The 57,671-nt window shown below is 60.8% G+C and carries 52 protein-coding genes (1 of these 52 cut by a window edge); 33 read left to right on the plus strand and 19 right to left on the minus strand.

Annotated features, from left to right (window positions below):
- Positions 1 to 543, minus strand: partial view of a hypothetical protein gene (locus TERRO_RS16000; RefSeq protein WP_157178405.1) — the 5' portion only. It extends 195 nt beyond the left edge of the window; only the first 543 of its 738 coding nucleotides appear in the window; it begins with the start codon at positions 541 to 543; its stop codon lies beyond the left edge, outside the window.
- A gap of 326 nt (positions 544 to 869) precedes the next feature.
- Between TERRO_RS16000 and mgrA the strand changes: the two genes are divergently transcribed.
- Positions 870 to 1,913 (plus strand): L-glyceraldehyde 3-phosphate reductase, encoded by a 1,044-nt coding sequence (mgrA, locus tag TERRO_RS16005; RefSeq protein ID WP_014786738.1) that lies wholly within the window; start codon positions 870 to 872, stop codon positions 1,911 to 1,913.
- Positions 1,914 to 2,048: 135 nt separating this feature from the next.
- On the opposite strand, the gene TERRO_RS16010 is transcribed toward mgrA, so the two are convergent.
- Positions 2,049 to 3,659 carry a hypothetical protein gene (locus TERRO_RS16010; RefSeq protein WP_014786739.1) on the minus strand — a complete coding sequence of 537 codons (1,611 nt, stop codon included), beginning with the start codon at positions 3,657 to 3,659 and terminating at the stop codon, positions 2,049 to 2,051.
- Positions 3,660 to 4,214 (minus strand): YfiT family bacillithiol transferase, encoded by a 555-nt coding sequence (locus TERRO_RS16015; RefSeq protein ID WP_014786740.1) that lies wholly within the window; start codon positions 4,212 to 4,214, stop codon positions 3,660 to 3,662.
- Positions 4,215 to 4,281: 67 nt separating this feature from the next.
- On the opposite strand from TERRO_RS16015, the gene tldD reads away from it, so the two are divergent.
- Genes tldD through TERRO_RS16030 form a run of 3 tightly spaced genes read left to right on the plus strand, consistent with a single transcriptional unit; the run spans position 4,282 to position 7,476 of the window.
- Positions 4,282 to 5,748, plus strand: a complete 1,467-nt coding sequence (tldD, locus tag TERRO_RS16020; RefSeq protein ID WP_014786741.1) for a metalloprotease TldD — start codon at positions 4,282 to 4,284, stop codon at positions 5,746 to 5,748.
- Positions 5,749 to 5,750: 2 nt separating this feature from the next.
- A complete protein-coding gene (locus tag TERRO_RS16025) occupies positions 5,751 to 6,077 on the plus strand; it encodes a hypothetical protein (protein WP_014786742.1) in 327 nt (108 codons plus the stop codon).
- Between the two features lie 7 nt (positions 6,078 to 6,084).
- Positions 6,085 to 7,476, plus strand: a complete 1,392-nt coding sequence (locus tag TERRO_RS16030) for a TldD/PmbA family protein (RefSeq protein WP_014786743.1) — start codon at positions 6,085 to 6,087, stop codon at positions 7,474 to 7,476.
- Between the two features lie 96 nt (positions 7,477 to 7,572).
- On the opposite strand, the gene TERRO_RS16035 is transcribed toward TERRO_RS16030, so the two are convergent.
- Positions 7,573 to 9,114: an outer membrane protein assembly factor BamB family protein gene (locus tag TERRO_RS16035; protein ID WP_014786744.1), complete on the minus strand. Its 1,542-nt coding sequence runs from the start codon at positions 9,112 to 9,114 to the stop codon at positions 7,573 to 7,575.
- Positions 9,115 to 9,253: 139 nt separating this feature from the next.
- Between TERRO_RS16035 and TERRO_RS16040 the strand changes: the two genes are divergently transcribed.
- Positions 9,254 to 10,594 carry an excinuclease ABC subunit UvrC gene (locus tag TERRO_RS16040; RefSeq protein ID WP_014786745.1) on the plus strand — a complete coding sequence of 447 codons (1,341 nt, stop codon included), beginning with the start codon at positions 9,254 to 9,256 and terminating at the stop codon, positions 10,592 to 10,594.
- Positions 10,595 to 10,601: 7 nt separating this feature from the next.
- Here the strand turns inward: TERRO_RS16040 and TERRO_RS16045 are convergent, their stop codons facing one another.
- Positions 10,602 to 11,231 carry an HAD family hydrolase gene (locus TERRO_RS16045; protein ID WP_014786746.1) on the minus strand — a complete coding sequence of 210 codons (630 nt, stop codon included), beginning with the start codon at positions 11,229 to 11,231 and terminating at the stop codon, positions 10,602 to 10,604.
- A 59-nt stretch (positions 11,232 to 11,290) separates the two neighbouring features.
- On the opposite strand from TERRO_RS16045, the gene rpe reads away from it, so the two are divergent.
- The gene (gene rpe / locus TERRO_RS16050; protein ID WP_014786747.1) at positions 11,291 to 11,977 is read left to right on the plus strand and encodes a ribulose-phosphate 3-epimerase; all 687 of its coding nucleotides are present in this window, start codon (positions 11,291 to 11,293) and stop codon (positions 11,975 to 11,977) included.
- A 163-nt stretch (positions 11,978 to 12,140) separates the two neighbouring features.
- Entirely contained in the window at positions 12,141 to 13,976 is a 1,836-nt protein-coding gene (locus TERRO_RS16055) for an outer membrane protein assembly factor BamD (protein ID WP_157178406.1), read from the plus strand.
- Between the two features lie 71 nt (positions 13,977 to 14,047).
- Here TERRO_RS16055 and TERRO_RS16060 read toward each other — a convergent pair whose 3' ends face one another.
- The 3 genes from TERRO_RS16060 to ald all read right to left on the minus strand — a co-directional run bounded on the left by TERRO_RS16060 (position 14,048) and on the right by ald (position 19,088).
- On the minus strand, positions 14,048 to 15,427 hold the full coding sequence (locus tag TERRO_RS16060) for a sigma-54-dependent transcriptional regulator (RefSeq protein WP_014786749.1): 1,380 nt from the start codon (positions 15,425 to 15,427) through the stop codon (positions 14,048 to 14,050).
- Entirely contained in the window at positions 15,424 to 17,802 is a 2,379-nt protein-coding gene (locus TERRO_RS16065; RefSeq protein ID WP_014786750.1) for a sensor histidine kinase, read from the minus strand. Before TERRO_RS16065 ends, TERRO_RS16060 begins: the two co-directional genes overlap by 4 nt.
- A gap of 170 nt (positions 17,803 to 17,972) precedes the next feature.
- The gene (gene ald / locus TERRO_RS16070) at positions 17,973 to 19,088 is read right to left on the minus strand and encodes an alanine dehydrogenase (protein ID WP_014786751.1); all 1,116 of its coding nucleotides are present in this window, start codon (positions 19,086 to 19,088) and stop codon (positions 17,973 to 17,975) included.
- Between the two features lie 477 nt (positions 19,089 to 19,565).
- Here ald and TERRO_RS16080 point away from each other — a divergent pair, with 477 nt between their 5' ends.
- The 6 genes from TERRO_RS16080 (at position 19,566) to mreD (ending at position 25,098) form a co-directional block, all read left to right on the plus strand.
- On the plus strand, positions 19,566 to 19,931 hold the full coding sequence (locus TERRO_RS16080; protein WP_157178407.1) for an acyltransferase family protein: 366 nt from the start codon (positions 19,566 to 19,568) through the stop codon (positions 19,929 to 19,931).
- A gap of 212 nt (positions 19,932 to 20,143) precedes the next feature.
- A complete protein-coding gene (locus TERRO_RS22275; RefSeq protein WP_157178408.1) occupies positions 20,144 to 20,623 on the plus strand; it encodes an acyltransferase family protein in 480 nt (159 codons plus the stop codon).
- A gap of 198 nt (positions 20,624 to 20,821) precedes the next feature.
- Positions 20,822 to 22,147: a glycosyltransferase family 39 protein gene (locus tag TERRO_RS16085; RefSeq protein ID WP_014786752.1), complete on the plus strand. Its 1,326-nt coding sequence runs from the start codon at positions 20,822 to 20,824 to the stop codon at positions 22,145 to 22,147.
- A gap of 133 nt (positions 22,148 to 22,280) precedes the next feature.
- Entirely contained in the window at positions 22,281 to 23,345 is a 1,065-nt protein-coding gene (locus TERRO_RS16090) for a rod shape-determining protein (protein ID WP_014786753.1), read from the plus strand.
- An 88-nt stretch (positions 23,346 to 23,433) separates the two neighbouring features.
- The gene (gene mreC / locus TERRO_RS16095) at positions 23,434 to 24,576 is read left to right on the plus strand and encodes a rod shape-determining protein MreC (RefSeq protein WP_014786754.1); all 1,143 of its coding nucleotides are present in this window, start codon (positions 23,434 to 23,436) and stop codon (positions 24,574 to 24,576) included.
- A complete protein-coding gene (gene mreD, locus TERRO_RS16100; protein WP_014786755.1) occupies positions 24,577 to 25,098 on the plus strand; it encodes a rod shape-determining protein MreD in 522 nt (173 codons plus the stop codon). It begins immediately after the preceding gene.
- Between the two features lie 49 nt (positions 25,099 to 25,147).
- Here mreD and TERRO_RS16105 read toward each other — a convergent pair whose 3' ends face one another.
- Positions 25,148 to 26,503, minus strand: coding sequence for a hypothetical protein (locus tag TERRO_RS16105; protein ID WP_014786756.1), 1,356 nt, complete (start codon positions 26,501 to 26,503; stop codon positions 25,148 to 25,150).
- A 134-nt stretch (positions 26,504 to 26,637) separates the two neighbouring features.
- Between TERRO_RS16105 and TERRO_RS16110 the strand changes: the two genes are divergently transcribed.
- The 12 genes from TERRO_RS16110 (at position 26,638) to dapA (ending at position 37,957) form a co-directional block, all read left to right on the plus strand.
- Positions 26,638 to 27,528 (plus strand): DMT family transporter, encoded by an 891-nt coding sequence (locus TERRO_RS16110; RefSeq protein WP_014786757.1) that lies wholly within the window; start codon positions 26,638 to 26,640, stop codon positions 27,526 to 27,528.
- A 23-nt stretch (positions 27,529 to 27,551) separates the two neighbouring features.
- The gene (locus TERRO_RS16115; RefSeq protein ID WP_245536124.1) at positions 27,552 to 28,445 is read left to right on the plus strand and encodes an HAD-IIB family hydrolase; all 894 of its coding nucleotides are present in this window, start codon (positions 27,552 to 27,554) and stop codon (positions 28,443 to 28,445) included.
- A gap of 113 nt (positions 28,446 to 28,558) precedes the next feature.
- Complete coding sequence (locus tag TERRO_RS16120; RefSeq protein WP_014786759.1) at positions 28,559 to 29,257, plus strand: lytic transglycosylase domain-containing protein; 699 nt, start codon at positions 28,559 to 28,561, stop codon at positions 29,255 to 29,257.
- Positions 29,258 to 29,259: 2 nt separating this feature from the next.
- Positions 29,260 to 30,330 (plus strand): lysylphosphatidylglycerol synthase transmembrane domain-containing protein, encoded by a 1,071-nt coding sequence (locus TERRO_RS16125; protein WP_014786760.1) that lies wholly within the window; start codon positions 29,260 to 29,262, stop codon positions 30,328 to 30,330.
- Positions 30,327 to 30,800 (plus strand): transcriptional regulator NrdR, encoded by a 474-nt coding sequence (gene nrdR / locus TERRO_RS16130; RefSeq protein ID WP_014786761.1) that lies wholly within the window; start codon positions 30,327 to 30,329, stop codon positions 30,798 to 30,800. The genes TERRO_RS16125 and nrdR overlap by 4 nt, the downstream gene beginning before the upstream one ends.
- A 398-nt stretch (positions 30,801 to 31,198) precedes the next feature.
- The gene (locus TERRO_RS16135; protein ID WP_014786762.1) at positions 31,199 to 31,492 is read left to right on the plus strand and encodes a hypothetical protein; all 294 of its coding nucleotides are present in this window, start codon (positions 31,199 to 31,201) and stop codon (positions 31,490 to 31,492) included.
- Positions 31,493 to 31,660: 168 nt separating this feature from the next.
- Positions 31,661 to 32,773 carry an aspartate-semialdehyde dehydrogenase gene (gene asd, locus TERRO_RS16140; protein ID WP_014786763.1) on the plus strand — a complete coding sequence of 371 codons (1,113 nt, stop codon included), beginning with the start codon at positions 31,661 to 31,663 and terminating at the stop codon, positions 32,771 to 32,773.
- Positions 32,770 to 34,239 (plus strand): lysine-sensitive aspartokinase 3, encoded by a 1,470-nt coding sequence (gene lysC / locus TERRO_RS16145; protein ID WP_014786764.1) that lies wholly within the window; start codon positions 32,770 to 32,772, stop codon positions 34,237 to 34,239. The genes asd and lysC overlap by 4 nt, the downstream gene beginning before the upstream one ends.
- A gap of 130 nt (positions 34,240 to 34,369) precedes the next feature.
- A complete protein-coding gene (locus TERRO_RS16150; protein WP_014786765.1) occupies positions 34,370 to 35,047 on the plus strand; it encodes a 4-hydroxy-tetrahydrodipicolinate reductase in 678 nt (225 codons plus the stop codon).
- A gap of 99 nt (positions 35,048 to 35,146) precedes the next feature.
- Positions 35,147 to 36,412: an aminopeptidase gene (locus TERRO_RS16155; protein ID WP_014786766.1), complete on the plus strand. Its 1,266-nt coding sequence runs from the start codon at positions 35,147 to 35,149 to the stop codon at positions 36,410 to 36,412.
- A gap of 16 nt (positions 36,413 to 36,428) precedes the next feature.
- Positions 36,429 to 37,025 (plus strand): TMEM175 family protein, encoded by a 597-nt coding sequence (locus TERRO_RS16160; RefSeq protein ID WP_014786767.1) that lies wholly within the window; start codon positions 36,429 to 36,431, stop codon positions 37,023 to 37,025.
- A 29-nt stretch (positions 37,026 to 37,054) separates the two neighbouring features.
- A complete protein-coding gene (dapA, locus tag TERRO_RS16165) occupies positions 37,055 to 37,957 on the plus strand; it encodes a 4-hydroxy-tetrahydrodipicolinate synthase (protein ID WP_014786768.1) in 903 nt (300 codons plus the stop codon).
- Between the two features lie 356 nt (positions 37,958 to 38,313).
- Here the strand turns inward: dapA and TERRO_RS16170 are convergent, their stop codons facing one another.
- A complete protein-coding gene (locus tag TERRO_RS16170; protein WP_245536125.1) occupies positions 38,314 to 38,676 on the minus strand; it encodes a hypothetical protein in 363 nt (120 codons plus the stop codon).
- A 22-nt stretch (positions 38,677 to 38,698) separates the two neighbouring features.
- Here TERRO_RS16170 and TERRO_RS16175 point away from each other — a divergent pair, with 22 nt between their 5' ends.
- From TERRO_RS16175 to TERRO_RS16185, 3 genes are read left to right on the plus strand one after another with little or no spacing between them, the layout of a single operon-like run.
- Positions 38,699 to 39,535, plus strand: a complete 837-nt coding sequence (locus tag TERRO_RS16175; protein ID WP_014786770.1) for a 2,3,4,5-tetrahydropyridine-2,6-dicarboxylate N-succinyltransferase — start codon at positions 38,699 to 38,701, stop codon at positions 39,533 to 39,535.
- A 29-nt stretch (positions 39,536 to 39,564) separates the two neighbouring features.
- Positions 39,565 to 40,302 carry a TMEM175 family protein gene (locus tag TERRO_RS16180; RefSeq protein WP_014786771.1) on the plus strand — a complete coding sequence of 246 codons (738 nt, stop codon included), beginning with the start codon at positions 39,565 to 39,567 and terminating at the stop codon, positions 40,300 to 40,302.
- 42 nt (positions 40,303 to 40,344) lie between these two features.
- The gene (locus TERRO_RS16185) at positions 40,345 to 42,006 is read left to right on the plus strand and encodes a ribonuclease J (protein ID WP_014786772.1); all 1,662 of its coding nucleotides are present in this window, start codon (positions 40,345 to 40,347) and stop codon (positions 42,004 to 42,006) included.
- Positions 42,007 to 42,173: 167 nt separating this feature from the next.
- On the opposite strand, the gene TERRO_RS16190 is transcribed toward TERRO_RS16185, so the two are convergent.
- From TERRO_RS16190 to TERRO_RS16200, 3 genes are all read right to left on the minus strand, one after another.
- Positions 42,174 to 42,764: a hypothetical protein gene (locus TERRO_RS16190; RefSeq protein WP_014786773.1), complete on the minus strand. Its 591-nt coding sequence runs from the start codon at positions 42,762 to 42,764 to the stop codon at positions 42,174 to 42,176.
- Between the two features lie 68 nt (positions 42,765 to 42,832).
- On the minus strand, positions 42,833 to 43,414 hold the full coding sequence (locus TERRO_RS16195) for a TetR/AcrR family transcriptional regulator (protein ID WP_014786774.1): 582 nt from the start codon (positions 43,412 to 43,414) through the stop codon (positions 42,833 to 42,835).
- A gap of 141 nt (positions 43,415 to 43,555) precedes the next feature.
- Positions 43,556 to 44,920: a MutS-related protein gene (locus TERRO_RS16200; RefSeq protein WP_245536126.1), complete on the minus strand. Its 1,365-nt coding sequence runs from the start codon at positions 44,918 to 44,920 to the stop codon at positions 43,556 to 43,558.
- Positions 44,921 to 45,727: 807 nt separating this feature from the next.
- On the opposite strand from TERRO_RS16200, the gene TERRO_RS16205 reads away from it, so the two are divergent.
- Entirely contained in the window at positions 45,728 to 47,215 is a 1,488-nt protein-coding gene (locus TERRO_RS16205; protein ID WP_014786776.1) for a serine hydrolase domain-containing protein, read from the plus strand.
- A 24-nt stretch (positions 47,216 to 47,239) separates the two neighbouring features.
- Here the strand turns inward: TERRO_RS16205 and TERRO_RS16210 are convergent, their stop codons facing one another.
- Entirely contained in the window at positions 47,240 to 48,466 is a 1,227-nt protein-coding gene (locus TERRO_RS16210) for a carbohydrate porin (RefSeq protein ID WP_157178409.1), read from the minus strand.
- A gap of 348 nt (positions 48,467 to 48,814) precedes the next feature.
- Between TERRO_RS16210 and TERRO_RS16215 the strand changes: the two genes are divergently transcribed.
- Complete coding sequence (locus TERRO_RS16215; protein ID WP_014786778.1) at positions 48,815 to 49,774, plus strand: antibiotic biosynthesis monooxygenase; 960 nt, start codon at positions 48,815 to 48,817, stop codon at positions 49,772 to 49,774.
- A gap of 116 nt (positions 49,775 to 49,890) precedes the next feature.
- Here TERRO_RS16215 and TERRO_RS16220 read toward each other — a convergent pair whose 3' ends face one another.
- Positions 49,891 to 50,463, minus strand: a complete 573-nt coding sequence (locus TERRO_RS16220; protein ID WP_014786779.1) for a GerW family sporulation protein — start codon at positions 50,461 to 50,463, stop codon at positions 49,891 to 49,893.
- 212 nt (positions 50,464 to 50,675) lie between these two features.
- On the minus strand, positions 50,676 to 51,602 hold the full coding sequence (locus TERRO_RS16225) for a cyclase family protein (RefSeq protein ID WP_014786780.1): 927 nt from the start codon (positions 51,600 to 51,602) through the stop codon (positions 50,676 to 50,678).
- Positions 51,603 to 51,882: 280 nt separating this feature from the next.
- Here TERRO_RS16225 and TERRO_RS16230 point away from each other — a divergent pair, with 280 nt between their 5' ends.
- Complete coding sequence (locus TERRO_RS16230; RefSeq protein WP_014786781.1) at positions 51,883 to 52,662, plus strand: hypothetical protein; 780 nt, start codon at positions 51,883 to 51,885, stop codon at positions 52,660 to 52,662.
- Between the two features lie 120 nt (positions 52,663 to 52,782).
- Here TERRO_RS16230 and TERRO_RS16235 read toward each other — a convergent pair whose 3' ends face one another.
- Together TERRO_RS16235 and TERRO_RS16240 are read right to left on the minus strand one after the other, a co-directional pair.
- Entirely contained in the window at positions 52,783 to 54,813 is a 2,031-nt protein-coding gene (locus TERRO_RS16235) for an LVIVD repeat-containing protein (protein ID WP_014786782.1), read from the minus strand.
- Positions 54,810 to 55,592, minus strand: a complete 783-nt coding sequence (locus TERRO_RS16240) for a DUF305 domain-containing protein (protein ID WP_014786783.1) — start codon at positions 55,590 to 55,592, stop codon at positions 54,810 to 54,812. Before TERRO_RS16240 ends, TERRO_RS16235 begins: the two co-directional genes overlap by 4 nt.
- A 216-nt stretch (positions 55,593 to 55,808) precedes the next feature.
- Between TERRO_RS16240 and TERRO_RS16245 the strand changes: the two genes are divergently transcribed.
- Positions 55,809 to 56,240 (plus strand): thioredoxin domain-containing protein, encoded by a 432-nt coding sequence (locus tag TERRO_RS16245; protein ID WP_014786784.1) that lies wholly within the window; start codon positions 55,809 to 55,811, stop codon positions 56,238 to 56,240.
- Between the two features lie 12 nt (positions 56,241 to 56,252).
- Here TERRO_RS16245 and TERRO_RS16250 read toward each other — a convergent pair whose 3' ends face one another.
- The gene (locus TERRO_RS16250; protein ID WP_041592670.1) at positions 56,253 to 57,176 is read right to left on the minus strand and encodes an AraC family transcriptional regulator; all 924 of its coding nucleotides are present in this window, start codon (positions 57,174 to 57,176) and stop codon (positions 56,253 to 56,255) included.
- Between the two features lie 84 nt (positions 57,177 to 57,260).
- Here TERRO_RS16250 and TERRO_RS23275 point away from each other — a divergent pair, with 84 nt between their 5' ends.
- A complete protein-coding gene (locus TERRO_RS23275) occupies positions 57,261 to 57,428 on the plus strand; it encodes a hypothetical protein (RefSeq protein WP_014786786.1) in 168 nt (55 codons plus the stop codon).
- The last annotated feature ends 243 nt before the right edge of the window (positions 57,429 to 57,671 follow it).

Below are 57,671 nucleotides of genomic sequence, written 5' to 3' on the forward strand. Positions count from 1 at the left end.
CACCCCATGGAGCGATCCGCCAGCTACTCCAAACAAGCTCGGAGACCAGTGTTGCAGCGCCACCGAAATGTTTCCTGCTAGGAATCGAACTTCGGGGTCGTCGTTGTAGAAGATGATGTCGAGAGGTTCGGCGCCGGCTATTTGCTCTATTCCCCAGACATAGCCCATCTCCGAAACGGTCATATACCGAGGGGCAATCTTTCTTTCGATTGCCAAACGAGCTTCCTGCTCCTGCTCAATCTTTTCCCTAAGTTGTAGGTTGTCATTTTCGATCTTGGCCTTATCGAGAGCAGCCCTTTGCGCAAGTTCATTGGCGCGTTCTGCTGCGGCATATGCTTCAGCCCCACGGGCATCAGCATCCGCTATCCGTGCGTTTGCGCCAGCTTGATAGGCGTCAAGCTCGGCCTGCTTCCTTCGGCCAACTGCGTTTCCGAGAATGACGATGGCGAGCGTTAAAGCCAAAGCGAGCGCTCCGGCTCCGATGTACAGGTAGTTTGCGATTGCCAGCAGCCTATCGGGCGCGCTTAGTGTAAGCATCTTCATCTCGTGTATTTGCTGGACCAATCGTAACGGAGAAGGAAGGGAACCGTCAGGGTAAACAAAACCTCGCATATCCCGCTGCAAAACCTCTGCTAGCAATAGAGGAAGAGATACGTGGATGTTTGCCCCCATCGCTCTATGCCGGGACGTTGCGGATGCATTGCTAGAAACGCCAGGATGATGCTAAGAGACTCCTAACTGAAAGTTGAGCGCATCATTACGCGGTCAAATTCCGGCAGCGTGGCGCATGGCCTCGCTATACTTCGTTGGTTCGCACTTCGCGCAATCGAAGCGTCGCGAACGATCCAAACTTCCGGAGCAATCACACCATGGGCTTTCCCGAAACCTACGCAGCCAATCCTGAGCGCTATCAAGATGCGCAGTTTCGCCGCTGCGGTAAGAGCGGCATTCAACTGCCGCTGATCTCCCTTGGCCTCTGGCAGAACTTCGGTGGCGCAGATGTATTCGAGACGGGCCGTGCAACACTGCGACGCGCATTCGATCGTGGCGTGACGCACTTCGATCTGGCCAATAACTACGGCCCTCCCTACGGCTCGGCTGAGGAGAACTTCGGCAAGGTGCTACGTACCGACTTCGCATCGCACCGCGACGAGTTGATCATCAGCAGCAAGGCCGGTTGGGATATGTGGCCGGGCCCCTACGGCATCGGCGCTTCGAAGAAGTACCTGGTGTCGTCCCTCGACCAGTCACTGAAGCGCATGGGTCTCGAGTACGTCGACATCTTCTACACGCATCGCCCGGACTTCGACACGCCCATGGAAGAGACCGCGAGTGCGCTGGCGCAGATCGTCCGTCAGGGCAAAGCACTCTACATCGGCATCTCGTCTTACTCGCCGGATCGCACGCGCATCATGCACGACCTGCTTGCTGCCGAAGGCGTGAAGCTCTTCATCCATCAGCCCTCGTACTCCATGCTGAACCGCTTTCTGGAGCAGGGGCTACTCGACACGTTGGGCGAACTCGGCGTCGGCTGCATCGCATTCTCGCCGCTGGCGCAGGGCCTGCTGACCAACAAATACCTGAATCCCGGTGCAGACAAAACCCGCGTCAACAGCGGCGATGGCAGCTTCAGCGAAAAGCTTCTGAGCGAGAAGAATCTGACAAACGTTCGCGCGCTGAACGAGATCGCAACGAAGCGCGGCCAGTCGCTCGCGCAGATGGCCATCGCATGGGCGCTGCGCGACGAGCGCGTCACCACCGCACTCATCGGCGCACGCAACGTGCAGCAACTCGACGACTCGCTGGACGCATTGAAGAACCTCGCCTTCACCAAGGACGAACTTACGGAGATCGACAAGTACGCCGTCGACACGCCAGAGATCGACCTGTGGCGCAGCGTCAACAGCCGCTAAGCACTCACCAATCAAAGCCGTTATCCTGAGCGCAGCGAAGGACCCCGACGATGCTCAATCCATGCAGCCATGGGCTTTCTCGCACAACATCCGTGTCAGAAAGCCCATAGCCTTGGCGGGCTTGTAAGTACGGTCCTACTTCCCCGGCGACCGCTTCCGAGTAACAACCTTCACACCATCCCGCCACTTCTCATTCAGCCCAAGCACCGTCCACTCCACTTGCGGCTTCAAGTAGCGCAGCACCGTCTCCGTCGCCGGATGGATTCGCAGCGATGGTGCTACAAGATACAGCCGCGGAGGCTCCGCGCTAAGGCGCAGACCGGGGAAGTAGCCATGCTTCTGAAACGTACCCAGCCCCGTTGAGGCATCGATGGTCTGCGTATGGTGCCACCGCACACGCAGCCAGTAATCAAGTCCTTGCAGTGCAAAGTGCATGTCCTCGTGCGCCTTCAACTCCAGAACCGCCAGCCTGCCATCATTCGTAACGGTCAGCAGATCCAGCATGCCGCGGTCGCTCGCCTGAAACGCCGGTACCTGCGCGTAGACATAGTCGGTGTCAAAGCAGGCAAGACTTCCCTGCCCATCGGTCAGCGGGCCGATGTTGGCTCGCAGCTCTGATTCAAGCCAAGCCTCCGGCTGCATGCGATACAGCGGATCCTTCTGCGCGCCGCCCGGTCTGCGACGCGCGAACAACCGCTCCACAAACTCGCGAATCATCGGTTCGCTGCCGGCATCCAGTGGCGTCTCCTGCACGCCCGCACCAAAGCTGATCTCCGTAGTCTGCGCGAACGAGTTCGCCGACGCACCTTGCCGTATCCGCGCAAACTCCAGCCCATGCAGCAACAGCGCAAGCTCCGTCGACGAGCGCAGACGCTGTTCCACGCGCGCATGATCCACTGCAGGCACCATCGCCATCGCCTGATGTAACGGCGCCGCAAACCGCTCCGCGGCAGTGGCGGCGTTCGGCGCGTGCATCAGCTTCGTGATCAGGTTGCCGGTGTCCGCAGCATCGCGCTCCGTAAGTTCTTCCGTGCGCTGGTCGAGCTCAGACAGCTTCCACTGTGCCGCATCCTCACGCAGCCACGCCATGCGCGCCAGCGTGGTGGACGCGGTGCCCCTCGGCACAATGATGTGCAAACCAACAAAGAGCCGTCTGCCACCAGCCTGCTCGCGACATAGATTCAGCCATAACAGTCCAACGGTCAGCACGCCATCCACGGTCGCCTGCGACTCATCCGCATTCACCCCAACGACAGCCCATGCCTGCTGACCGCGCTGCAAAACACCGCGCGCATACGCAGGTCCGAAGGACTGCTCAAGGTCCATGGCAATCCGAAAGTCGTCCGCCTTCCAATCCGGATAGGCCCGCAGCAACACGCGCTCCAGCGTCGCAGCGTAACGACGCCGCGTGGTATCGCGAGCCGTGGGCGTGCGCCGGTCCGGCTGCGCGACCAGCTCCAGCATCTGCGGCTTGCTCTGGCCAAAGCGCAGCGTCTGCAGCTTCAGCGTGTCCTTACGAGCGGCAACACCACACACACGCCGCACCATGTTGCGGTCTTCGCTCCACAGGTGCAGCGTGCAACGGCCGTGCTCCTGCGAGACGCTGTAACGCGACTCGCGCATGTCAAAGAGCGCGCGGCCATCTTCCAACAGCACAGCACGCGTGTTCTCCGCCAGAAAGTCTTCGAGTGCGCGTGCGATCTCCGCCGGTGTCTGCTCGGCAATCGCTGTCGCGCGGGGAGGCACCTACCAGCCCTTAGCCGTCCGCAACGTGGTGATGTGCGCCACATGATGCTTGCTGTGCCACGCATACAGCAGCGCAACCGTCTCCAGAGACAGTGCTCCATTGTCCGGATGCACAAACGTGCGCTGCCACTGTGCAGGCGTCAGTGAACGCAACAGCATCAACAGCCGCGCATGCATCGCCTCCAGCAGCTCCAGAGACCATTCGACCGGCGCAGCCTCACCGTCGTGCAGACCCGCCCATGCGTTTTCGTCGTAAGGCTTGATCGTCGGCGCGTCTTCGGTCAGCGCCAGCTTGATTCGCACATAACAATTCATGTGCGAGTCGGCGATGTGGTGTACCAGTTGCCGCACAGTCCAGCCACCGTCACGATAGGGCGTATTCAGTTGATGGCCATCCAGGTCGTCGACGGCAGCGCGCAGATTCTGCGGCAGCTCGCCAAGCTCGAAGAGCGCATCGGATAGAGCAGCAGGATCGATCACATCCGGCCGCGTAAATCGACCAATGGGATAGCGCGGGTCGGCAGGCGCATTGGGCGGCAGGCTGGCGTCTCTCATGCTCCCCAACCTAGCACAGCACCGTGCCGCAAAGAGCCTTTTTCGCGGGCGGTAGAATGAAGAGTACATGAGTCGTCCGTCCCCCCTGAGTGTTCCAACTTCCAACAGCTTTTTTCGCGACCGCTTCGCGATCGACGCGGCCCTCGTGGAACGCTGCCTGGCTGCGGCACTAGGCGCTGGCGGCGACTTCGCCGAACTCTACTTTGAGTCGGTGACCTCAAGCTCCATCGGCATCGATGAGGGCATTGTTAAGTCCGCAAGCCAGGGCCACAGCACAGGCTGCGGCATACGCGTATTGAGCGGCGAGCGCACCGGCTACAGCTACACCGACTCGCTCGAAGAAGATCGCCTGATCCACGCCGCAAAGACGGCTGCACTGATCGCAAGCGGCCCGGCGACAACCCGCGTCCAGGGCTTCCTCGAGACCGATGTCCACGACCTGTACCCCGTCATCGGTCTCGACGCCGAGATCACCGCGAAGCTCGCGCTCGTCCAGCGAGCCGATAAGGCGGCACGCGCTTATGACGGACGCATTACACAGGTCCGAGCCGGATTCAACGACGAAGTCCGACACATCTTCATCGCTGCCAGCGACGGCACGTGGGCAGCGGACACTCAGCCACTGAGTCGATTCAGTGTTTCCGTAATTGCGAAAGATGCGACCGCGGATGGCGGCAAAGGTGCCACCGCACGCGGCTCCGGAGGCGGTGGCGGACGCGTCCGGCTGGACTACTACTCCGGCCACCACTCACCCGAACACTTCGCCGCAGAGGCCGCACGGCAGGCGATTTTGCAATTGAACGCGATTGAAGCGCCCGCTGGTGAAACTGAAGTCGTCCTCGGTCCCGGCTGGCCGGGAGTGCTGATTCACGAAGCCGTAGGTCACGGCCTGGAGGCAGACTTCAATCGCAAGAAGCAGTCCGCCTTCGCCGGCCTGATGCGCCAACGTGTTGCAACGGATAAGGTTACGGTCGTCGACAACGGCACCATCGCCAACCGCCGCGGCAGCCTGAACGTTGACGACGAAGGCACTCCGACACAGAACAACGTGTTGATAGAGAAGGGCATCCTGCGCCAGTACATGAGCGATAAGCTCTCCGCGAAGGTGATGGGACTGCCGCGAACGGGGAGCGGACGGCGCGAAAGTTACGCCAGCGTTCCCATGCCGCGCATGACGAATACCTACATGCTGGCAGGTGAAGATGAGCCTGAAGACATCCTCCGCAGCGTGAAGAAGGGCCTATACGCCGTCAATTTCAGCGGCGGTTCAGTCGACATCACCAACGGAAAATTCGTCTTTGCGGCCAGCGAAGCATACCTTATAGAAGACGGCAGAATTACGGCGCCCGTAAAAGGCGCCATGTTGATCGGCAACGGACCGGAAGCATTGCAGTACGTCAGCATGGTCGGGCATGATCTTTCGCTCGATGAAGGCATCGGCACCTGCGGCAAACGCGGACAGGGAGTACCGGTGGGAGTCGGCATGCCGACGGTAAAACTCGACAAAATGACGGTTGGCGGAACGGGGCAATAAACATGGCAACAGTAAAAGCAGCGAAGGCACCGGGCGAGAAGATTTTTGAGTGCGAAGTAAAGCGTCGTCGTGTCTCTGCGCGTGGCGGCTATGAGCCCTTCTGGAAGGTCAAGAACGTAGCCGAGGCACTGGTCGACGGCGATACCGAGTTCCGTTGCAAGGATTGCCACGGCAGCCTGAAGATGCACAAGCAGCGCATCGCCGGCGGTCCTGGCGCCTACGTGGAGCACGCTTCCAAGCACGACGCGGAATACTGCCCCGGCACCATGCACTTCCAGGCAGCCACGGACGGACGCGAGATGCGCTTCTCCGGGGCACCGGTGCGGTAGAGACGTCATGCGCACGGCAGAGACATCGAAGACGGATCTGAAGACACTGGCCATCGAACTGGTCGACCGCGCGTTGTGTGCGGGCGCTAGCGATGCCGAAGCCGTTGTCTTTGAGGGCGATGAGTTCTACACCAAGGTGCGACTTGGCCAAGTGGAAACGCTGACCGAGTCGACCTCGCGCGCGATCGGTCTGCGTGTCTTCAATGGTCTGCGCACAGCCAGCACCTCGACGAACGATCTCAGCGAAGCTTCGCTCAAGCAGCTTGTTCACGGTGCGATCGAGCTTTCGAAGATCACGGAAGAAGATCCTTTTGCAGGCCTGCCGGATGCGAGTGAGTACTCGTCCGTACGCGACAGTGATCATCTCGGGATCTACTTCGACGACGTCTATCAGCTCCCTGCGGAAGATCGCATTGCCATGGCTCGCGCGACCGAGGCTGCGGCGATGGCTGCGGACGTACGCATTCAGAACAGTGATGGCGGCACCTTCAGCGCATCGACCTCGCATAAGGCGATGGCGAACTCGCGTGGCTTTGCGGGTCACTATCGCAAGAGCTACTGCGGCATCGGTACGACGCCGATTGCGCAGGACGCCAACGGCATGCAGCGAGACGGCTGGGGCAGCGGCGCACGCACACTGCGCAAGCTTGATTCACCCGAAGAGGTCGGTGCAGAGGCTGCCAAGCGCGCACTTCGCCGCCTGGGCGCGCGGCGTGTGCCGACGCAGCGTGGAGCATCGATGGTCTTCTCGCGCGAGATCGCGCGCGGCATCATTGGCGACATCTTCGACGCAGTCAACGGCGACGCCATCTATCGCAAGGCTTCGATGTTTGAAGGCATGGTGGGCGAGCAGGTCGCGAGTCCATTGGTCACCGTCGTCGACGACGGCACCATGATGCTCGAGGACTGGCTCGGCGGCTTCGGTACCCTGCCCTACGACGGCGACGGCCTGCCCATGCGGCGCAAGGTGATCGTCGACAAGGGCATCCTGCAGACCTACGTGACGAATACGTACACGGCGCGCAAGCTGGGCACGAAGAGCACCGGGAACGCATCCCGTGGACTTGGTGGCGCACCGGGCATCGGCAGCGGCAATTTCTACCTGGAGGCAGGCACGCAGACGCCGCGCGAGATCATCGCCGAGGTGCAGACGGGTTTGTACGTCACCGAGGTTTTGGGCAGCGGCGTGAACCTTGTTACGGGCGACTATTCCCAAGGCGCGAGCGGCATCTGGATCGAGAATGGTGTCTTCACGGGCGCGGTCGAAGAGATCACCATCGCTGGCAATCTAAAGGACATGTACAAGAACATCGTCGCGGTCGGCAACGACTTGATCTTCCGCGGCTCGGCGGCTTCGCCCTGCATCCGCATCGAAGGCATGACGATCGCTGGCTCCTGAGCGAACCGGCGGCATGGCTGGAGCCATGCCCCTCTTATGCGCTGGCTCACTTTCGGTAGCGGCTGCCCCAACCCGGACAGCCGCCTGAGCAAACGGCTACTTTGACACCCCATAGACCACCAGCTGCGCGCCGCCCTTAGCCATCGGCCAGATCGCAGACTTCATACCGGTTGCGATCGCCACACGCTGCGCGCCCGCCTTCGTCGCATAACTGACGATGCCTCCGCCTAAGGCTGCACCGATCTGGGTCTTCCACACAACCGCACCACTCTTTGCGTCCAGGACGTAGAAGTTTCCGGCGACATCGCCGGCAAGGACCACGCCGCCTGCGGTCGGTGTGACCGCGGCGATCACCGGTGACGCAGTGGCACTCTGCCACATGACGCGGCCCGTCTCCGCATTCACGGCGGTGATGCGCCCCTTCGCAGACTCCACGGGATCCATCGTGATCTTCGGATCAATCTTGCCGGGGATTCGCGTCAGTGTCGTGCACCAGTCGACTGCTCCCACGTACAACATGCCCGTCTTGGGTGAGTACGCTGCACCATTCCACTCATTGCCGCCCTGCGTTCCCGGACAGAAGTGTACCGGCGCGTCCTTCAGCGGCGCTTCGGCATTCGCAACGTTGGTAACGGGCGCGACCCACGGCTTCGATCCGTCCTTCGCGTCTCCCGCGTACAACCGTCCGTCCTTGGTCGCAACGGCATAACGCAGCCGCCCATTCCGGCCTGGATAGAGCGCGGCAGCAGCCGAGACCTCCCAGTCATGGAAGTCCTGTGCGACCAGCGGAAAGCCCTTACGCACCGCGCCCGTGCGCGCATCCAGGGCGACCAGGTTGCTCATCTGCGGACTGCCATCCGCATGGGGCTTGCGCGCGGGATCCCCACCCGGGATGTACAGCGTGCCCGTGGCTGGATCCAGCGAATATGCCGTCCACGAGGTCCCTCCAAAGAGAGCTTCATCCTCGCTGGGAGCAACGGGTGCCGACGCAGGCGCAGCAGGTCCACGAAGCGCGTCGTTCTCCATGCGTGGGACTAGGTACTGCTCCCATACGATCTTGCCGGTCGCCGCATCCAGCGCATACATGCGGCCCTTCACGGGGATCGCTTCGGTGCCGGCATTGCCCGCGAAGACGAGGCCCTTCCATGCCAGCACAGCCGTGGGGATGCTCTCCTTCTTCGCCTTGTCGGCGATGGTCGCCTCCCACAGTTTTTTGCCAGTGGCAGAGTCATAGGCGAGCACGCGTCCGTCCTGCGTGCCGCGGAAGACGCGCCCATCCATTACGGCAGCGCCACGATTGACATCGTTCGGTACCGCTGGCGCGTAGTCCTCGTGCGTGCGCCACTTCTCTGCGCAGGTGTCGCTGTTGAGTGCAATCGTGTCGTGGCCGGTCGTGATGTAAATCACGCCATCCAGCACGACTGGGCCGGTCTGAAAGCTTGTGATCTGATGCAGGTCGTACCGGCAGATCTCCTTCAGGCCGGAGGCGTTCGCCGGCGTGATCTGCGTCTGCGGCGCGTAGCGTGTGCCCTGCAGCGTGCGGTTGAAGCTGGGCCAGTCGTTCGGCGAGACACTCTGCGCGGAGACAATCAGCGGCACGGAAAATATCGCAACAGCAGCAGGAACCAACGATCGCATCGATCAACACTCCAAGGGGGCGCTTGCCTTCTGCTCTCGCACCAGATTCCAAACGGGGAATCACGATAGGCATCGCCATCGCGGATTGTAGCGTGTTGCATGCAGTGGTCGCAGGCCCTCGCACCGGTAGAATCGGCCTGTGGCACCGGAGCCCATCTTCGAGCACGAGATCGTCTTCGATCCCGCACATGCAGCCGACGCGCTGCGTTCGCTGCCCACTGCGGCTGGCATCGTTGCGCTCTTTGGACACGCCAGCACCGACCGGCCGCACCTGCTGAAGGCAGCCAACCTGCGACGCCGACTGCAAAGCCTGCTGGAACCCACCGAAGGCCAGACGAAGCGGTTGAACCTGCGAGATCGCATCGCGCGCATCGCATGGCGTGAGGCAGGATCGGATTTCGAATCGCTGCTGCTGCTGCATCGTGCGATGTCCGTTGCGTTCGGCGCGGACGAGGCTCGCAAGCGCATGCGACTATCGCCGCCGTACACCGTCCGCTTCGCAGCAGAGAACCGCTTCCCGCGCATCTACGTCACGAACCATCTTCGCCGGCGTTCGCTGCCGACGACCTTCGGCCCGTTCGCCTCGCGCTTCGCCGCCGAGCGGTACTGTGAGGCAGTCGAAGAACTCTTCCTGATTCGCCGCTGCTACCTTGAGCTGCATCCCTCGCCGGACGACCCCGGTTGCATCTACGGCGAGATCAACAAATGCATGGCGCCATGCCAGGAGCGCTGCACCGATGAGGAGTACAGCGCCGAATGCATGCGCGTCCTCAACTTTCTGCAGACGCACGGCGCATCGCGCATCGGTGAACTGGAAGCAGAGCGCGACGAAGCTTCGGCCAACATGATGTTCGAAGAAGCAGCCGCAGCGCATGCTCGCGTGAGTAAGGTCAAGGCCGCGGCAGCGTTGGCAGACGATCTTGTGCAGCCGCTGAGCGATCTTCGCGCGGTGCTGCTGATGCCCTGCCCCTCGCGCGCCGACGAGGATGCACCCCATGTGGCGGCCTTTCAGATTGCAGACGGTTGCATCCGCGGACCGCAGCGCATCTCGCTGCTGGGCGTGCGCCTGGCAAGAGAGCAGGCGGAGGTTGGCTCGTCCCTCTTTGCGCAGCCGATGATGCTGGCGCCCGTGCCACTTGAGGGCGAGACCCCGGTTGAAGCCACACCAAATGAGACTGCAGCGAACAAACGCGAGATCGCTGCCGCAAACGCCAGCGCAGAGGAGCGGATGCTGCTCGCCATTACGGAACTGGAAAACGGCAGCAGCGCGGACGACATGACGGAATTGGGCGACCACCTGGCGATGTTGAAGCGTTGGTACTACCGACCAGAGAAGCAGCGCACTGGTGCCATCTTCTTCCGCGAGCGCGATAGCTGGCCTGTTCGCCGCATGATCCGAGCCGCCGCGCGCATCGCGGCCGCAGCATCACCCACAGCTACCGCAGCTCCGCCTGCGGCGGCACCGGCTAGCACCACCTGAACTGCAGCTAAACTGCTGCGCCCGTCGCGCCTGGCAGCACGACTGGCACCCGAACCCACTTCATGCCAGCCGCTTTCGCAGATTGAATGCCCGCATCGGCATCCTCAAAGACCAGGCAGTCTTCCGGTTTCACCTTCAGCAGAGCCGCTGCATTCAGAAACGGTTCGGGATCCGGCTTGCCGTTGGTGTAGTCCTCGGCGCAGACCGTCACCTCAAACTTGTCCGTCAGGCCCAATGCGGCCAGCGTCTTCTCGACGTTGTCACGGGGCGAACCGGAGACGATCGCAAGTGGAATCTCGCCGTGCTTCGCCACGACGTGGGCCAGTACGGAGGCGATCGGCTGGATATCGCCGACGCCAAGCAGGAATTGTGCTTCCTTCTCAGCCACGACGGCCTCAGGATCCATGGTGTAGCCGAACTTTTCATTCAGCAGTTCCACGACCCGCAGCGGCGGGACCCCGCCCAGCGAATAAAACAGATCCTCAGGAAATGTTCCGCCGTGCGCCGTCACCACGGCGCTCCATGCGACGAAGTGTGCCGGCATACTGTTCGCCACGGTGCCGTCCAGATCGAAGAGGTACGCGCGGAAATTGCCTGCCGGCAGGACGAGTGCTTCTGTGTTGGATTCAACGGACACGGTCGTTCTCCTGCACCTATCGTACTGTGCTGTGGGGCGCGTCTTGATAGACTTCCCCTGTGATCGATCTCGCCTTTTCCATCCTCGCCGCCGACTTCACGCACCTTGCCGACGAGATCGCCACCGCCGAGCGCGGCGGCGGCACCGTATGCCACGTGGATGTCATGGACGGCCACTTTGTGCCGAACATCACCTTCGGTCCGCCGGTGGTTGCCGCCGTGCGGCGCTGCACCAGCCTGCCGCTGGACGTGCACCTGATGATCGAAGACCCGGATCGCTACATCGAAGACTTTGCGAAGGCCGGCGCCGACTGGCTGATCGTCCACCAGGAGGTCTGCCGTCATCTGCATCGGACGCTCTCGTCCATCCGCGAGCATGGCATGCAGCCCGCTGTGGTGATTAATCCAGCCACGCCCGTTGAGACCATCATCGAAGTCCTGCCGCTGGTGCACCATGTGCTTGTCATGACGGTCAATCCCGGTTTTGGAGGGCAAAGCTTCATCCCCCGCTGCGTCAATAAGGTGAAGCACCTTGCCTCGCTGCGGAATGAGATGGGCCTGAACTTCCGCATCGAGGTCGATGGGGGCATCGGCCATGACACCGTCGAAGAGGTCGTGCGAGCCGGTGCGGACCTGCTCGTCGCCGGTTCGGCCATCTACGCCGGCCCCGGCAATCCGGCGCAGACGGAGAACAATGCTGTTGATTTCCTGCGCCGTGCCCGGGCAGCAACCGAAGTGCGGGCTTAGAGTCGTAGACATCCGCCGCCCGCAGCCGTCCAAAAAGAAGCGCGCTTCAGGACACGTGCGCGCTCGCGGCTTAGAATAAGAAGTGAGTTTCCCGGTGACCTGCCTGTTTCTACGGCGGCTACCGGTACGAGGGTTTACAGGCATGGTTTCACTCTTCTCCCGGATGGCGATCAAGACGGCTGTTGCGCGTTCGTTCTTCCCGCGTCGCGGCATCGCAGTCGTCCTGCTGGCTGGCAGCTTCGCCTCGGCCACTGCGTATGCGCAGCAGGCGCCCAATGCAGCCCCGACAGCAGCGACGGATCAGACCACGCCAGCACCGCCGGCGAGCAGCGACCAGACGCCGACAGCCGTGATGAGTAATTCGGCGCCTAAGCGCGGCCGTACACGCAAGACCGCCGAGGACAAGAAGGACGAGAAGGTCGTCCAATCCAAGGACACGGTCAAGAGCGAAAAGGCCCGCAAGGCCCAGATGAAGATCAATCCGCTGGGAAAGGTGAAGAGCGACCAGCCGGATAAGCAGCTGTACGATAAGGCGCTGATCGCCATCAACAAGGGCCGTTTCGAAGTCGCACGTCTTGACCTCCAGACGCTGCTCTCGACCTACCCGGACTCTGAATACCAGATGCGTTCGAAGCTCGCCTTCGCCGACAGCTGGTACCGCGAAGGCGGAAGCGCTGCCCTGGCCCAGGCTGAGACGGAATACCACGACTTCATCATCTTCTTCCCGAACGCTCCCGAAGCAGCGGAAGCGCAGATGCGCATTGGCGACATCTACTTCAAGCAGATGGACCGCCCCGATCGCGACTACGCGAAGGCCGTCCACGCTCAGGAAGAGTACCGCACCATGCTGACGCAGTATCCGGATTCGTCCCTGATTCCGGAGGCCAAGCAGCACCTCCGCGAGGTGCAGGAGGTCATGGCGCAGCGTGAGTCTCAGATCGGCGAGTTCTACGGAACGCACGAGAACTGGGCGGCCGCTATCGCGCGCTACCAGACCGTTGTGGACACGTACCCGCTGTACAGCCACATCGATCAGACGTTGATTGGCCTGGGCGATGCCTACGCTTCGATGTCGCGCTACATCCGCACGCTGAAGCTGCCCGAGGATGCTCGCGGTCGTCTGCTGAAGAATTATGACGACCAAGCCGTTGCAGCCTACAGCCGTGTGGTGACGCAGTACGCTGCTTCTCCGCACGTTGAGGACGCTCGCGACCGACTGGAAGCCATGAACGTGCCCATCCCGGAGCCAACGCCCGAGCAGCTTGCTGCCAGCCAGGCACTGGAAGACAGCCGCCAGACCTACAATCTTGCCAACCGCGCCAAGGGCCTGCTCTTCCGCGGACCGGACACCGTGCAGTCCGCCCGTATCGGCGACCCCGCGATGGCTGACCCGAAGGCCACGCTGGCGCCAACCGTTTCTCATCGCAGCGAAGAAGCCTTCAAGAACGCACTGGATCCCAAGACAGCCGCAGCTACCTCCGCTGGGGCTGCGACACCCGCTGCGGCCGATGCCGCAGCAGCGAATACCGCCGCGGGCAACACACCTGCAGCAGCCGGCGCACCCATGAGCCTGCAGGACATTCCGGCAGGCGACGCAGCACCGAACAGTGCTGTCACCGGCACCAGCTTCACGGCGACACCGACCGGCGTGGCTCCCGTCTCCAGCGGTGGCGGCGCGAGCGTTGGCGTTACCATTCTGTCGCCGGGCGCAACCACAAGCACGCCAGCAGCGCCGCCGCCGGCTGGCAGCGTTCCTGCAAACTACGGCTTGAAGACCGTAGGACCGACGAATGCCGGTGATCTGCCGCCCGTCGAAAAGGCCGCCGAAGCACCCGACGCTGTCAACGATGTCGCTGGCCAGAAGACTCCGCAGGGACAGCAGCCCGTCTTCGACAAGAACGGAAAGCAGAAGAAGTCCAAGGCCGAGTTCGACAAGGGCGAAGAGTCCAGCAGCACCCACAAGAAGAAGAAGGGCCTGAAGAAGATCAACCCCTTCTAAACGCTTCGGATGTTGAGTAAGAAAAAGGCAGGGATCACATGATCCCTGCCTTTTTCTCGATCTGACTCCCGTTATGCTTCCTTCATTGTCACGCCGAGCGCCTTCATCTTGCGATACAGATGGCTGCGTTCCAGCCCGAGGGCTTCTGCTGTCCGACTGACGTTGCCGTGGCACTCATCCAACTTCTTCAGGATGTAGTCGCGTTCATACGCCTCGCGTGCCTGCAGCAGCGTGCCGAATTCTTCGGTGCGAGCGCCAGCCTTGCCGCCATCCCGCCCGCTCTCGCGGTAGACCAATACTGGCAGGTGCTTGCGCTCGATCCGCTGCGCCTTCGGGTTCAGGATCAAGACACGCTCGATCACGTTGCGAAGCTCGCGCACATTGCCTGGCCAGTGGTACTGCTTTAAGGTCGCCAAAGCGTCTGTTGAGATCTCCACGCGCGGCCGGCCATACTGACGGCCAAACTCCTGAAGGAACTCCTGCACCAGCAGCGGGATATCTTCACTGCGGTCACGCAGCGGCGGCACGAAGAACGGGATCACATTCAGACGGTAGAACAGGTCCTCGCGAAAATTGCCTTTGATGATCTCGTCTTCCAGGTCCTTGTTCGTGGCGGCAATTACGCGGACGTCGACTGCGATCGGCTGCGATGCACCCACCGGATAGAAGCGTTGCTCATCGAGCGCACGCAGAACCTTTGCCTGTGTCTTCAGGCTCATGTCCGCCACTTCATCCAGAAACAGCGTGCCACCATCGGCTCGCTCAAAGGTTCCGCGCTTCTCCTGCGGGCCGCCCGGCACTGCGCCATGCCGGTAGCCGAAAAGCTCGCTCTCAATGAAATCTTCCGGGATCGCCGCACAGTTCAATTCCACAAAGACGCGATCTGCACGCAGACTCTCCGCGTGCATGGTGCGCGCGATTCGCTCTTTGCCTGTGCCCGATTCTCCATAGATCAGCACGCGCCCGTTGGTTGGCGCCATCAGACGGATCTGCTGCCGCAGCGCCTTCAGCGGCACGCTCTCGCCGGTAACGTACGCCTTCTGCGCCATCTGCTGCTGAAACTCGCTGTTGTCCTTCTTCAAGCGGCGGGCTTCCGTCGCATTCTTCAGAACCAGCAGTGTGCGATCGAGCGAAAGCGGCTTCTCGAGGAAGTCATACGCGCCCAGCTTCGTTGCACGGACGGCACTCTCAATCGTGCCGTGACCGGAGATGATGACGACCTCCGGCGGCGCGGCCAGCCCCATGTCCCGTATCTTCGCCAGTACTTCCAAGCCGTCGCCGTCTGGGAGCCAGATGTCCAGCAGAACCAGGTCGTACTCGGCATCGCGGATGAGTTCCAGCGCTTCGGTCGCGGTGCCAGCGCTCGCAGTGGCATAGCCTTCCTCGCCCAGGATTCCCTCTAGCGACTCTCGGATCTCAGCTTCATCATCAACAACGAGGATGTGGGTCAAGCGGTGTGTACCTCAGGCGATGACGGTTCGGATGCTGCGGCGCTCCCCGCGGCTGCATGCTCCCCGCTCTCACCACTGGAAGCGACCGGCAATTCCAGAATGAATCGCGCGCCGCTGGGCGTGTTGCCCTCCGCCCGGATGGTGCCCTGGTGGTCCGCCATGATCTTCGCGGCAATCGTCAGGCCCAGGCCTGTGCCGCGCTGCTTGGTCGAGAAATACGGCAGAAAGAGCCGCTCGCGCATTTCGTCGGTCACACCAGGGCCGGTGTCCGCAATGACCAGCTCCAGCATTCCCGGCGACTGCTCGCTGCGCCGCGTCTCGATGTGGATCTCGCGGCGCAGGCTGGTCTGCATGGCCTCTGCGGCGTTATCGATCAGGTTTGAAAGTGCCCGTTTGATCGCCTCAGGATCGGCCATCACCAGCGGTAACCCGGCCGAAAGCGAACGCACGACGGTCACACGGTTCAACCGCCCGGCAAAGAGGCTCAAGGAGTTCTCGACAATGGTGTTCAGATCGGCCGGGCGAGGCCGCGCATTCGGAAACTCGGCCAGCGACGAGAACTGATCGACCAGCGAACGCATGCTCTCCACCGACGAACTGATGACCTCACTCGACCGATGGATCGTGGCGATCGAAGGCGACTCGATTTCCCGGTCGCGCAAAAAATCACCAAGCCGAACGATATGCCGGCGAATCTGCTCAGCCGAAAGTGCAATGGGTGTCAGCGGATTCTTGATCTCGTGCGCAACGCGACGCGCCACTTCCTTCCATGCCGACTGCTTCTGCGCCCGCAGCAACTCCGTGGCATTCTCCAGAACCAGAACGTACCCGGTTGGGGTCCGAGCGCCGGCTGTGTCGCTCTCCAGGATGGCGGCGGTCACCGCAACATTCAACGTCCCGCTGGGGGCGTGCATCTCCGTCTCAGCCGAAGCTGACCCCATACGATGGCTGCGCTGCAGCAGGCGATCGACGCTCTCCATCGCATCGCTTGGAATCACCTCATCGATTAACAGACCGATGAAAGCGCGCTGGCCCCCCGGGTCGAGCATCTCGCTGAACGCGCGATTCGCCACGCGGATACGACGATCCACGTCCAGCATCACCACGCCGTTCGGGATCGTCTGTAGCATCGTCTCCAGCTCGCGTCGCCGAGACTCAAGCTCCACGTTCGCCTCGAAGACCTGCACGGTCGTCTGTTCCACCAGGCGCCGGCTTGTCTCAAGATCTTCCGCCATGGTGTTGAAGCTCTGCACCAGGTCCCCGAGTTCTTCGGTTGCAGTAGCCTCCACGCGCTGATCGTAGTTGCCCTGCGCAATAGCCGCCATTGCATCTGCCAGCGCTTCCACGGGTCGCGTCACCTGCTTCGAGAGATGCAATGCCAGCCAGCTTGCAACAAACAACGCGAGGCTGGTGATCATGAGCATCAGCACCATGTACGTGCCGCGGATCTGCCGGCGCAGACGGAAGAGCGTCCAGTATTGATGACCCGCGCGATCCAGTTCGCCGATATGAGCGGTCATGCCCTCGGGCAGCGGCGCGCCCGTCACCACCAGCAGACCTGAAGCCGTATGCGCCGAGCCAAGGATGTAATCCTTACCGCCCGCCGTCACAATCGGTTCATCGCGACGCTGGACGGCCTGCAACGCGATGGCGTCGAAGGGTCCCTGCGCCTGGCGCTGCAAGGGGTGTGCGTTGGACGGCGACGTGTTCGCATCATCGTCCGGAAGTGTGTCCTGTGGCGACCACGTGCTGATGGAAGCAGGGGCATTGCCCATGGTGCGGAAACGCGAGATGACCACGTTGTCGCTATACACCTGCGCCCAGCCGCCCAGCAGAGTGACCTCATGCTGCTGCATGGCACGCTGCATGATGAAGGGTGAACTTGCATCAGGTCCGGCAGCCGTGATGACGCCGGCAATCTCCTCGGCCTCAGACCGCGCGTTCGCTTCGATGTACCGCGAAAGATCCAGCGCCACATGCGCTGACTCGTCCCGCATCTGCGCCGCAGGCTGCGAGAACCACCGCTCGATTGCACGATTCATCAGCAGGTAGCTGAAACCAAACATGCAACTGATGGGCAGCAGCGACAGCAGCATTGCGCCACCCAGCATCCGCGTACGAAGACGCGCACCAAGCATGCGGCTACGCTGATCCGCATACAGCTTCAGCACATTGCGCATCAGCAGGATCAGGACCGCGACAAACAGCAGAAACGCGATGAACGACACAGCGGTGAAGAAGAAGATGCCGCCTGGGGTCGATGGGCTCAGGAAGCTAAGCCGAAAGGCATTCAACGCAGCCAGTCCAAGGAATAGCAGCAGCAGGAATACGCCCAGCACAACCATCAAAATCTTGCGCTGACGCGTTGTCCCCACCGTAGGCCCTCACTCTCTCGTGCGTGTCGAGATTATAGGCGCAGGCAACACATGCAGGCGCCCCGAACCTGCCCTCTGATACAAGGGCCTGAGGGATCCAAAAAGAAGACCAGGAATGAGAAACCCCATGTCTCAGAAACAAGACATGGGGCACCCTACAGTCTGAGTTTTTAGGCGATCAGCTCTGCCACAGGCTTCCAGTCCTTGCCCTGCGACTCCGCCACAGCCTTATACGTCAGCGTTCCGTTGTACGTGTTCACGCCCTCAGCGATCCCGGCATCCGACTTGATGGAAGCCTCTGCGCCGGTATTCGCCAGTTTCATGACGTACGGAAAGGTCGCATTCGTCAGCGCGAGCGTGGAGGTATTCGGCACAGCCGCAGGCATATTCGTCACGCAGTAGTGAACCACGCCATCGACCAGATACGAAGGATCCGTATGCGTCGTCGGGCGGGCCGTCTCGATGCATCCGCCCTGGTCGATCGCGACGTCCACGATCACCGCGCCGGGCTTCATCTTGCTGACCATGGCAGCCGTTACCAGCTTTGGCGCAGCCGCACCCGGAATCAGTACACCGCCGATGAGCAGATCGGCCTCGGCCGCGGCGCGCGCAATGTTGTACGGATTCGAAGCCAGCGTGAAGACACGGCCGTTGAAGATATCGTCCAGGTCGCGCAGACGGTTGAGGCTCAGGTCCACGATCGTGACCTTTGCGCCCAGTCCCAGCGCCATCTTCGCCGCGTTGATGCCGACGATGCCACCACCAATAATGACTACGTTGCCCGGAGGCACACCCGGAACGCCACCCAGCAGCAGGCCGCGTCCGCCATTCTTCTTCTGCAAATATTCAGCACCAACCTGCACGCTCAAGCGGCCGGCCACCTCGCTCATGGGCGTCAGCAGCGGCAACGATCCCGCGCGATCGCGCACCGTCTCATACGCAATGCCCGTCACCTTCTTTTCCAGCAGTGCCTCGGTCAGGCCGGGCAGCGGAGCAAGGTGCAGGTAAGTGAACAACAGCAGACCCGGACGGAAGTACTGGTATTCCTTCTCGACCGGCTCCTTCACCTTGACGACCATGTTGGCCAGGCGCCAGACGTCGTAGGCTCCGCCAACAATCTCTGCGCCTGCTGCCTGGTAATCGTCATCCGTAAAGGCAGAAAGGTCGCCCGCACCGGTCTGCACCAGCACCGTGTGGCCTGCGGCTACCAGCGCATGCACGCCCGCCGGGGTTACGCCTACGCGGCTCTCGTGGTCCTTCACTTCCTTCGGCACGCCAACAATCATGCTTCTCACTCCTGTTCCCATCTAGGTTACAGAAATGGAGGAACTGACGCGTTAATCCGGCCCGCTTTGGCGTGCCTCCAATCCTGTACTGCATGGAAGCAATGTAGGGGAGATAAGCGGGCGGCTCCGCCTAAATTGTTCCCAAGGGCCCTAAGTCACACCACTCGCGACCGCAGCTAGCCCTAGGTAGAACCGTACCTTTGTTTCAGAGTCTGAAGAGACCGACGCGTTTCGTAGACTTGTGCGATCTGCAAATCGCACCATTTGGTCTCTTGGTCATCGACCTCGCAGGACAGCGACACCCTCGCGTCCGAGCTGCGATCCACCTTCAGAAGAATGCCTGCGGTATTCTTATGCAACATGTCAAACACAAGTACGTGGCGTTTCACCGACAGTAAGGCATCGGTGTTGCTCGACCTCGTACGTGGACTAGCGGCCTTCCATGTGGTCGCCACGCACTGACGCAATCTCTTGTTCGTGGACTATCGCACGCTTCCCCAGGGTCTCCGGCATCTACTTCTGATTCCCTATGCACTCTCGGCCGGCGGACATCGTTCCGTTGTTCTCTTTTTCGTACTCAGCGGATACCTCATCGCTGGCAGCATTCTTCGCTCTGCCGAGCGAGGACCCTGGAACTGGCGGGACTATGCTCTGCGTCGGCTCGTCCGCCTATGGATCGTACTGATCCCAGGTTTACTGTTGTGTGCCGCGTGGGATGGTCTGGGAATGGCCCTGCATCGTGCGCCGCTGCTTTATGCCGGCGCCAATGGCAACCACCTCATGCAGAACGTCGCCGCAGCGCGAACGTGGCCAATCTTCTTCGGCAATCTCTTCTTTCTCTAGGCCGTTCATGTCCCAACCTTCGGCAGCGACACCCCCCTTTGGAGTCTCTCCAACGAGTTCTGGTACTACGCACTCTTCCCGTTCGGATGGCTCGCGCTGCGACGTCTCACGCAGCCGCGGGTACGACTACTTTGCGCCTTACTCTTCGTGTGCACGGCTTACTTCGTTGGGTTTGGATTGCTCATCGGCTTTTCCATCTGGCTAATGGGGCGTTGCTCTACAGGCTTCCGCCGCCCAGCGATCGTCCCTGGTTGCGCTGGGTTACAGCGGGCGTCCTCATCGCGGCACTCTATGGGCTTCCGAAGTGGGGCGGCATTTGGAATGACTGCTTCTTCGGCCTGATCGCTACGGCATGCCTATGGGTCTTTCTCTCCGCCGCGCAGCCCGCTTCGGAGCGCGCTCTGTTCAACCGTTTCTCAAGGGGAATTTCGCGCTTTTCCTTCACACTTTATGTTGTTCACGTCCCCTTCCTCTTGCTCCTGACGTCGCTGGCCGTTGGCGATGGGCGGTGGGTCCCTACCCCACGCTCGATGAGCGCCGGCGTGGCGATCCTCCTGGGAACTCTTGCCTACGCATGGCTGATCGCCTCGCTAACAGAGTTCCACACGGATCGCGTGCGCAAGGTTGTGGAACGAATGCTCGGCATGCATGTCACTCCCCCATCGAAACATCAAAAGACCTTGCAGGCGTGATGCGGAGCGTGGCCAGAACCAAGGCCAGCGTAGCCTACCTGCGGCTGCACCCGGAATCCTCTACTTAAACCGAGCAGATCTACGAGACCGCTGTGTCACGGGGAAAACTGCCGCTCAGGAACTCAAAGATCTTGTAACTTTTTTGATTTTCGGTCTGACACCGGCTACTCGAGAAATCCATGACGCTATACTCGCGCTATGTATCGGCACTGCAAGTCACACCAGCCTTCCCAAAACCGGAGACTCAGCCACTTTGCGCTTGCAACGCTCCTCCTCCTGCCCGCGATCTGTGCCGCATTAGCAGCCTACTTTCTTCCTTTCACCAGGCCCATGGGCGCCTACTGGGCCGACGCCCTGGCGCTGGCCACCACAGGCCGTATTCCGCAGGACTTTACCCCTGCCGGTTACCCGGAAGTGATTGCCATCGGCATGAGATTGCTGCCGGAACACCGGGTAGCCGGGGTTCTGGTCATCCAGATTCTGCTGCATGTTTGCATTGCCGTTACGACCTACGCCTGCCTGCGCGCTTTGCGTGTCAGGACGCGTTCGGCCCTGATCGTCGCACTCATTCTGCAGCTCCACCTGGAGCTCCTCTCTTCCGTCCCAAAGGTATGGGACGTGCCGTACTCTACGCTCCTGCTTCTGCTTCTTGAGTTGTGCCTGCTGAAGCTCGCAAATCGAGAGGCCTCCCTCCCGCTGCTTGTCGGCACAGGTGTGTCTTTTGGGCTGGGTGTGTTCGAACGTCCTAATTTCGTCCTTCTGGCCCTACCGTTGGCTCTGGCGCTCCGCATGCGAACACACTCATTGGGGAGGGGACGCGTGGGCGGCAAGCTCAGTCGCCCGACCGTCGCGCGCCTCTTCGGCATGCCGATCGGCACAGCCGCAGTGGTATATGCAGCGTGTTCCTTCGTTGCCTTCCATCGCCTGGACACACCGCACAACGGTCCCTACAACCTCTTCGCGGGCCACAATCAGTTCACGCGCGTGTCCTTGCTAAGTGCATTAAATGCAGAACCATCGCTGATGCCTGCGCTCAAGGCCGACGGCCACGCGATGAGCGATGCTGAGACCCACCATAAGGCCGCCATGCCCGTCCTCAACAAGCTCGCCGTGCAGTATGCCTGGACGCACCCAAAAGAGGAGATCGTGCTCCCAGCGGTAAAGCTGCTGACACTTCTGCGCCCCGATTCAAAGGTGCACGGACTGCACGACACCCAGGGTAAGGTGAAAGCGCTTCTTGCACTAGCTGTACCGTTTTGGCTGGTTGTCCTGCTCTGGAGGCGTCGGCAACTGGATGCGGCGGATCGGCTCCTCGTCCTCACCGCGGTGTGCTACGTCCTGCCCTTTCTGTTGACCAACTCTGATCCGCGCTTCCGAACGCCCCTGGATCTCATGCTCCTGACGCATTCTGTTTCGTTGATCGAGACCTCAAGTTCGCGGCGACGAAGAGCTAAGGCCACCGATCATCAAGAGGAGGACGTCGTCATGCAGCAAATTCCAGACGAAAGCGTCTCCGTCGCCTGACCATTCCGGCCTGGCTGTGGTTCGCATTCACCACGTGGAGGCCATGCAAGCCTCATAACACCTGCAAAGTTCGCGCCCTTCACATAAGCATTACAATCAAGGCACTACAAGATTGAGCAGGTCACCACACAGAATGCCTCAAAACGGATACCAGGGTCGTACTTCGCGCTCGCGCTCCATGCGGTCGCTCTTTTCGCTGTTCTCAAACGATCTCGCGATCGATCTGGGCACGGCGAACACGCTGGTCTACGCCAGCGGTAAGGGCATCGTGGTCAACGAGCCTTCCATCATCGCCGTGAACAAGATCACGAACGAGGTTGAGGCAGTCGGCAAGGAAGCGAAGGAGATGGTGGGCCGCACCCCCGGCAACATCGTCGCCATCCGTCCCATGAAGGACGGCGTCATCGCCGACTTCCGCCACACTGAGAAGATGCTGAACTACTTCATCCAGAAGGCGCACAACCGCAAGATGCTGGTCCATCCCCGCATCATCATCGGCGTGCCCTCTGAGATCACGCAGGTAGAAAAGCGTGCGGTTGAGGACAGCGCCTATCGCGCAAAGGCCTCTGAGGTGTACCTGGTTGAGCAGGCCATGGTGGCGGCGATCGGCGCAGGCCTTCCCATCACCGAGCCGGGCGGCAACATGGTCGTCGACATCGGTGGCGGTACGACGGACATCGCGGTCATCTCGCTCGCAGGTATCGTCTACTCCCGATCGGTCCGCATGGCCGGAAACCAGATGGATGAGGCAGTTGCTAACTTCCTCAAGCGTAAGTACAACCTGCTGATCGGCGAGCGTACTGCGGAACAGATCAAGATGGAGATCGGCTCGGCATTCCCGCTCGACAAGCCGCTGACCATGGAGATTAAGGGCCGCAATCTGATCGAAGGCGTGCCGAAGACCATCACGATCGACGACTCGGAGATCCGTGAGGCGCTCGGTGAGTCCATCGCGACGATCATGAATGCCATCCGCGTCGCCCTCGAGCGCACCCCGCCAGAACTCTCCGCGGACATCAGCGATCGAGGCATCGTCCTTACCGGCGGTGGTGCACTCATCAAGAACCTCGATCGCCGCATCCGCGAGGAGACGGGCCTGCCCGTTTCCATCGCCGACGACCCACTCGCATCCGTGGTACTCGGCACCGGACGCATGCTCGCCGACTTCGGCCTGCTGCGTAAGATCGCCATCGATTAGTTTTTGAGTTTTAGTCCCTGGTCTTCGTTGCTCTGTTTTCACGGAGCAACGAAGGCCAAGACTGACCGCCAGGACTAAGAACTATTCCATGGAATCCTTCTTCACCCGCTTCAAGAGTGAACTGGTGCTGCTCGCTGTGCTTCTGGCGCAGGTGATCGGTCTGGCCCTGCAGGTGAAGCGGCCGCAATACGGATCGCGGGAAGACGGACACCATGTTCGCATCGCTCGCGCGTGGGCGGCCTACACCGTCACACCCATTGAGTCGGTCCTGAAGCACTCCGGCGGCGGCATCCGCGGCTTGTGGCACAACTACATCGATCTCCGCCACGTCCGCCAGCACGATAAGGATCTGCAGTACCAGATCGACCAGCTACGTCTTCACGAAGCAGCACTCGCCGAAGACGCCCGCCAGGGACAGCGGCTGCAGCGCATGCTGGCGTTCAAGCAGCAGTACGTTGGAAAGACGATTGCCGCGCAGGTCGTCGGCACCGGCGGCGGCGACAGCTCCCGCATTGTCACCATCGACAAGGGGTCGGCCGACGGACTCAAGCCCGACATGGCAGTCATCACTCCCGACGGTATCGTCGGCAAGGTGCGCGATGTCTTCGCGCAGTCCTCCCAAATTCTTTTGCTGAATGATCCCAGCTCCGGCGCAGGCGTTCTGCTGCTGACCACTCGCACCCGCGGCATCCTGCATGGCGGCCCAGGCGGCACACTGATGATCACCAACCTGCTGCCGGATGACCGCATCAAGGCCGGCGAATCCCTCATCACCAGCGGCGGAGATCGCGTCTTCCCGCGCGGCCTACCCGTGGGCACCGTCGTCAGCATCAAGCCGGATCCGGAACACCAGCCGTACGCCATCATCGCGATTAAGCCGGCGTCTAATCTCGATCGGCTGGAAGAAGTCCTCATCGTGACCGATGTCGCCGAGCAGCTTGCCCGGACGAACACTGTGGCCGATGAAGCGGATGAGGCCGGCAAGAAGGCCGCCGAGGTCGTCGCCGATCGACTGCCGAGCCTGAAGGACCCGAACGCGACGCCGCTCAAGCCAGGCGAGACAGCTCCCGTAGCCACCCTGCCCAAGCCGCCACCGGCGCTCCACACAGACCGCTATTCGCCGGGCTCCATCCCGGCCGCAACGTCGCTGCAGCCTGGTGCTTCGAACAACGAACTCGTCACGCCGCCCAGCCGCCCCAATCCAACCGCAAGACCAGCGGAGGAACAGTAGATGGTCAGGAGATTCATCAACCGCCGCGAGCTTGAAGAGCACCATTTCCATCCGGCGGTGCTGTTTGCCGTCCCGCTCGGCGCGTTGTTCCTGCACGCCTACCTGCCCCGCATCTGGGCGCCGCTCGGCATCCTCGACCTGCCACTGATTGTCGTGCTGTACTTCTCCGTCTCATGGCGTTCGCCCATTGCAGGCACGCTCATCGGCACGGCCGTGGGCCTCTTGCAGGATCTGCCAAGCAATCAGTACATCGGCTTCAATGGCATGGCAAAGGCCGCCATCGGCTACGCTGCAGCATCCATCGGCCTGAAGATCGACGTCGAGAACGTCATCACCCGCGCCGCCATGAACTTCGGCTTCTGCCTGCTGCAGTCGGCCCTTTTCTTCATCATCGAGCGGTTCCTGCTCGGCGACAGCACCTACGCCCTGCGCTGGGTCCACGAACTTCTGCGCGCCGCCATCAACGCGGCACTCGCCCTGCCGATCTTCTTTCTGCTCGATCGAACCCGCATGGACGAGTAGCACAGGCAAACTTCCCCTGCCCTGCGGGCCGGCGCATGATCGGAAGAGATTAGTGGCCGTCCGAAGAAGTTGACGTCCGGCTTAATGCAGCAGCCACATTCATCTCCGCCGCCGGCCGCATAGGCGCCAGCGCGGCCTGTTCGCGCTCGTGCAACTTCACATCCGCAGCAGGGATTGGCGGCAGCCGATAAACCTCCAGGTGCAGTCCGTTCAAGACAGCCAGTTGCAACCCATCCGGCGACAACGAAAAGTTCCCGCCCGGTCGCTGCGCCGGCGAACTGGTGACACGCAAGAGTTCATCACCTTCACGGCCGCCGTACACGCGAACTTCCTGCCCACGGATCTCATCTGCATCCGGCCGGTCGCTGCCCTGCATCCCGACTGTCGTCAACGTATTCCGCACGGCAAAACGGCCAGTCTCCGGAGCAGCATCCACGCTCAACCAGAGCGGTGCATCGTTCGTCGTGAAGACCCACTTTGCCTCGGCCAACAGATTGAAACCGCCCATCAGTTTGCGGTCTTCGCCACCGCGGCAGCCGTAGGCGTAGAACTCCGCATCGCTGACGAAGATACTCCGCGGACGGCACGTGCTGTTAAAGCCCGCGAGCTCAATGTTTTTGCCGGCAAACGTGTGGAAGTCGAAGCCCCAGTGCGTGCGATCTTCGCGGACAGTCTGCAGAACGCCCATCGACGTGAAGGCCAGCGAAAACGCCTCTTTTGAGGTAGCTCGTCCGCGATTGCCCAGCCTTACCGCGCCGGTTTCATCGATCGCCAGCCGGTAGAACGTGGCGGAGACCGGTCGATCTTTCGCCTCTGCGGGGTCGTCGCCAATCTTCATCGGCGGCGTCGTCTCCACCAGCATCAGGTCGCGCGATGGGCTGAACTCCAGCGCCTGCAGATCATCGTCCGACTCCAGCAGCGTCCGTTTCCCAAGCTGCTCTTTATTGAACGATCCCATCGGATCGAGCGAATACAGATCGCCACGAATCCGCAGCAGGAAGTGGCCCTTCCCCAGAGGCCACAGGTAGGACGCGCGGTCATGAACGCGCCACTCTGTCTCGCGGAGCACCTTACCATCCGGAAGGTGAATCACCACAGCGCGCACAAAGTGGTCGTCATCGCCCTCGCGCTGTTCGGAGCTGCGCGGGATCAGCTTCTTCGTCGTGAACGTTACCAGAAGATGCTGCGGATCGATGAAGTTCACCGTTGCGTTCGTATAGCCGGCGCGCAGCGAAACGGGGCTCGTGGCTGGGCGGTAGCCCATTGCATCCAGCGGGAGCGAGATCGCAGGCGTCGGCGTAGGCTTCGCTACCGCAACATCGTCAGCCCGCACAGTGGAAAGGCAAGAGAGTGCCACGACCGCGGCAACGAACAGGCGTGTTGGCAGGCGACTGGCAGGCTGCATAGTGGTGATGATGTCCTCTATCGTAGACGAACCGCTCGACGGAAAGCCGCACAACAGAAGAAGCGCCTCGTGCCAGATCGCACAGAAGTTTGTGCGACATTGAAAGTATGTCCCCTCAGCCAAAATCGCGAAGCATGGGCTTTGCCGCGTGTGCCGCCGCAGGTGCGCTCTGGGGCACGGGCTTTTTCTTCGGCAAGATCGCGCTGCGAGAGGTCGCCGTTGGCCACATGGTTCTCTACCGCTTTCTCTTCGCAGTCATTCCCATGCTGCCGCTCGCGCGCGGCCGGGGCGAACGCTGGAGCCGTCGTGACTGGACCATCCTGATCGTCACCGCCTTCTTCGGCGTGCCGGTGCAGTTCCTGGTGCAGTTCTACGGACTCTCGCTCACCACACTCAGCCATGCTGCTCTCATGATCGGCACCATGCCTGTCATCCTCGCGCTGGCAGCAGCAGTCTTCCTGCATGAACGCCTCAACAAGGTAGGGTGGGGTGCCCTCGCCGGATCCACCGCAGGCGCGTGCCTCATCGCGCTGGGCGGTCATAGCAACGCAGCATCTTCGCTCAAAGGTGACCTGCTGATTGTGACGTCGCTCGTCGTCTCCCTGATCTGGATTCTGGGCAACAAGGATCTGCTGAATCGCCATCGCACCTTGGAAGTCAGTGCACGCAGCCTCATGGTCGGCACGCTCATGATGCTCGTCTGGGTCTGGCTGCAGTACGGTCCGCCGCCGGTGCACGGAATCTCGGGCAAAGCCTGGGCGTCACTCGCCGCCAGCGGATTACTTTGTACCGCATCAACAACCATGCTGTGGAACTGGGGCATGACACAGGTGCCCGCTTCGCAGGCGGGTATCTTCCTGAATATGGAACCTGTAATCGGATCGCTGCTGGGTGTGCTGGTCTTTCACGAACAGCTTGGCGTCTTCGCCTGGCTGGGCGGTGCGCTCATCGTCGGCAGCGCTGCTCTGTTGACCGCACGCAGTCCGGCAGGCGCCGAGGCCGCGGCGATGGCGCCAGTCGAATGAAAACCCACGCAGCAGTGCCTCGCATGATCGCCATTGATATGGACGGCACCCTCGTGCATCCCGGCGGCACTGTCTCCGACGCCAACCAGGCATCGTTACAAAGAGCACGCGAGAACGGCGCTCGCATCGTCATTGCCACCGGCCGCCGCCATAGCTACGCCATGAAAGTCCTCCGTACCGCCGGCATGCAGCAGGACGACATCGTTCTCAGTTCCAACGGCACCGTCGCGCGCACCATCAGCGGCGATCTCATCTTCCGCGACACCATGCCGCTCTCAACTGCCGAGTGGCTCTGCACCCAACTTGGCGAGTATCGCAACGCCTTCGTCTTCACCTTCGACAAGCTGGGCCCGCACGGCGAAGACATGCCGGGCGCGCTCGTCCTCGAAGAACTCGACGAACTGCATGGCTCCATCGGCAAGTGGATGGAGGCGAATGCACCCTTCATTCGCCGCATCGTTCCCATCGAAGACGCCCTGCTCGGCGAAAACGGCCAGCCCGGTCAGCTCCCCATCCAGGCTATGCTCTGCGGCAGCATGGATCGGATGGAGCGTGCCATGGCCGAACTCGCCACCACCCACGACGACCGCGTCTCTCTGCACAGAACGGAATACCCCGGCCGGGACCTCTGCATCGTCGACATCCTGCCGCGCGGCTGCTCCAAGGGCTCCGGCCTACGCCGCCTGTTGGCGCTTGAAGGCATGACGCCCGACCACCTGATGGCCATCGGCGACAACTGGAACGACATGCCCATGCTCGAGCTCGCCCGCTGGCCCGCCCTGATGGGCAATGCTCCGGAGACCCTTCGTGAGCTCGCCACGCAGCAGGGCTGGCCCATCACCTGCTCACACGATCTCGACGGCGTCAGCGAAGCCATGGCCTTGCACTTCCCCGTATCCGTCCTGTCCGCGCGTTAGCCAGTCTCCCTCCAATGCGACCCGCCACCCTTCCGTTGCACCCCGGCTCGTTTGGATCTCCGGCTATTGGGGAATGCCAGGAATCAACCTCCCGGTGCTAGGCTGAAAGACGAATGCTCCCCCGCGTCCAAAGCGTCCAGCTTTTCGTCTTCGCCGCACTTGCGTCACTGGCGCCCGCCTGCGCACACGCTGCGGAGATCGTCACCCTGCAGAGCGGTTTCACCATTCGCTGCGCCTCGCGCGAGCCCCTCTCACAGACCACGATCCGCCTGCACATGCGCTCGACCGGCGATGCCGACAACTATATGGACATCCCGGCCAGCTCGATCGCAGCAGTCGAAACGACACCCGACGAAGTCCCCGCAGCGGCCGCGCTCCCGCAGGCCAAGACGTTCGACACATCCAGCATCCTTGCCGACTCCGGTGCTCGCCACAACGTCAACGTGGCCCTCCTGGCCGCGGTCGTCCACGCAGAGAGCGCCGGCAACGCCCACGCCGTCTCACGCACAGGCGCACAGGGTCTGATGCAGTTGATGCCCGGCACCGCAGCCGGCCTGGGCGTGAAGGACAGCTTCGATCCAGCCAGCAACGTCAACGGTGGCAGCGCCTACCTGGATGCGTTGCTGCGTCGTTATCACGACAACCTGCCGCTAGCCCTGGCTGCCTACAACGCCGGCCCTGCTGCGGTCGACCGCTATCACGGTATCCCGCCCTTCCGCGAAACCCAGGCCTACGTCGCCCGTGTCATCCGCGAGTTCAACCGCCGCGTCGCGCAGGAAAAGACAGCTTCCTCTACCGTGGCGGCTCGCTAAACATGAACAAGCGCAAGGCGATCCTTTGGGGTGTTGTCATTCTCGTGCTGGCTTTGCTGGCATGGAAGCTCCATACCTCAAACTTCGAATGGGGACGCTTCTGGCAGGCCTGCCGCTCGGCGGACTGGCGTTTGCTCCTCCTCGCCGTCCTGCTCATCTACAGCATCAACATCTTCCGCGCGGCGCGATGGGCCATCTTTCTCAAGCCTTCGCTGCCACCGGGCCGCCGCGTTCACTGGTGGAGTCTGCTGGGTTCGCAGTTCATCGGCTTCGCAGGCCTCGCAGCACTGGGCCGCGTCGGCGAACTGATCCGCCCGTACCTCGTCAGTAAGCGCACCGGCCTATCGTTTTCGTCGCAGGTCGCGGTGGTGGCGGTGGAACGTGTCTTTGACCTTGGTGCCTTCGCCCTCATCTTCTCCGCAAACCTGCTGGTCTCTCCGCAATTGGCGACTCTGCCGTACCACGAGTACTTCCACCGCATCGGTTACGCGATCTTCGGTCTGACTCTCTTCCTGGGTCTGTTCGTCGTCGGCGTCCGTCTCGCCGGAGGAGTCGTGGCGCGGATGTTCGGCAGCGTTGCCGGTCGATTCTCTCCGACCGCGGGCAACGCCGTCGCCTCGAAGATTCTGCAGTTCCGCGGCGGCCTCAACACCATCGGCAGCGCCATGGACTTCCTGAAGGTCTCGCTGCTCAGCCTCGCCGCATGGCTCTCCGTCGCCGTCAGTTATGTCGTCGTGATGCGAGCATTTCCTTCGCCCGTTCACGATCTCACCATCGCTCATTCGGTCCTCCTGATGGGCTTCAGTGTCGTCGGCGGCGTGGTGCAACTGCCCGGTATCGGCGGAGGCGCCCAGGTGCTCTCCATCACCGCGCTCACAAAGCTCCTCGGCGTCCCCGGGGAACTGGCCACCAGCGCCGGCATGATCCTGTGGCTCGTCACCACCATGAGCATCATTCCCGCGGGCCTGATCTACGCACAGTTCGAGCACGTCTCTCTGCGTGGCCTCGCCAATGCCAGTGACGAAGCCTCTGAGGACACGGACGCCTCACACAGTACACTGGACCTCAAATGAAATGTCCGTTTTGCGGCTGGGCCCAGGATAAAGTCGTCGACTCACGCGAAAGCAAAGAGGCCGACAGCATACGGCGCCGGCGTGAGTGCGAAAAATGCAACAAACGCTTCACCACCTATGAGCGGATCGACGAGATCCCGTACATGGTCGTGAAGAAAGACGGTCGCCGAGAAAAGTTCGACCGGCAGAAGGTCCTCAGTGGTCTGCTGCACGCCTGCGAAAAGCGTCCCGTACCCACCGGTAAACTCGGCAAAATCGTCGACGAGACCGAAGCGTTCGTCGTCGATTCCCCAGACCGGGAACGCACCACCAGCGAAATCGGCGAACTGATCATGTCGCACCTGCGCGAGATGGACACGGTCGCCTACATCCGCTTCGCTTCGGTCTATCGCGACTTCAAAGACGTGCGCGAATTCAAAGCCGAACTCGAAGAACTGCTCGGCTCAAAACCTCGCAAGCCGACGGTCTAGGTCGCTCTTACCTCTGCGGTTTGTCATCCCGTAGCGCAGCGGAGGGATCTGCGTTTTGGCCTGCTCGCCCATCCAGTCCCAGAGGTCACGGCTGCCCGCCCTGTCGCGCAGGGCGCGAGCACACCACCATCTATGACATCTAATACTGCACCGGTGGGCCAGCAGATAAGCAAATCCCACGCGATGACGATCGGTGACGGGCTCAGTCCGAAGATTCCCCCACCGGCCCAGCCCAATCAAGATCTTTCCCACCTCATCGCAAACCAGCGTAGCCTGTAGCGCATCACAGCAGCGGTGATGCTCACGGGCTACGTACTGCTTGCAGCTACGCCGTGTTCCGCTCAGGTCCAGTGAGTGCGTCTTCTAAAAATCTCAGCCGTTGAATAAGGTGCAATAACATGACCGACCTCCACTCGATGGGCCTTCCCTTCTGGTTCCTCGTTCTCAGCTTGTTTCTGCCGCGCATCTCGATGCTGGTGCTCTATCTCCAGGGCCACACCGGCAGCACCTACGTCATCCAGTGGGTGCCCGTTCTGGTCGCGCTGCTCGTCCCGCGCATCCTGATCCTCTTCTGGATCTATACGGCGCAGGGTCTCAGCATCTGGTTCCTCATCCACGCCATCGCCCTGCTCATCGCATGGGGCGGCACGGGCGGACGCACCGTATACCGCCGCCGGCGCAGCGACCTGTAACGCTACGGCAGCAGGACAGTTATCCGGATGATCGGAAAGGGCGCGGCTTCGGCCGTGCCCTTTTGCGATTCGTCCACGCGACCAAACCAGCGCAGGAGCCGCAACAAGCGTCAATTCCCTGTTTTCGGTATCCTTACCAGACAGACAAGACGACAAGGACTGGATCAGATGGAACGTCGCAAGGTGGGTATCCTGGGCGCGACCGGCACCGTGGGTCAGCGCTTCATTCAATTACTCGAGTCCCACCCGTGGTTTGAGATCACATGGCTCGCCGCCAGCGAGCGCTCTGCAGGCAAACGCTATGCCGACGCCTGCCGCTGGAAGCTGGACACACCCATGCCCGCGCGTATCGCGGAGATGGTGCTGCAGCCCAATACACCCGCTGCCAACACGGAAGAAGTGCCGCGCATCATCTTTGCCGCGCTCGACTCCGACGTGGCGAAAGAGCTCGAACCAGCCTTCGCCGAGGCAGGCTGCGCCGTCATCTCCAACTCCAGCGCCTTCCGCATGACGGAAGACGTGCCCCTCGTCATCCCCGAGGTCAACGCAGACCACCTGCCTCTGCTGCTCCAGCAGACCTCCGTGAAGAACGGCAAGGGCGGCTACATCGTCACCAATCCCAACTGCTGCGCCATTGGCCTTGTGCTCGCACTTGCACCGCTGCAGGAGCGCTTCGGCATCGAAGCCATGTTCGTCAGCACCATGCAGGCTGTCAGCGGCGCCGGCTACCCCGGCGTGCCCTCGCTCGACATCCTCGGCAACGTCGTCCCCTTCATCAAGAACGAAGAGGAGAAGCTGCAGGAAGAGGTCAACAAGCTCCTGGGCTCCTTCAACGGCGCGGCCATCGACATGCTGCCCGCCAAGGTCAGCGCGCACTGCAACCGCGTCGCTGTCATCGACGGCCACACGGAGTGCGTCTCCATCAAGTTCACCAAGCCCGCGACGCGCGAAGAGATCCTCGCCGCCTGGAGCGAGTTCCAGCCGCTCACGCAGCATCATCTGCCCTCCGCGCCCGAGCACCCGGTGATCTTCAACGAGGCCATCGACCGCCCACAGCCGCGCCTGGACGTCAACGCCGGCAAGGGCATGAGCACCACCGTCGGCCGCCTTCGCGAGTGCTCCCTGTTCGACTGGAAGTTTGTCCTGCTCAGTCACAACACCGTTCGTGGAGCCGCAGGTGCGGCCGTCCTGAACGCCGAAGTGCTGGCCAAGATGGACCTACTTCCCGGCCAGATCAAACACACGCAGACCGGTGCTGGCCGAGAGTTGGTGTCGGCATGAGCACCGCTCCCCGTCCCCAGCTCGTTGTCATGAAGTTTGGCGGCACCTCCGTCGAAGACGCCGCAGCCATCCGCCGCACTGCGGCCGTCGTGCGCAGCCGCCATGACAAGGGCCTTGAAGCCGTCGTCGTCGTCTCCGCCATGGCCAAGGTCACGGACCAGCTCCTCGCAGCCGCGTCCGCAGCCGGCCACGGCGATAAGGCAGGCGCACTCGCACTCAGCGCCCGCCTGCGTTCGCGCCATCTCGAAACCGCGGCCGACCTCGTCAAGCCACCCGCCCTGTCAACGCTGCTGAACCATATCCAGCATGACTTCGACGCGCTCGACGACCTGCTGCGCGGCATCGCCGCCGTGGGCGAACTGACGCCGCGTACCACCGACCTTGTCGTCAGCTTCGGCGAACGCCTCTCCAGCCAGATCGTCGCCGCAGCCTTCGAAGCCAACGGCCTCAAGGGCACGCACCTCGACGCGCGCCTGTGCGTCATCACCGACGACAGCTACGGCAAGGCCATCCCGCAGGAAGCCCTCATCGAACAGCGCATGAAGCAGCACGCTCTGCCGCTGATCGAACAGGGCCTCACGCCCGTCATGGGTGGCTTCATCGCATCGAACGAAGCCGGCATCACCACTACGCTCGGCCGCGGCGGCAGCGACTTCTCCGCCGCACTCGTCGGCGGTGCACTGCACGCGGGCGCCATCGAGATCTGGACCGACGTTAACGGCATCATGACGACCGATCCACGCATATGCCCCGACGCCCTGCGCGTGAAGACCATCTCCTTCGAAGAGGCAGCCGAACTCGCCTACTTCGGCGCGAAGGTGCTGCATCCCGCCACCATCCTTCCCGCCGTGCAGAAGAACATTCCCGTCTGGGTGCTCAACAGCCGCAACGCCGCCAACGAAGGCACGCGCATCAGCGCGGTTGCACCGCCCTGCCGCTCGCCCTTCAAGAGCATTGCGATGAAGAAGAAGCTCACCATCGTCGACATCGTCGCCAGCCGCATGCTCATGTCGCACGGCTATCTCAAGGCCGTCTTCGACGTCTTCGACAAGCACAAGGTCGCCATCGATATGGTCTCCACCAGCGAGGTCTCGATCTCCGTCACCGTCGATACCAGCGATCGCCTGCCGCTCATCGCGGAAGATCTCGCCAAAATCGCAGACGTGAAGTACGAGAGCAACAAGGCGCTCATCTGCCTTGTCGGCGAAGACATCCGTGGCCACAGCGGCATCGCGGGCAAAGTCTTCACCGCGGTCGAGCACGTAAACGTCCGCATGATCTCGCAGGGCGCCAGCGAAATCAATATGAGCTTCATGGTTGAAGAGGAAGAAGCCGCAGAGGCCATCCGCTCCCTGCACCGCACCTTCTTCGTCGATCCGGATCCAAACATCTTCGACCTGGACGCGCGCGCCAACACCACCGGCGCACCGCCGGTAAGCACAACTACGTCCGTTGTGGTGCAGTAGGCATCACACGTCACGCATACCGCCGCATGTTGCACTCTGCAACATGCGGCGAGCACGAATCGTAGGTACGGCTTCAGCCGCGCCGATAAGCAGCAAAGAACTAAGGGGCTTTAGCCCCGGGGATTGAACCATGCGAGTGCTGGTACTGGGTCACGGCAAGACAGGCAAGCTGGTTGCGGACGTAGCGTCCGAACGCGGCCACGGCGTACACGTTCTGGATGCGAAGGAAAATCCGCGCGGATCCGCGCTCACCGCGCCCTTCGTCGCAGGCTTCGACGTCGTCATCGACTTCACCACGCCTGAGGCCGTGCTGACCAACCTGCGCGCATGCCTCGCCGTCGGCGCAAAGGTCGTTGTCGGCACAACGGGCTGGTACAACAGCCTGCACGACATGAGCGCACTCGCCCTCCGCAAGGAAGGCGCCCTGCTCCACGGCACCAACTACTCCATCGGTGTGCAGGTCATGCTCAAGATCGCAAAGCAGATGGCCGAGCCGCTACGCAAGGCCGGCTACGAGTTCAAGATCGAGGAGACGCACCACGTCACCAAGCTCGACGCGCCCAGCGGCACCGCCATCAGCCTGCAACAGGCACTGGTCGGCGCAGGTGAAGTCCCAATCACCTCCGTGCGCGAGGGCGACGTCCCCGGCCTCCACATCGTCGAAGCTGTCAGCGGCGCCGACCGTCTGCTGCTCACCCATGAGGCCTTCAGCCGCCGTGGCTTCGCCGAAGGCGCCGTCCGTGGAGCCGAATGGCTCAGCACCCGCAAGGGTGTCTACGACTTCAGCGACATCTTCACCGAACTCTAGAAGTTGAGACACAAACATTTCGGGAGAGGCAGGGCTTCGGTCCTGCCATTCCAGCTTTAGCAACAAGAGCGGCTCCAGCCGCTGAGGGAAATCGTCACCATGGCAGCCATCGCAGAAGCAACACGCACCTTCGCCGACCTCACCTTTGAAGAGAAGCTAGACCGCATGGCCCTCGTCGCCGTCAAGGTCGGCCTGAACCTGCGCGAAGGCCAGGAGCTCCTCATCACGGCATCGCTCGATCACGTCGCCTTCGTGCGCCGCGTCGTCGAGCAGGCCTATAAGGCCGGTGCCAGCATCGTGACGGTGATGTACGCCGATGACGACGCCACCCTCTCGCGCTACAAGTACGCACCCGACGCCAGCTTCGACGCCGTCCCAAAGTGGCTCACCGAAGGCATCGCCGAGGCCTACCGCAGCGGTGCCGCACGCATGGGCATCACTGGCGCGAACCCATCGCTGCTGAAGGACCAGGACCCCACCAAGGTAAGCCGCGTGAACGTCGCCATGTCCAGGGCCTCCAAACCCGCGATGGAGCTGGTCACACGCCACACCATCAACTGGACCATCGTCGCCGCCGCTACGCCTGCATGGGCCAAGCTCATGTTCCCCAACGTGCCGGAGAACGAAGCCGTCGCACGCCAGTGGGATGCCATCTTCCACGCTTCGCGCATCACCGGCGCAGACCCCGTGCAGGACTGGAAGGATCACGGCGCCAACATCGCCAGGCGCGTCGCGATCCTGAATGACAAGCGCTTCCACTCCCTCCACTTCCGTGGCCCCGGCACCGATCTCGTCGTCGGTCTTGCCGACGATCACCTGTGGGCCGGTGGCGGTGGCGTCTGCGGCAACGGCATCTTCTGCAACGCCAACATCCCCACCGAAGAGTGCTTCACCACGCCGCACAAGGATCGCGTCAACGGCACCGTCACCGCCTCCAAGCCGCTCTCGCACCAGGGGACACTCATCGAAAACATCAGCGTCCGCTTTGAGAACGGCAAGATCGTTGAAGCCAACGCCACCGCAGGTGAAGAAGCCCTGCGCAAGCTCATCAAGGTGGACGAAGGCGCCAGCCACCTGGGCGAAGTAGCCCTCGTCCCGCACGGCTCACCCATCGCGCAAAGCGGCCTGCTTTACTGGAACACGCTCTTCGACGAGAACGCCGCAAGCCACATCGCACTCGGCCAGGCCTACGCCACCTGCATCAAGGACGGCGAAACCCTCGACGAAGAAACTCTGAACGCCAAGGGCGCAAACACCAGCCTGATCCACGTCGACTGGATGATCGGTAGCGGCGAGATGAACGTAGACGGCGTCCATGCCGATGGCACCGAAGAGCCGCTGATGCGATCGGGCGAGTGGGTGTAATTTGTCCGCACTCGAGATGAAGTCAACCCGTCTCGAAGCCTTCAGTGACGGCGTCATCGCCGTCATCATCACCATCATGGTGCTGGAACTCCGCGTCCCCGCGGCAAGCGGCCTACCGGGCTTCCTCACAATCGTTCCCCGTCTCGGCATCTACGCGCTCAGCTTTTTCATGGTTGCCATCTACTGGGTCAACCATCACGAACTCTGCCGCCGCAACGAGAGCATCAACTACCGGGTCCTCTGGGCCAACCTCCTCTTCCTCTTCCTCCTCTCGCTCGTTCCCTTCTTCACGGACTACGTGCAGGAAAAGCACTTCGACTCCTTCTCCGTCGCGATCTACACCGTAGTCATGATGTCATCCGGAGGAGCCTTCCTCGTACTCCGTCTCGCGCTCAATCAACTCCATCAGCTACACGGCGAACCGCTGCCCAAACAGGACCGCGCAGAGACCATCAAGCACGTCACCAGCATCGTCCTCTATCTCGCTGCGCTGCCCATTGCGTACTACAAACCGATCCTCGCGCTCCTGCTCAATCTGCTCGTCACCTTCATCTGGATCGCGCCCGAACTCGGTCTGCACCGTCCCGGCAGGCACCACGCCCCGCACGCGTAACCGCCCGCCGCGATACACTCACAAGCGGTATGGAACCTGCGATTTTTCACGGACTCGGCACAGCGATCATCACTCCCTTTCACGCGGACGAAAGCGTCGACCACGCATCGCTGAAGAAGCTTGTCGAGGCGCAGATCGCTGGCGGCGTCGACTTCCTCGTAGCCTGCGGCTCCACCGGCGAAGCCAGCACGCTCACCGAGGACGAGACGAACGCTGTCATCTCCACGGTCATCGCGGCATCGAACGGTCGCATCCCCGTCGTTGCCGGCTGCACGCACAACAGCACGCGTGAAGCCGCGCGCCGCGCCACCGCCATCGCAAAGATCCCGGGCCTTAGCGGCATCCTCACCGCGAACCCCTACTACAACAAGCCCACCCAGCAGGGCCAGTACCTGCACTTCAAGGCGATCGCAGACGCCGTCGCGCCCCTGCCCGTGCTGCTCTACAACATCCCTGGCCGCACCGCCGCTAACCTGGACCCGACAACGCTCATGCGCCTGGCCGTCCTGCCCAACGTCGTCGGCATCAAGGAATCCAGCGGCAACCTCGCGCAGATCGGCGAGATCCTCGCCATCAAGCCCGCAGCCTTCGCCGTCTTCGCAGGCGACGACTATCTCGCGCTGCCCATCATCGCGGGTGGCGGAACAGGCCTCATCTCCGTCGCATCGAACGTCGCACCAAAGCTCGTCTCGCAACTGATCAAAGCCGCTCTCGTCCACGACCTCGGCGCAGCACGCGAGTTCGCAAAAGAACTGCATGCACTCAACAACGCCTTGTTCTCTGAGCCAAACCCGGCACCGACCAAGGCGGTCCTCGCGATGATGGGTCTGATCGAAGGCGACACACTCCGCCTGCCGATGATGCCCGTCGGCGATGCGACGCAGGAGAAGCTTCAGACCGTGGCAACGGACCTGGGGCTCCTGCCGCAGTAATTTACTGCCGCCAATTACGCTCCTCGATCGGAAGGGCACAGCTTCAGCTGTGCCAACAACAACTCCCCATTGCATCGGCTTTAGCCGCTGAGGTTTAGCTTTCTTCTGCTGATCGCAGAGAGCGGACCTCAGGGGCTAAAGCCCAGTTCCGGAGAACTCACATCGGCACAGCTAAAGCTGTGCCCTTCCGATCCCTGCGACTTTCGAACGATTGGAATCGGCCGGGACCATTCGCCTATGCTTCTCGAAATGCTCTTGGCAAAGCCGACACCGTGCCCTTCCGACCAACCAAAATCCGTTGCGCTTCCTAAACGATTGCAAGCCGGCTATCGAAGACGACGCCTACTCCCGGATGACTACCTCTTGCGCTTCTCTTCTTCGATCGACGCAAACCAACCCGCATACGGCGTGTTCTTCGCCAAATGCCGGTTCAGATCCGGCGCACCATCGTCCCACCACACAGCACCACGCTCGCCCAGCGCATGCTTCGCCGCATCCACGCGCTTCCGCGCAGCCTCACGCCCCGCAGCATCACTAGCCCGCATAGCCCTGCCCTTCGCACTCCGCGCCAGCATCAACTCATGCACCAGCCGCTCCCGCTCCGCTGCACTTAAAGCAGGGTTCGAGCAACGCCAAAGCCGCCCCCGAACCACAAAGTAGCGACCATCGGGCGTCACCGGCGGACTGTGCTTCTCTCTCACCTCAAGTCGGATGCACACAGGCGCTTGATAAACTTCCCTCATGCCTTTTCAAGATCTGGAACAACGCATCGAGCATGCGTTCTCGCTCGGTGCAGCCGCAGTTGCGGAGCGCGAGTCTATCGATGCCTTCAACGAACTGCGTGACGCCCTCGAAGCCGGCACACTGCGCTCCGCCGAGCCGGACGCCACCAGCCCCATCGGCTGGAAGGTCAACGCCTGGGTCAAGCGCGGTATCCTCCTCGGCTTCCGCCTCGGCACCCTCGTAGACATGAGCTCCGGCGCCTTCGTCGACAAGCACACCTACCCCGCCCGCATCTTCACGCCGGAACAGGGCATCCGCATCGTTCCCGGCGGCTCCTCCGTCCGCGCCGGCGCCTTCCTCGCCAAGTCCGTCGTCATGATGCCGCCCGCCTACGTCAACGTCGGCGCCTACGTCGATGAGGGCACCATGATCGACTCGCACGCCCTCGTCGGCTCCTGCGCCCAGATCGGCAAGCGCGTCCACCTCTCCGCCGCAGCCCAGATCGGCGGCGTCCTTGAGCCCGTGAACGCAACCCCCGTCATCATCGAAGACGACGTGCTCGTCGGCGGCAACACCGGCGTGTACGAGGGCACCATCGTCCGTAGCAAGGCAGTCCTCGCGGCCGGCACCATCCTGACCCGCGGCACACCCGTGTTTGACGTCGTCAACAACGTCACCATCCGCGCCACGGCAGACATGCCGCTCATCATCCCTGCCGGAGCGGTCGTCGTTCCCGGATCCCGCGCCATTACCAAGCCCGGCGCCGAAGGCCTCAGCGTCTACACACCCATCATCGTCAAGTACCGCGATGAAAAGACGGAGCTTTCGCTCACGCTCGAAGACCTTCTGCGCTAACGTCACCCACACACCTCGGAGAAGCCGCCATGCTGCGACAAGCCCTGCTGCACAACGAACACGAGCCCGTTGACAACGACGGCTTTCGTCTGCGCGGCCTGGGCTTCTCGCGGCTGGATGCCTTCTCTGACGTCGTCTTCGGCTTCGCTCTGACCCTGCTCGTCGTCTCACTCGAAGTCCCCAAAAACTACGAGGAGCTCCACCACCTCTGGTACGGCTTCGTCCCCTTCGGCATCAGCTTTCTCCTGCTCATGCTCGTCTGGTACGGCCATTACACCTTCTTCCGCCGCTTCGGCACGCACGACGCAGGCACCGTCTGGCTCAACGGGCTCCTGCTCTTCGTCATCCTCTTCTACGTCTACCCGCTCAAATTCCTCTTCCTCTCCGCCTTTGGCCAGAGCGAAGTGGTCATGGCCGGCGACAACATGCGAGAAGTTGTCCTCCTCTTCGCCGCCGGCCTCGCCACCATCTACTTCCTCTTCTCTGCCCTCTACGCCAACGCCTACCGCCAGCGCGACAAGCTCGCGCTCACGCCCCTGGAGCGGATGCTGACGCGCAACTTCATCGTGGAAGAGGCCGGCACTGGCTTCGTCGGCGTCCTCGTCTGCCTGCTCGCAGCTGTCGTTCCACCGAACAGGGCGGGCATGACTTGCCTGCTCTTCATGGTCATCGGCGTCTGGAAGAGCGTCATGGGCAGGCGCTCCGGCCGGGCGGCCCGTCGCATGCATGCCCAGTCGGAAGCGATTCAAGCACCCGCTGACGCATAAGGGTGTCAGCGCGGGCACGCGCGGGTGCTACCCTGAAGGTCCATGAGTAATGAAACACTGAAAATAATCCCCCTGGGTGGACTGGGCGAGTTCGGTATGAACTGCATGGCCATCCAGTGGAAGGACGACATCGTCGTCATTGACGCCGGCCTGATGTTCCCCGAAGACGACCTCCTCGGCGTAGACATCGTAGTCCCCGACATCACCTACCTCCTTGAGAACCGCGAAAAGGTCCGCGGCATCCTCCTGACCCACGGTCACGAAGATCACATCGGCGGCCTGCCGCGCATCCTCTCGCAGCTCAACGTGCCCGTCTACGGCACGGAGTTCACGCTGACGCTGCTCGAAGGCAAGCTCGAAGAGCACAAGCTGCTCGACGACGCCGACATGATCGAGATGCTCCCCGGCGAAAGCTTCAGCCTCGGTGTCTTTAAAATCTCGCCCATCCGTGTGACCCACTCGCTGGTGGACTGCGTGGCCTTGGCCATCCGGACCCCCGTCGGCACCATCGTCCACACGGGCGACTTCAAGATCGATCTTGCATCGCCGGACGGCAAGCCCTTTGACCTGCACAGCTTCGCTGAGCTAGGCAAGGAAGGCGTCCTCCTGCTCCTCCAGGACAGCACCAACTGCGATCGGACCGGCTACACCCCCGGCGAACTCGCCGTGAAGCCGCGCCTCGATGAGATCTTCGCGCGGACCGAGAAGCGTCTCTTCTTCTCCTGCTTCTCGTCCTCGATCCACCGCATCAAGCTGGCGATGGATCTGGCACACAAGCATGGCCGTAAGGTCGCGCTCATCGGCCGCTCCATGGACAACGCCTCCGAAATCGCGATGGACCTGGGCTACATCAACCCGCCGCAGGGCCTCATCGTGCACTCCGGTGCCATCAAGGATCTGCCGCCCGAAAAGGTCTGCGTCATGATCAGCGGCACCCAGGGCGAACCCATGTCCGCCCTCAGCCGCGCCGCCGTAGACAACCACAAGCACGCACGCATCGAAGCCGGCGACACCGTCCTCTTCAGCTCGCGCGTCATCCCCGGCAACGAGAAGGCCATCTACAACGTCATCGATCACCTCTACCGCCGCAAGGCAAAGGTCATCCACGACGACGGCAAGAGCGGCCTCATCCACGTCAGCGGACACGCATCGCAGGAAGAGCTCCGGCTCATGATCAACCTGCTGCGACCCAAGTTCTTCGTGCCCGTCCACGGCGACTACCGCCACCTGACGCAGCACATTGAGGTGGCCACCGGCACCGGCATCCCCGGCAAGTGCGTCCTGCTCGAAGACGGCGAAGTCCTCGAACTCACCGCCACCTCCGCCGAGAAGACCGGCAAGGTCAACAGCGGTCGCATCCTCATCGACTCGGGCTCAACCTCCGACGTCGTCGAAGACATCATCATCCGCGACCGCCGTCACCTCTCCGAAGCAGGCCTCGTACTCGCCATCATCACCATCGACAAGATGAGCGGCAAGCTCGCGGGCCCGCCCGAAATCGTAACGCGCGGCTTCGCCGTCAACGAAGAAGGCATGATCAAGGACGCCCGCCGCATCATCGGCCAAACCCTTGAACAGTCCAGCAGCGAAGAAAAACGCGACTGGATGCTCATCAAGGAAAAGGTCCGCGCCGACCTCAAGCGCTACATCCAGAAAAACACTCAGCGCCGCCCCATGATCATGCCAGTCATTCTGGAAATCTGATCAGGCAGGCAGACTGCGCCAGGCAACAAGGAACCCCGCCATCACAGGCGGGGTTCTCGTCTTTTGGAGGACATCATAATCCGAAACCACTAAAAGGTAGTCGCAGCTCATAGGTTTCATCGCGAGGCCGTGAGAAGATTTCGCACCCACAGCTTTCCCCTACACCATCATGCTTGTCCGGTAGCAACGGCACCATTCCCTGATTCTCGGGATAACCTACGATGCATCAACAAGCCGGCGATGAGAAAGTAGACTCCGCCGAAGATCGCGTAGCCGCCCAGGTCCTTGATATGTGTCTTGTCGTGCAGCCCACCCAGGATGAAGGCCGCACCTGCCGCCGCGGATTGCAAACCACTCAGGATCATCGCCCACTGCCCGCCCAACTCTTTCCTGCGGGAGATGCTAATGGCGAGTTGCGCAACTCCGGCGACGAAGGCCCACCCACCAAAGATGACCACACCCTGTTGGGGAGTCTTGAAAGCAGTAAGGCCCATTCCGATCGCGGCCAAGGTCCCCAGGACCACGTTGACATAGTGTGCAGTGGATGGGCCGGAACGCGTGAAAGACTTCATGTCGAACACGGTGCACGCAACGTCCCACAGCGGGTAAAGGATGAGGAGACCGGCTGCTAACGGAGGATTACGGGCTGAGGTTGCGATGACGATAGCAGCCCAGAGTAGCTGGACGGCCGTGCGGGTGAAGTAAAGGTTGCGCAGCGAATGCGCTTGTGACTGATCTGCGTGGTAAGTAATTGACATATGGGCCTCGTAACTACCTTCTAGTTGGTAGGTTTAGTGAAAGAGAAAAGAATCGCCGATGTGGCCGGCTAGGACTTGCGTGTGGAGATACGTTGTAATGCGCCGGCCGCCACCGCGTGAAATACATCGCAGCTTCCAACGGCTCGGGCGGATAACATGGCGCCGTGGATGGTTGCCATGAACATCTGTGCTTCGTCTTCGGATGTCCCGTGAAGCTTTACCTTCCGCTTGCTAAGACCTTCCTCGAGCGTTTCGCGAATCCATCCACTCAACGCCAGAAAGTGTTGCTGAACCTCGGCGCGAACTTCCTCGGGAAGGCTCGGCAGTTCGGCTGCCAGCAGCGCTGCAATGCAGAACGGCTGGCTCTTGTCTCGCATGCAACCCTCCCAGTATTGGACATAGGCGTGCAGTCTTGCCAGGGGATCGACATGCTTTTCCGTCAGGAATCGTGTCCCTTCCAACAACTTTTCTCGATGATCTCTGAGGACCGCAACAACCAGGCTCGATTTCGTCGGAAAGTGATGATGAATACTCGCCTTCCGAATTTTGACCGCCTCGGCAATGTCGGCGTAGCTGAAAGCCGAGTAGCCCAGATCAGCGATCAGGGTCTTGGCGGTCTGGAGGATACGATCTGAGGTCTCTCCCTGCATACTTATGAGACTACCTACTAGTAGGATGCGATGCAAGAGAATCGAAATTAATTTGCGCGCACTTCTTGACTGGGCGGACCGCGCAAACCCGGGCAACTTGCTCAAAACCTCACGGCGCTTCGGTGCTTCGCGCCGGACGAACTACACCTTCAGCCCAATCAACCGCATTAACTCCACACCATTGCTCTTCGTCACAACACCATCCCTCAAACGAAAGTCGAATCGCATCTCGCCTTCCACGATGAAGTCCTGGAAATGCGCGTTCTTGATCCAGCCCTCACCTTTCTCGATCGCCGTCAGAGAAAGATCATGCGTGGTGAGGATGCCGATCGCGCCACAGTCCACAAGTTCTTGTGTGATCCCCGCAGCCCCAAGCAGCCGGTCATTGGAATTGGTTCCCTGCAGTAACTCATCAAGCAGAAACAACACCGGCAGTTCGCTCTTTCGCGCCAGCTCGCAAATCGCCTGTATCTTCTCGATCTCCGCGTAGAAACGCGACTTACCACGCAGCAGCGAATCATTCACGACAAGACTCGCTCCAACCGTCACCGGTGTGAGCTCCATCCGCCGCGCCCGTACGGGTGCACCACACATCGCCAGCACCACGTTTACGCCCACCGTTCGCATCAACGTGCTCTTCCCGGACATATTGGACCCGCTGATCAACAGCACCCTGGTCGTCCCGCCGATAGTCACACTGTTACGCACACAGGACGACGCGGGGATCAGCGGATGACCAACCTCCTGCATATCCAGATGTGCAGGACCATCCGTAAACGTGGGGAAGGGATCGTCCGGATGTTCATAGCTATAAGCGGCGATGGACAATAGCGCTTCCATCTCACCCAACGCATCAAGCCATACAGGCACGGCCTCACCATGCAGCTTGCGCCACCGTTGAATTGCGAATGCCAACTGCACGGAGTACATCAGCAGCAGGTCGAACGGCTTGAGTAAAGGATTGCTCAAGGTGTTCTTGTAAGACACGATCTTGCCCAGCGCATCAATAGCAGCGGAGGCAGACGTCTCATGAGAGAGCAGATCGCGCTTGAGTTCGATAAGCCGCTTCGTCTGGAAGTCCTCTCGCTCGATCTCACGAAAGAGTGCGGAGAACAGCTCCAAAGTTTTCAGGCTGTTGTCAGTCCCCCGCATCACCGCCGTCATCTGGTCTTTGAAGTAACGAGCCACGCATAGCTCAACCAGCAACACGGCAAGCAAAGGCAAACGTGTTCCGTCCTGCAGCCACGCGAACGTAGCGCAAAGTGCGAGTGCTGCAAGCACCAGCGCAACCCATCGCATCCATCCCTGCATGGATCCTGAGGGTGAAGTCGCCCACTGCCTTAGAGCCTCCGGAGCAACTCCTGCTTCCACTTCATTACCCGACACAGCCATGCGCTCTCGAAAGTCGACTTTGTCGTGAAGTTCCATCACCGCTTGCTGTCGCTGGTAAATCGTCTCCAGCGGCGCCGGGGCAATGAGCCACTGCAACAACCAGAGTTCGCCCATACGCGTCCTTGCAAGACAGAGAAGCTCAAAGAGACTTCCCTTTCCAACGATGTCTAAGTCACGCGCATAGAGGCTCGTTGCGATCAGGTCTGCTGGAAGCGATCGCTCCGAAGTCCGCGGCCAACGATCCTCCATGCGTGCCAGGCCCTTGCGGTAGAACTCTGCAGCCCGACGCGCACGCGCTTGTTGTCTCAGCACGCGAGAGTGCAGAACCGCCGTAACAACGAAGCCAAGCAACGGAATAACAAGCAGCAGTGGAGAAAAACAGTCGCGGACCAGGGATGTCCACGCCATCGCCACAATCGCGAATACAAGGAGAAGCCTGAGATAGCCAAACCAGACGTGCTGCGTCTCAAACGCTTGGACCCGCTGTTCGTGGAGACTTAGCCTACGCTTGGATTCGTCGGCCGGAGACGAGAAATGAGGAACCGCCATCTCCTCATTATCTGCTCGTTGATCGCCGCAAATGGACGCTGCACTGAAGCGCGCACGCTACAAATGATCGGCGGTCGTGCGAACGCTTTGAAAGTCCCAACTCCTACTCTTCGTGGACATTTGCACTTCCCCGAGCGGAGCTAAATGCACAGAACGGTGGCATAGTTAGATGCGTCACGATCAGGCTCACAGCCCAAAACACGCTCGTAGCCCAGATGTCCCCACTACAGAAGGGGGCTAGGCAATGCGCCCTCCTCAGACAGGCCGGTCCAACTCTGCGCAAGACTTCAGAAATCTACGTGTCTGAATACGCTGCAAGAATGTAACGTTGGTGCAGCGCCGACGCTTGAAGGCTCATAAGATGATCCCGCTATGAAGTTTTCTGCTGCCTCGCTCCTTCTCGGCATCCTCGCGGCGGCACTGCCTTTCGCAGCCCCCTCTCAGCCTCATCGCGAACCAGGCACATCGGCGAACCGAGCGGATACCGTCGAACATAATCTCGCGTCCATGTACTTCCTGCCCGGCAAACGTGCGACATACAAGCTTCAGCAGCGCATGAAGGAACTCCAGGTCCCTGGCGTCAGTATCGCCGCCATCCACAATGGCCACGTCGACTGGGCACGCGGCTATGGCGTCGCTGCGATCGGAGGTCCATCAGTCACACCCGACACACTCTTCGCCGCAGAGTCGATGAGCAAGCCAGTCACCGCACTCGCCGTACTAAAACTCTACGAACAGAAGCGGATCGATCTCGACCGCAACGTCAATGACTACCTGAAACGATGGAAGCTTCCCGAGAGCTCCTTGCCTGGGCCAAAAACCGTCACCATCCGTCAGTTACTCACACACACTTCTGGCATCGGCACACACAACGGCGAACTCTACGACCCATCCAAACCCCTGCCGACACTACTCAACGACCTGGACGGAACACCGCCTGCACGAACAGCGCCCGTACGCATCGAAGCAACACCAGGAACAGGATTCCGCTACGCCAACGGCGGCTATGTAGTCCTTCAACTCCTCGTGGAAGACATCACCGGCGAAAGCTTCACATCCTTTGTAGAACACACTGTCCTCGCCCCAGCAGGGATGACCAGCAGCAGCTACGAGGTCCCTCTGTCGGATCAGCTCTCAACCCACGCGGCCACAGCCTATCTTGGCGATCACGCGATCCCGCCACGCAAGTACTACAACCCCGACGCTGCAGCCGGCGGCCTATGGTCCACCGCGACAGACATGGCGAAACTACTTATCGAGCTGCAAAAGGAGTACGACGGCCATTCCTCGCGAATCCTGAAGCAATCGACCATCCGTCAAATGCTCGCACCCGGTCCACAGATGATGCCCGGCATGTTACAGGGTCTCGGCATCGTCGTCGGCGGCAAGCCCGGCGCTCACTTCATGGAACACGGCGGATCAGGCATCTTCCACGATGAGATGGTCGCCTACTTCCAGGGAAAACAGGACGGCGTCGTTGTGATGGCCAACGGCAGTAACGCCGGTGTCCTGGTGGAAGAAATACTCCGCAGCACGTCGACGGTGTACAACTGGCCCGACTTCCGCCAAAAGGCGCATCGTGCCATCCCATTCAACGTCAACTACGCCACAAAATTCGCGGGCAACTACGGCCCGATCCGGTTCGTCGCCGCGCCCGAGGGCCTGGCCGTCGAAATGCCCGCAGGCGTTACACCAGAGCGCGTCTACATGGATCGCCCCGGACACTTCTTTGTCCTCAGCGGCCCGCAGGAGTTCACCTTCATCGACGAAACAAACGGCCGCATGCAGGCCGTCCGCTTCATAACGCCCATGACAAATCTTCGATGGCAACGCGCAATCGTCGGATCGACCGGCCAATAAATTGGTTCTGCGAAGCGCCGGAGTTTAATAAAGAAGCGTAACTCGCATCGTCACGGCAGTCGCAGCAGCTAACTTCGCGCTGTTGCCAGGCGTGGGGATATAGGTCATCGTGGGCTGGAAGAAGAGATCGCCGACCAAACGCATCTGGTAGTAGCCTTGCAACATCGTCTCACTTCTTCGGAACCCATAACTCTCATTCAGGCGCGTCACGCCTGCACCAATGCCGAACGAATCGCTGGGGCGCTTGGGAATCAGACCGAAGCCTGTCAAACCCCCGCCAACATAAGTCTTGGCAATCAGTGTCTTCGATTGATTCATTCCAAATTGAAAGAAGCTAGTAATACCGCTGTTATCAACACGCGGCCGTCGGAGCCACAAACGCTGACTGGCAAACGCATAGAAGCCCTGCGCGCCGTCTTCTGTCCTTCCAGGACTTGATAACTTCCCCGTCTGGCCCCAGGCGCCTACTGCAATGGTTCCCGGCATTCCCCGCGAGCCAAGCTGCCACGCATAACCAGCCTCACCAACATGGAAGAAATATCCCTTGAACGACGGCACTGCGCGGAGTCCCGTCTGATCCTGACGAGCGCCCGTGCCGTCATACAGCCCGTAAGACAGATAGATTTTCTTAGTGGGCGCAAAACTCGCCGTCACACCATAAGCCGAGTTGTAATAGCCCGGCATAACTCCCAGCAACGTCGGATTCACAAAGACAGGCGTGTAAGCAAGACCCGAGACACTTGGAATGAAGAGGCTTGCGTCGTGGAGCTGTAGCGGACGCAGCACATTATTGAAATCATTTGTCGGGACGGTCTTTCCGACTCTCACCGTAAGCTTGTCGCGAAACAGTCGCTGCCGCCACCACATCTCGTAAAGCTCACTCCGAGCCAAGGGTGGTAGTCCGGGAAGACTGTTGTAGCCGACCACCGAACCCGCTTGTGCATTTGTTCTGCCGCCATTGAACTGAAGATAGTCAACGCCGAACTGTGCACCCGGAATCTTTAACCACTTATTCAGATCGATATTCAGATCCAGAAGCAACATACTGTTGAAGCTGGATTTTCCAGGTTCAGCACCGCCTGAGATCAGATAGTTCGCGTCGCCAAGCCATACGCCACCCAGACGAACTCCAGAGGCCTCGCGGATGCCAATCGTCCGGCCCAATCGGCCAGTGCCCGCCACAATGTCGACGGCGCCAGGGTTGGCGCTGAGACCGCTCTTGTCCTGGTCCTGCGCCCGTGTCGGCAACACCACAAGTAATCCATAAAACGCGATAAGCGCACTTCGACGAAGGGATCGCTTACAGAAGGGAGCTTGTGCCTCAACAGATCGGCGCTGCTCGTGCAGCCTGATCCCGCGCGCATAGTTTGTCATGAGCGTTGCAGATTACCATCACAACCCATCAGAGTCCATGCGACTTGAGAGGGAGGTCGGGCCACCAAAGACGAGTGCCGGCGCCCCCATAATTTTGTTGCACGAGCGCGACAGATCGATAAGATATGCTGAATCGCTCAGCAAGGGAAAGAAGATGACCAGCCATGCGCATTCTGGTCGCAACACCCCCGCTGGTCTTTTTCTGATTCGAGGGAGAATGCGCAAGTGTCGGACGTAAAAACGCAAGCCGGTATCACACATCAGGATCCCATCACGATCGTCACGCAGACTCGACCGATCGATGGGCAAGAGGAAGCCTTCAGAAGCTGGCAGGACGAAATCGGCGCAGAGGTCTCGAAATGGCCTGGCTTCGTCGAGCAGAAAATCATCCCCCCAAACCCGCCCGCGCAATTCGACTGGGTAACCCTGCTCCGCTTCTCGTCACTTGATGCCGGCACAGGATGGCTGCGTTCGCCGGTACGCCTCAAGCTGCTCGACAAACTGCAACCCATTCTCGCTGGTAGCGATGACGTTCACATCGTCAACGACGGCGCATCCGGCGTCCTTCCAGCGGCCGCTTCCCTCGTCATCTCGACGCGTCTGCTGCCGGGACAGGAAGGCCAGTACCGCAGTTGGGAACTGAAGATCGCAGCCGCACAGTCGCAGGCTCCCGGCTTTCGGGGATACAGGCTCCAGCCCCCGATCGAGGGTGTCCAGGAGGATTGGCTTTCAATCATTCGTTTCGATTCCCAACAGAATCTGGACAACTGGCTGAACTCCCCGGAGCGACTCAACCTGCTCAAAGAAGCGGAAGCATTCACTGACCGCTTCGCTACCCGTGTCGTACAAAGCGGCTTCGAACAGTGGTTCCCAAACAGTGGTGCTGCGCCCGTGCCCGTTTGGAAGCAGAACATGATCGTACTTCTGATGCTCTACCCGGAAGTCTTCCTGTTTGGATGGTTTGTTCAGCAACCGCTACTCATGAAGCGCCTGCACTGGCCCTTCTACCTTGCTCTCTTTGCAGGTAACTCAGTCGGCATTCTGCTCATGAATAAGCTCGTACCGTGGACCAGCAATCGTTTCAGCTGGTGGCTAAGGTCGACGGACAAAAAGACCACCTTGATTGGACTTGGGGTTGTTCTCTCTCTCTACGCGCTCTTGCTCTTTGTTTTTTCCCACCTGTAACGAATGCGGAAGGCATGAAGACTCGCAGGTCTTCGGAAGACCGCTGAAATCTCTTGTGTGCTTAAAACGGTGTGTCGCTCCGGAGCGATGAAGACAGCTCCGGAGCGACTCCCCTTCTAACGACCCTTTACGGCGCTCTTCTTAGGGGCGGCTGAGGAGCCTGCCTTCTTCGGCGACGCCTTCACGGCAACAGCCTTCCGTGACGAAGACCGAGCGGTCTTCACTGAAGCGGTCTTCTTTGCTGCACTCTTTCCTGCGGCTTTCTTGTTGCCTGACTTATAAGCAGCAAGTTGCCGCTTGGTCGGCGCCTTTCCTCCGCCAGAGGAATCGTTCTGACCATTCGACGCGCTGCCGTTGTCCATCCCTGATTCGGCGGCGCTCGATGTGACCAAAGCGAAAGCTTTCGTTGCATCCGGTATCGGAATGAAGCGAGTCGATGTCGGCGTGATTTCGATCATCCCCGCGGGTATGACAGATACCTGGCCGCCGCCTCCGCCACCGCCCTCTTGCTTGGCCACGCGGCGATAAGCACCGGGCGTGCTACCCCCTGCACCGAAGTCGTATCGCACCCAGGCCACTGGAATGATGGTTCGATCCGCTACGGAGATAGGCTCGGCAAATGCCAGCTTCCCGCTTGCGAATGTGCTGATCTGTTCGCCAATCGTCTTCAAAATCTTTGGTACATCCATTATTTCTCTCCGTCAGAGTGCAGCGTGATTACTTGGAATAGGAAGCTGAGAAAAGGCAGCAGGAAAAAATGTCACAACAACTACCGGTCGATCATTCGTGCGCGCGACAAGTCGAGCCTGTCGAGTTGCACCATCGTAGCTGGAATCAGACCATCGCCCTAGCAATAATCGCTGACGTAGTCCCACTGAGCTCTCAAGAACACGTCCCTTAGCTACGGCGCTCCCAACGTCGCGAAGGCTCGTACTGGAAATGTTCCCATTCCCTTCACCTTCACCGGCACCGCCGTAAAGCGAAAGCCACTCGTTGGCAACTCCTCAATACGACACATATGTTCCACGATCGGAATTCCCGCACCCAGCAGAATCGTGTGGACGGGCCGCGCCCCATCGCTCGTATCGTCGATGTTGTACGAATCGATCCCTACCAACACCGCACCCGCATCGCGCAGATATTCTGCCGCTTCACGCGTGAGAAAGCTGTGACCCTCAAAGTACTGCTCAGTGGCCCAATGGCGCGACCATCCGGTTTCCACCAGCACCGCCTTACCGCGCACCTCCAGCGGCAGGAATACCTCTCGGCCCACGGCACGGCCCTCTCGCTCCGTTACCCGCGCTACAACCGCGTCCAGTCCCACCAGCGAAGCCAGCTCCAACTCCGATAGGTCCTTCCCGTATTCGAAGCGATGGAAGGGGCTGTCCAGATAAGTGCCGGTATTCGCGACCATATCGATCCGCCCAATCTGGAAGCTGGTGTCTGCGTCATAGTATTTGCGCGAGTCCTCACGACTCAGAAAGTCACAGATCACCGGAGCCGGAAATCCCTTCAACGTGACCAGCCCCTCATGCACGGTGTGACTCAGATCCACATAGGTCGGCACTGACAAACGATTCACGTCTGCGCTGCTGCCGGCCACGCAACGCTTGTGTCGCTCTTCGATAATTTGTTTATTCAGAATGCGGACTCCGTCCACCATCAACAGGCGCAGATCGCGCACCACCGCATCGCTGAGATCACAATCGGCAATCTCTTCGCCATCGATGTCGAGTCGGAAGCCTTGCCCTTGCAGACCGCCGCCATTCAGAAAGTCGACCTCAAAATCGAAAACCGCTCGCTTGTCCTTTGAGTGCTTGAGAATCATCGTTCTCCTCTACAAACAGGACTCTATCCGCAGTCTAGATGTGCAGCACCGCGAAACACGAATCATCAACAGCAGAGAGAAACCAGTCCCTTCGAATGCGCTGCTGGAAAACCTCCACTTGTCTACTTGGATCGCCTTCGAAGCCGAACTGTGGGACCATAAGAGGCCGCAAATGCGGTGCGTCCTGGCGATGTGTAGTGCCAAGTCCAAGTACGAAACCGTAGTTTCGATCCAGATGCGGGACCATGAACACGCAGCGAAGCTTTGTAGGAGAACTCGAATGACGCGATCCGTAGCAACATTGGCTCTGGTACTTCTGCCGGTGCTATTACCCGGCCAGACAACTCACCCGCCCGCCAGCGCAGATGCCACGGTCGCACAGGCTAAGACGCAGCAATCGAACCAGCCACTGAGCGCCATACTGATGCAGGACGTGGATGCAAGACGCGTAAAGATTGGCGACCCGGTAAAGGTGCGTACCTACTCCGGCCTCACTCTCGCAGGCGGTACCCGTATCGCTCCGGGCGCGGTCATGACCGGACACTTCACGCAAGTATCAAAGCTCGGTAAAGGCTCGATCGAGTCGCGCCTCGCCATGGTCTTTGATCAGGTCCAGGTCTCCGGTGGGCAGTTCAGAGCCGTCCACATGGGCATCGCCGGTCTTGCTGCAGCGCCGCCTCCCATCGAAATTGAAAACGATTCGGAGATCGGCGCAAGCTCTGCTTCGCCGTTCCCAGGCGCTCGCTCGACAGGCATCAACGTGGATCCTTCCAACCAAAGGAGCACCGGGGCCACAACGGGTGGGACCGGGGGCACCCGTGTCACACGCGGCTTGCCAGGCCAGACAAACGGTTCTCAGATCGACGGCAGAAACGGCCCTCAGATAAACCTTCCCGGCGATCACATCGGCGCGATGGCAAGCGTCGGCTCCACCGTTCCCGGCATAAGTCTGAGTCCAAGTCCTGCGGACCGATCGGTACTCGTATCAACGTCGAACAACATCGAACTCCGGGCAGGCACGCCACTGGTGCTACTTCCAATCGCAGACACGCAGCAATAAATCCACCACCACATTGCACTGAGACCCGGCGTCGTGAATCGTCCGGTCCAGACCATCTTCTCTCGGCAATAAGAAGGCCGTCGCCCCATCAGGAGCGACGGCCTTTCAACGTTGCTTCGTTTAGAGTCCGGCCATTGACATAGGAGCGGCATCGCCGCCCTTCGCCATGATCTCCGCCAGCCCATGCAGACGCTTCGCATCAGCCGGTGTCTTCGCCGTCATAGCCGCCTTCTCCAACTGCGGAGCGACGGACTTCAGTTTGGCCGCGTCCTTCTTCGATGTACCGGCCTTCTCGATTGCGCTGCGCAGGGCCGCAATCTTTGCCGCAGGCAGACTCTCGCCACGGCCCAGTTGATCCAGGTAAGCCTTCGCCGTGATGAACGTTGCAGGCCACACAATCTGCGGCTGGTTCTGCACATTCAGTTCCGTAAACGTGATCTGGTTGGCTGCATCGATCTCGTTCTGAGTAAGGAACTCGGTCGGCAACAGCTTCATCACATCCAGGCCGCGCGAAATCTCAGACCCGTAGATGAAGCCGTTATACCAGTACGTCGACCACTGGCCGCCCATGGCAAACTTCTTCCCGTTGATCGGCCCACGATCGTAATAGCCGATCTCCATCGGATGCGCAGGATCTGTCCAGTCCACAATCGAGATGCCACCCTGATACCAGCTCTGCACATGCAGTGCCCGGCCCGGAACCGGAATCTCGGACCCGTTGTGGGCCACGCAATTCTCCTGGTCTGTCTGCGCCGCCGGCATCTTGTAATACGACTGCAGCGTCATCTTGTTGTTCGCGTCCAGCTTAAAAATGGCATCCGCCCCCCAGTTCATCGGGTCCGTCGCACGGCAGCGCGGTTGACCGCCTCCGCCCCACTCGTCACTGAACAGAATGGCCTTGCCGTCGTTGCTGAAGTTGGCCGAATGCCAGAAGGCATAGTTTGGATCGCTCACGGCATCCAGCCGCTTCGGATTCACCGGATCGCTGATGTCCAGCAGGATGCCATTGCCCGAGCACGCACCCGCCGCCAGGTGATACGCGGAGTAGACCGTGATGTCATGGCAGCCACGCGTTGCGCTCGTCGTCTGCGTACCCTCGCCATGCTTGCCGCCCTTCCACAGGCCGTTCATATCGCCCGTCGTTGGATCGGTAAAGATGCGAGGACTGCTCACAATCTTAGCCATCTCAGGATGCGCCAACGGCACCTTGATCACCACGATGGTGAACAGCGCCGTATCCGGATTCACCGTCGGGTCCGCGCCACTGCAGCCAGACAGTTCCTTCTCGTCGCGCACACCGGCCGAACCGGAGATGTACACGTAAATGTTGTCCTTATCCTTCGGATCAACCAGCAGCGTATGCGTGTGCGATCCACGGCAGGTTTGTACATCCACAATCTGGCGAGGCTTCGTCACATCACTGATGTCGAAGATTCGGATGCCGCGCACGCGGTCCTTTTCCGCCGGAGCTGGCGGAGGAGCCGGTCGTCCTGCAGGCGGAGCACCCTCAACAGGCGCAGCAGGTGGCGGAGGTGCTGCCGCGGCAGCCGCCACAGCAGCAGCGGCCGCGGCCTCCATCGACGCAAAGCCCTGCACACCACAATCCACGCGGCCGTTCGCAGCCTCTACGCTCATAAACATCAGGTGGCCGTACACCGACACGTCACCCTGTCCGCCAGGACACACCATGCTCGTTACCAGCTTCGTCTTCGCCGGATCGCTCGCGTCATAGGTGTTGACGCCGTAGTAATTCCCCACAAAAACATACTTCCCTTGAAAAGCCAGGTCCGAGTTCGTCGTGCCATAAGGTGCCGGTGCAGGCGCCACGCGCGGTTGACCCGGCTTCGGCGGCGTCGGTGCAGGAGCCGCCTCCCACGCCGCAACCTTCGACTCGTCCGGCGCAAAGCCCGCTGGCTTGGCGATCGTCGTCAACATCTCCAGCCCCTTCGCCGCAACACCCGCATCGTAAAGACCGGCCTTTAAACCAATGCGAGGATCACTCACCGCCCGCGGGTTCACATACACGCTGGAAGTCGGTGTGATCGCCGGCGGTTTGTCGTGATCCATCTGCGCTTGGGACGAAAGGCTCGCGAGCACTGCAGCAGCCGCAGCGGAGACGCGAAGGAGAGAAAGACGATCAAACCGGTTCATGGATTTACCTTTCGGAGAATGCCCTTCATGATGTCGATCTCTGCAAGCTGCGTGTTATCAACGTCATTCGCAAAGTCGAAAAGCTGTGGGTCCTGACCCGCACCCGGACTGTCAAAAAGCTGCTTCACCATCAGCAACGCACCGCTGTGGTGCTGAATCATCCCGGTAAGAAATAACCTGTCGAATGCCTCTCCGTTCGACCGCCGCAGCGTCGCCATCTGCCGTGGTGTCAGCATCCCCGGCATCATCGCCACATCCATCGGATCAGACTTCGCCGCCTCCGCCGCTTTCGGTGCCGTCGCCATACCAGCCATCTGCGAGTGGTCCATATGCGCGTGATCCATGGCGGAGTGATCCATACCGGCCATGCTGCCGTGATCCATGCCACTCATCTGCGTATGGTCCATCCCCGGCATGGACTCCAGCGTCTCCGGCGCAATCCCACGCTCGGCCAGCCACTGCTTCATCCAGCGGATCTCGTCACTCTGCGAGACATCGATCTTCCGCCCCAGCTCCTGCAACTCCGGGTTGCTGGTGCGAGTCTTCAACAGCGCCGTCATCTCAACCGCCTGGCCATGATGCATGATCATGTCCTGCATAAAGCGGATATCCGCCTCCGAAAGAGGTCGCGCCACCGAAACTGCCGTCACCTCGGTCAGCGTCTTGCTTGGCTGTCCCGGAGCGCCCGGCTGCACAATCACCGGCGCCTGCTGCGCAAACGCAGAAGACGCACTAAGACAGAGCGCTGCGAGACACAAACGGAAAAACCGTGAAGCCATGACAATCTCCGTGAAGATGCGGGCCTGACAGATGAAAGCGGTGATTCAGTATCCGGTACAACCGCGTGTTCAGCAACAGTTATGTGAAATGACCATCAACTCGACGAAAGATCGAACGCCCAGATCAGGACATCAGAGCAACCTCTGTTTCGTAAGAGCTCAGAAGCTTCGCGTTCCGCTCGCACATCAAACAAGGGAAAGAGCACAGGAGCAACCATGCCCGTCATCCGTACCTGCCCGAACTGCCAAACCAGGAACCGCATCCCCGCCAAACACCTCGCCGACACGGGCCGCTGCGGCGCCTGCAAGCACGACCTCCCGCCGCAGGCCGAACCGATCGCCGCAGACATCGCACTCTTCGACGAGACCATCCAGAACTCCACCGTCCCCGTCCTCGTCGACTTCTGGGCAAGCTGGTGTGGACCCTGCCGCATGGCCGCTCCCGAAGTCGCAAAGACCGCCGCAGAGATGGCCGGCCGCGCCCTCGTACTCAAGGTCGACACCGAAGCCCACCCACAGCTCGCCGCCCGCTACAACGTCCAGGGCATCCCCAACTTCGCCATCTTCTCCGGCGGCAAACTCACGCGCCAGCAGGCCGGCGTAGTCAACCACACCACCATGAACGAATGGCTCCGCGCCGCCCGTTGAATCGGTCGGACCTCATAACCCAAACTCCCTACGCCAGACCTCAGGCGTAACCCCGAACCGCTGTCGAAACGCCCGCACAAAGTTCGCAGCATATGGAAATCCCGTAAGCGCTCCCACATTCTGCACCGGCAGACGCGTCGTTCGCAGCAGACTCTTCGCCCGTTCCAGCCGCTGCTGCAGCAAATACTGGTAAGGCGTAGCCCCGGTCGAACTCCGGAACTCATGCGCAAAGTGCGAAGCGCTCACACCCATCGCGGCAGCAATCGCCTCCAGCCCAATATCCTCCGCCAGATGCGCCGACATGTACTCCATCGCCCGCCTCAGCCGCGCCAGGCTCATCCCACCCTTCGGCCCCGGCAGAGCCATCGGCTGCGTCGCGTGGTTGCGCAGCAAATTGCTCTGCAGCCCCAGCGCAAGCAGGTCCGCATACAAGGCACCCAGCGGCCAGCTCTCCCCCGCCTCCCTGCCCATCTCCGCCAGCAGCAACCGTAATCCGGCATCCTGCCCTGACCATGTCCCGCGGATCTCCGGAACATCCCGCGTTCCAAGCTGCCCCGCGATCTCCGCCAGCCCCTCACTCTCAATCGAAAGAATCAGCCGCTCGGAAGACCCCTGCCACCGTAACCGGTCCCGAGTCCCCGGTGGAATCACAATCAGCGACCCCGGCTCCGTGCGCTCGACGGCATTCTTGCCATCCTGCCACCACTCAAAATCCGCCCCGCCCGTAAGCTGCAGATGCAGGCACAGCGTCGGATGTTCATGCTCTGGGATCTCCCCCGGCCGAACCATGTGCCGCTCCAGCACGACACCCTTCCAGGGCTGCCGCCGCCGCGCCATCCCATCCTGCGAACCGTCCAGCAACGGCACCAGACGCGTACCGCGCAAAACCGTGACACGGCCCGAAGGACCAGCTTCGTCCTGCCGTTTCATCGCCATCCACAGATCGTTTTTCGCAGCATTTGCATATCGGCCCAGTCTCCCAACCGTTCCAATGGGGACAGGTACAGGAGACACCACATCATGAGAAGCCTAACCGATATGATCAGCGAGAGCTTCATCTGGAGCGTCGGCATCACCCGCCCCGGCAAAGGTCAGGAACGCCGCGCAGCCTGGTACATCTCCGCAACGCTGGCCATCATCCTCCTCAGCATCGTTGCCATATTCCTCTTCGTACTAAGCCGCTTCTAACAAGCACCCGCAATCCGCAGCAAAGTATCATCCTGCAAAACAAGAACTACTTAGTAAGACACCAGCAGCATCCGCCCCCGGACGCAGCGTTGCCCCGCTCAGTGTCTGAAGTCTGACTTATAAGCGAGCCTGCCAGAAAATCAGCCGGACTTACTCAATTAATTCTGGACGCACCGTAGTCGGACTTATATATTTCCGGCAGGCGGTCGCGCGTCCGAAATAATTTCTAAACTTAGAACCAAG

This window comes from Terriglobus roseus DSM 18391 (genome assembly GCF_000265425.1).
In the GTDB taxonomy this organism is placed as follows: Bacteria; Acidobacteriota; Terriglobia; order Terriglobales; family Acidobacteriaceae; genus Terriglobus; species Terriglobus roseus.

Excerpts from the sequence above, each read along its gene's own strand:
- ald (WP_014786751.1), bottom strand. The coding sequence starts at position 19,088 with ATGATTGTTGGCGTGCCGAAGGAAGTGAAGGACCACGAGAGCCGCGTA.
- TERRO_RS16235 (WP_014786782.1), bottom strand. The coding sequence starts at position 54,813 with ATGAACCGGTTTGATCGTCTTTCTCTCCTTCGCGTCTCCGCTGCGGCT.
- TERRO_RS16180 (WP_014786771.1), top strand. The coding sequence starts at position 39,565 with ATGCTGCGACAAGCCCTGCTGCACAACGAACACGAGCCCGTTGACAAC.
- TERRO_RS16175 (WP_014786770.1), top strand. The coding sequence starts at position 38,699 with ATGCCTTTTCAAGATCTGGAACAACGCATCGAGCATGCGTTCTCGCTC.
- TERRO_RS16090 (WP_014786753.1), top strand. The coding sequence starts at position 22,281 with ATGCCTCAAAACGGATACCAGGGTCGTACTTCGCGCTCGCGCTCCATG.
- TERRO_RS16135 (WP_014786762.1), top strand. The coding sequence starts at position 31,199 with ATGACCGACCTCCACTCGATGGGCCTTCCCTTCTGGTTCCTCGTTCTC.
- TERRO_RS16015 (WP_014786740.1), bottom strand. The coding sequence starts at position 4,214 with ATGAGAGACGCCAGCCTGCCGCCCAATGCGCCTGCCGACCCGCGCTAT.
- TERRO_RS16195 (WP_014786774.1), bottom strand. The coding sequence starts at position 43,414 with ATGCAGGGAGAGACCTCAGATCGTATCCTCCAGACCGCCAAGACCCTG.
- TERRO_RS23275 (WP_014786786.1), top strand. The coding sequence starts at position 57,261 with ATGAGAAGCCTAACCGATATGATCAGCGAGAGCTTCATCTGGAGCGTC.
- TERRO_RS16025 (WP_014786742.1), top strand. The coding sequence starts at position 5,751 with ATGGCAACAGTAAAAGCAGCGAAGGCACCGGGCGAGAAGATTTTTGAG.
- TERRO_RS16125 (WP_014786760.1), top strand. The coding sequence starts at position 29,260 with ATGAACAAGCGCAAGGCGATCCTTTGGGGTGTTGTCATTCTCGTGCTG.
- TERRO_RS16155 (WP_014786766.1), top strand. The coding sequence starts at position 35,147 with ATGGCAGCCATCGCAGAAGCAACACGCACCTTCGCCGACCTCACCTTT.
- TERRO_RS16055 (WP_157178406.1), top strand. The coding sequence starts at position 12,141 with ATGGCGATCAAGACGGCTGTTGCGCGTTCGTTCTTCCCGCGTCGCGGC.
- lysC (WP_014786764.1), top strand. The coding sequence starts at position 32,770 with ATGAGCACCGCTCCCCGTCCCCAGCTCGTTGTCATGAAGTTTGGCGGC.
- TERRO_RS16250 (WP_041592670.1), bottom strand. The coding sequence starts at position 57,176 with ATGGCGATGAAACGGCAGGACGAAGCTGGTCCTTCGGGCCGTGTCACG.
- TERRO_RS16105 (WP_014786756.1), bottom strand. The coding sequence starts at position 26,503 with ATGCAGCCTGCCAGTCGCCTGCCAACACGCCTGTTCGTTGCCGCGGTC.
- TERRO_RS16085 (WP_014786752.1), top strand. The coding sequence starts at position 20,822 with ATGTATCGGCACTGCAAGTCACACCAGCCTTCCCAAAACCGGAGACTC.
- asd (WP_014786763.1), top strand. The coding sequence starts at position 31,661 with ATGGAACGTCGCAAGGTGGGTATCCTGGGCGCGACCGGCACCGTGGGT.
- TERRO_RS16190 (WP_014786773.1), bottom strand. The coding sequence starts at position 42,764 with ATGTCAATTACTTACCACGCAGATCAGTCACAAGCGCATTCGCTGCGC.
- TERRO_RS16220 (WP_014786779.1), bottom strand. The coding sequence starts at position 50,463 with ATGGATGTACCAAAGATTTTGAAGACGATTGGCGAACAGATCAGCACA.
- TERRO_RS16110 (WP_014786757.1), top strand. The coding sequence starts at position 26,638 with ATGGGCTTTGCCGCGTGTGCCGCCGCAGGTGCGCTCTGGGGCACGGGC.
- TERRO_RS16240 (WP_014786783.1), bottom strand. The coding sequence starts at position 55,592 with ATGGCTTCACGGTTTTTCCGTTTGTGTCTCGCAGCGCTCTGTCTTAGT.
- TERRO_RS16160 (WP_014786767.1), top strand. The coding sequence starts at position 36,429 with ATGAAGTCAACCCGTCTCGAAGCCTTCAGTGACGGCGTCATCGCCGTC.
- tldD (WP_014786741.1), top strand. The coding sequence starts at position 4,282 with ATGAGTCGTCCGTCCCCCCTGAGTGTTCCAACTTCCAACAGCTTTTTT.
- mreD (WP_014786755.1), top strand. The coding sequence starts at position 24,577 with ATGGTCAGGAGATTCATCAACCGCCGCGAGCTTGAAGAGCACCATTTC.
- TERRO_RS16035 (WP_014786744.1), bottom strand. The coding sequence starts at position 9,114 with ATGCGATCGTTGGTTCCTGCTGCTGTTGCGATATTTTCCGTGCCGCTG.
- TERRO_RS16030 (WP_014786743.1), top strand. The coding sequence starts at position 6,085 with ATGCGCACGGCAGAGACATCGAAGACGGATCTGAAGACACTGGCCATC.
- TERRO_RS16185 (WP_014786772.1), top strand. The coding sequence starts at position 40,345 with ATGAGTAATGAAACACTGAAAATAATCCCCCTGGGTGGACTGGGCGAG.
- TERRO_RS16115 (WP_245536124.1), top strand. The coding sequence starts at position 27,552 with ATGATCGCCATTGATATGGACGGCACCCTCGTGCATCCCGGCGGCACT.
- mgrA (WP_014786738.1), top strand. The coding sequence starts at position 870 with ATGGGCTTTCCCGAAACCTACGCAGCCAATCCTGAGCGCTATCAAGAT.
- TERRO_RS16200 (WP_245536126.1), bottom strand. The coding sequence starts at position 44,920 with ATGGGCGAACTCTGGTTGTTGCAGTGGCTCATTGCCCCGGCGCCGCTG.
- TERRO_RS16245 (WP_014786784.1), top strand. The coding sequence starts at position 55,809 with ATGCCCGTCATCCGTACCTGCCCGAACTGCCAAACCAGGAACCGCATC.
- TERRO_RS16120 (WP_014786759.1), top strand. The coding sequence starts at position 28,559 with ATGCTCCCCCGCGTCCAAAGCGTCCAGCTTTTCGTCTTCGCCGCACTT.
- nrdR (WP_014786761.1), top strand. The coding sequence starts at position 30,327 with ATGAAATGTCCGTTTTGCGGCTGGGCCCAGGATAAAGTCGTCGACTCA.
- dapA (WP_014786768.1), top strand. The coding sequence starts at position 37,055 with ATGGAACCTGCGATTTTTCACGGACTCGGCACAGCGATCATCACTCCC.
- mreC (WP_014786754.1), top strand. The coding sequence starts at position 23,434 with ATGGAATCCTTCTTCACCCGCTTCAAGAGTGAACTGGTGCTGCTCGCT.
- TERRO_RS16230 (WP_014786781.1), top strand. The coding sequence starts at position 51,883 with ATGACGCGATCCGTAGCAACATTGGCTCTGGTACTTCTGCCGGTGCTA.
- TERRO_RS16150 (WP_014786765.1), top strand. The coding sequence starts at position 34,370 with ATGCGAGTGCTGGTACTGGGTCACGGCAAGACAGGCAAGCTGGTTGCG.
- TERRO_RS16205 (WP_014786776.1), top strand. The coding sequence starts at position 45,728 with ATGAAGTTTTCTGCTGCCTCGCTCCTTCTCGGCATCCTCGCGGCGGCA.
- TERRO_RS16225 (WP_014786780.1), bottom strand. The coding sequence starts at position 51,602 with ATGATTCTCAAGCACTCAAAGGACAAGCGAGCGGTTTTCGATTTTGAG.